This window comes from Mesorhizobium sp. WSM4807, from assembly GCF_055811615.1.
In genome coordinates, this window is record NZ_JBVVQY010000023.1 from 56,803 (window position 1) to 101,597 (window position 44,795).

Here is a 44,795-nt window from a genome sequence, read left to right on the forward strand (position 1 = left end):
TCATCATGGGGTGTACCGAGATCACCATGCTGATCGGGCAGCCGGACTTCGACATTCCTGTGTTCGATACGACGCGCATCCATGCCGAGGCGGCGGTCGAATTCGCGCTGGGTTGATGCGCTTTTCCTAAAGTGCCGACGCCATCTGGCGCATGTCTCTTCCTTCGCTAGAATGCCCGAAATTTCGAAACAGCCATTTGCGAGGGAACAGTATGGAATTTGCGTTTCCGTGGCCGATGAGCCAGGGCGAATGGCTGGCGTGGTCGAGCGCCGTCGTGACCTTGCTGTTCGGCCTGCTGCTGTTCCTGGCGCCGGGGCTTGGCTTCCGAATCCTGCGGCTGCAGGTCAAGCCGGAGAAAGCGGCGGCGATCGCCGAAGGGCGCGGCAGGATGTCGGGTTTTTATCTCGGCGTCGGCCTGTGCTGCATTCTGCTTGCGCAACCGCTGCTCTACATGGCGCTTGGCTTTTCCTGGCTGTTCACCGCCTTCGGTCGCCTGCTGTCAATGATGTCAGATGGCGCCAACACACCTTTCAACTGGGCGTCCATCGTGGTGGAACTGGTGCTGGCGGCGCTGCCGCTTGCCTTCGCCTTCGGCTTTGTGCCTTGAATCAAAAGCGAATTCGGGACCGGCGGTCGAACCGCACCGCCGGATGCGACAATAGTGCCTGAAAACCATGCGGGACGACGCATTGCGGTCTTAAAATGCCTGTGCTAGACGGCAATCGACTTTCGGCCGGGGATAGCGGAAGCCGCGCCTCCGTGCTTGGAAAAATGCAGTAAGGTCAAAGATTTAGCTAGAGTTTTCGCTCGCGCCAACAATCTGCGGCCTGTCAGACAAGAGAAAAGACGGTCCGTGGCCCAATCGTCATCGCCAATCTCAGGTGTAGCAGAGCGCTATGCGGGTTCGCTGTTCGAGCTCGCGCTCCAGGCGAATTCGGTCGCCGAGGTCGAGGCCGACCTCAACAGTTTCGCGGCGATGCTCGAAGGCAGCGCGGACCTGACCCGTCTGATCAATAGCCCGGTGTTCTCCAGCGAAGATCAGGCCAAGGCCATTGCGGTGATCGCCGACAAGGCGGGGATCACCGGCCTCACCGGCAATTTCCTGCGCGTCGTCGCCCAGAACCGCCGTCTGTTCGCCATCCCCGGCATGATCAAGGCATTCCGCCAGATCGCCGCCGAGCATCGTGGCGAGACCGCCGCTGAAGTTACTTCGGCGCATGCGCTGACTGACGCCCAGCAAACCGAGCTGAAGGCGGCGCTGAAAAGCGTTGCCGGCAAGGATGTCGCGATCACCGTGACCATCGATCCGTCGCTGCTCGGCGGGCTGGTGGTCAAGATAGGCTCGCGCCAGATCGATACGTCGCTCAAAACCAAACTCAATTCGCTCAAGCTTGCACTGAAAGAGGTCGGCTGATGGACATCCGCGCCGCGGAAATTTCCGCAATTCTGAAAGACCAGATCAAGAATTTCGGCAAGGAGGCCGAGGTCTCCGAAGTCGGCCAGGTTCTGTCCGTCGGTGACGGCATCGCCCGCGTCTACGGCCTCGACAATGTCCAGGCCGGTGAGATGGTCGAGTTCCCCGGCGGCATCCGCGGCATGGCGCTCAATCTCGAAGCCGACAATGTCGGCGTCGTCATCTTTGGCGCCGACCGCGACATCAAGGAAGGCGATATCGTCAAGCGCACCGGCGCCATCGTCGATACGCCTGTCGGCATGGGCCTGCTCGGCCGCGTCGTCGACGCGCTCGGCAATCCGATCGACGGCAAGGGCCCGATCCAGGCGACCGAGCGCAAGCGTGTCGACGTCAAGGCGCCCGGCATCATTCCGCGCAAATCGGTGAACGAGCCGATGTCGACCGGCCTCAAGGCCATCGACGCGCTGATCCCGGTCGGCCGCGGACAGCGCGAGCTGGTCATCGGTGACCGCCAGACCGGCAAGACCGCGATCATCCTCGACACGATGCTCAACCAGAAATCGGTGCACGAGCACGGGCCGGAGAAGGAAAAGCTCTACTGCGTCTACGTCGCCGTCGGCCAGAAGCGCTCGACCGTCGCGCAGTTCGCGAAAGTTCTCGAAGAGCGTGGCGCGCTCGACTATTCGATCATCATCGCCGCCACCGCTTCCGATCCGGCGCCGATGCAGTTCCTGGCGCCGTTCACCGCCTGCACCATGGGCGAATATTTCCGCGACAACGGCATGCATGCGCTGATCAGCTACGACGATCTGTCGAAGCAGGCGGTCGCCTATCGCCAGATGTCGCTGCTGCTGCGCCGCCCGCCCGGCCGCGAAGCCTATCCGGGCGACGTCTTCTACCTGCATTCGCGCCTTCTGGAGCGTGCCGCCAAGCTCAATGACGACAATGGCGGCGGTTCGCTGACGGCGCTGCCGATCATCGAGACCCAGGCCAACGACGTGTCGGCCTACATCCCGACCAACGTCATCTCGATCACCGACGGCCAGATCTTCCTGGAAACCAATCTGTTCTTCCAGGGCGTCCGCCCGGCGGTCAATGTCGGCCTGTCGGTGTCGCGCGTCGGCTCCTCGGCGCAGATCAAGGCAATGAAACAGGTCGCCGGCTCGATCAAGGGCGAACTCGCGCAGTATCGCGAAATGGCGGCCTTCGCCCAGTTCGGCTCTGACCTCGACGCCGCCACGCAGCGCCTGCTCAACCGCGGTGCGCGCCTGACCGAACTCCTGAAGCAGCCGCAATTTTCGCCGCTCAGGGTCGAAGAACAGGTCGCGGTGATCTTCGCCGGCGTCAACGGCTATCTCGACAAGCTGGCAATCGACCAGGTCAGTAAATTCGAGCATGGCTTGCTCAGCCACATGCGCTCGGCCGGCAAGGAGGTGCTCGACGGCATCCGCAAGGAGAAGGCGCTGTCGGACGATCTGCGCGCCAAGCTGAAGGCGGAGATCGACACCTTCGCCAAGACCTTTGCTTGAACGAGGCCGGACGAACGGGATCAGGTTTGAAGCATGCCTTCACTAAAAGACCTTCGTAACCGTATCGCCTCGGTCAAGGCGACGCAGAAGATCACCAAGGCGATGCAGATGGTCGCCGCGGCGAAGCTGCGCCGCGCGCAGGAGGCGGCGGAAGCCGCGCGCCCCTATTCGGAGCGCATGGGCGCGGTGCTGGCCAACATCACCCAGGCGATCGGCGGCGGCGGCGAGGCCCCGGCGCTGATGACCGGCACCGGCAAGGACGACGTGCATCTGCTCGTCGTCTGCACCGCCGAGCGTGGTCTGTGCGGCGGCTTCAATTCGCAGATCGCGCGCCTTGCCCGCGACCACATCCGCAAGCTTCTGGCCGGCGGCAAGCAGGTCAAGATCATCTGCGTCGGCAAGAAGGGATTCGACATCCTGCGTCGCGACTACGCGGCGCTGATCCTCGAGCGTGTCGATTTGCGTGAAGTGAAGACGCTCGGCTTCGTCAATGCCGATGCCATTGCCAAGAAAGTTATCCAACTTTTCAACGAGGGTGGCTTCGACATCTGCACGCTGTTCTATTCGCAGTTCAAGTCGGTGATCAGCCAGGTCCCGACGACCCAGCAGATCATCCCGGCAGGCGTGCCTTCCGCTGCCGCCGAGGCGACGGACGGCGGCAATGCCGTCTATGAATACGAGCCGGAGCCGGGCGAAATCCTCTCCGACCTCATCCCGCGCAACATCTCCGTGCAGGTCTTTCGTGCGCTGCTCGAAAACGCGGCCGGCGAGATGGGCGCCAAGATGAGCGCCATGGACAATGCGACGCGCAACGCCGGCGACATGATCAACAAATTGTCGATCACCTACAACCGCCAGCGGCAGGCGCAGATCACCAAGGAATTGATCGAAATCATTTCGGGCGCCGAGGCGCTATAGGCGCGCTCCCGCGAAGGTCTCCGACCTTCGAGCGGATCGCGTGAGAAACAAGAGACGAAAAGGGTAAAGACGATGGCGAAAGCAGCGACCCCCCAGAAGGCGGCCCCGAAGACCGCCGCGAAGGCGGCAGCACCAGCAAAGGCTCCGGCAGCGAAAGCCGCTCCAGCCAAGAAGGCGGCCGTGCCCGCCACGGCAGCCGCGGCGAAGGCGCCGACCGTTGCCATCAAGAAGACTGGCTTGGCCGGCAAGGTTCGCCAGGTCATCGGCGCCGTTGTCGACGTGCAGTTCGGCGAACATCTGCCGGCGATCCTGAACGCGCTGGAAACGTCCAATGTCGGCAATCGCCTCGTGCTCGAGGTGGCTCAGCACCTTGGCGAGAACACCGTGCGCTGCATCGCCATGGACTCGACCGAAGGTCTGGTTCGCGGCCAGGACGTCTATGACACCGGCGCACCGATCACCGTGCCGGTCGGCCCGGGCATGCTCGGCCGTATCATCAACGTCATCGGCGAGCCGGTCGACGAGGCAGGCCCGGTCGACGGCATCGAGATGCGCTCTATCCACCAGCCGGCTCCGACCTATGTCGAGCAGGCGACGGAAGCGCAGATCCTGGTCACCGGCATCAAGGTTCTCGACCTGCTGGCACCTTATGCCCGCGGCGGCAAGATCGGCCTGTTCGGCGGCGCCGGCGTCGGCAAGACCGTGCTGATCCAGGAACTGATCAACAACGTCGCCAAGGCGCATGGCGGCTTCTCTGTGTTCGCCGGCGTCGGCGAGCGCACCCGCGAGGGCAACGACCTCTATCATGAGTTCATCGAGTCCGGCGTTAACAAGAAGGGCGGCGGCGAAGGATCCAAGGCAGCGCTCGTCTATGGCCAGATGAACGAGCCGCCGGGTGCGCGCGCCCGCGTCGGCCTGACCGGGCTGACGGTCGCCGAATATTTCCGCGACCAGGGCCAGGACGTGCTGTTCTTCGTCGACAACATCTTCCGCTTCACGCAGGCGGGTTCCGAAGTGTCGGCGCTGCTCGGCCGTATTCCTTCGGCCGTGGGTTACCAACCGACGCTGGCCACCGACATGGGTGCGCTGCAGGAGCGCATCACGACGACGACCAAGGGCTCGATCACCTCGGTGCAGGCGATCTACGTGCCGGCCGACGATCTGACCGACCCGGCGCCGGCGACCTCGTTCGCCCACCTCGATGCGACGACCGTGCTCAACCGCGCGATCTCGGAAAAGGGCATCTATCCGGCCGTCGATCCGCTCGACTCGACCTCGCGCATGCTCGACCCGATGGTCGTCGGCGAAGAGCACTACCAGGTGGCGCGCCAGGTGCAGTCGATCCTTCAGCGCTACAAGTCGCTGCAGGACATCATCGCCATTCTGGGCATGGACGAGCTGTCGGAAGAGGACAAGCAGACGGTGGCCCGCGCCCGCAAGATCGAGCGCTTCCTGTCGCAGCCCTTCTTCGTCGCCGAAGTGTTCACCGGCGCGCCGGGCAAGCTGGTCGATCTCGCCGACACCATCAAGGGCTTCAAGGGCCTCTGCAACGGCGACTATGACCACCTGCCGGAAGCCGCCTTCTACATGGTCGGCGGCATCGAAGAAGCGGTCGAGAAGGCTCAGCGCCTGGCGGCCGAAGCGGCATAATCAAGCGAATAGGGAGTAGTGAGTAGTGAGTAGAGAATAGTAAGTACGGGTTTGGGCGTTTTGCCCTTCACTACTTACTATTCACTATTGACCACTCACTAAATAGATCATGCCTGAATCTTTCAAATTCGAACTGGTCTCGCCGGAGCGCCTGCTGGTTTCCGAGCAGGTCGAATCCGTCGTCATTCCGGGCGCCGAAGGTGAGATGACCGTGATGGCACATCACGCGCCAGTCATGACCACGATCCAGCCGGGCGTCGTCACGGTGAAGACCGCGGCAGGCGAGGAAGAACGCTACGTCGTGTTCGGCGGCTTCGCCGACATCGTTCCGGCCGGCTGCACGTTGCTGGCAGAATCGGCGGTAGCCGTCGGCGACATCGACCGCGCCGACCTGGCCCGCCGTATCCAGGAAGCCAGGGAAGACGTCGCCGACGCCAAGGACGACCAGACGCGCAGCAAGGCCGAGCAGTTCCTTAGCCAACTCACCACACTCGAAGGCGCCATCCTGCCGGCATAGAGGCTATCCCTCGTCTTCTAGGGCGAAGCGGAGCGTACCCCTGGAATTTATGCCATGAGATCAGCCAAAGAGTACGACGGCGCAGAATAAAAGCCGTTCCGTCGCGATCCTTCGCGCCCCCCCTCTGTCCTGCCAACGTCAAAGTTTCTGCATCGCAAGCCCTGATCCGGATCAGTGTCAGGTCCGCCCAACAGTCATTCACTCTGTATGCCCAGGGCTGTGAAAGCAGCAGCCACACCGCCCTGCCGCAGGCGTTCGAGATGCGCGGCCGCGAGGTCGATCAGCGTCAGGCGCTCAGCGCCGCCCTTGGCGAAGCCGGCCAGGTCGAACACCGCCGCCACCGCTTCGTCAGCCGACAGATGCCGAGTGTCGAGTGCGGCCAGGGCCAAGTCGAGCGGGTCGGTGAAGTGGCTTTCCGGCAAGGATTTGCCGCGCGTCTCGCAAGCGGCGATCCAGGCGGCTACCACCAGCATCAGATACGCGGGCGGGGCACCGGCACTCATCCGCTCCATGGCCGAGGCAACGATGCGCTGCGGCAGTTTTTGGCTGCCATCATTGGCGATCTGCGCCGTCCGATGGGCAAGCGCGGTGTTCGAATAGCGCTTGGCGAGTTGGGCCGTGTAGTCGGACGTGTCGAGCCCGGCGTCCTTCGGCAGCGTCGTGATCGCCTCGGCCCACAATCCGTCGACGAATTGCCGGATCGCCGGATCGGCGAAGGCGCGGTCGACCGTCTCATGGCCACTGAGCAGGCCAAGATAGGCGATAGCCGAATGCGAGCCGTTGAGCAGGCGCAGCTTCATGTCCTCGAACGGCCCGACATCACCGACCATGGTGACGCCGAACCTTTCCCAGGCCGGCCTGCCCGCCGGGAAATCGTCTTCGATCACCCATTGGCAGAACGGCTCGGTCATGACAGGCCAGGCGTCGTCGACGCCGAGCTGGCCTGATATCCGTGCCCGGTCGGCATCGGTGGTCGCCGGCACGATGCGATCCACCATGCTCGACGGAAACGCCACCTCGTCGGCGATATGGCGGGCAAGATCGGTGCCGCGCAAAGCGGCGAATTCGACCAGCAGCCGGTGCAGCGTGGCGCCATTGGCCGGGAGATTGTCGCAGCACAGCACGGTGAATGGCTGGATACCGGCGGCGCGGCGCCGCGCAACCGATTCGGCCAGAAAACCATGCGCCGTTCGCGGTATTTGCGGGTTGGCCAAATCGTGGACGATGTCGGGATGGGCCGTGTCCAGTCCGCCACCCGCCGCCCTGAGATAGGCTTTTTCGGTGATCGTCAGTGTGACGATGGAGGTGCGCGGATCAGTCAGCGCGGCCAGCACCGCACCCGGATCTTCCGGGGCCACTAGCATCGACAGGATCGAGCCGACGACGCGCAGGCTTTCGCTGTCGCTGCTCCTGACCGCCAGCGTGTAGAGCCCGTCCTGCGGCGCCAGCGCGTCGCGTGTGTCGGCGCTGCGCAGCGAGACGCCGACAATGCCCCAATCCATCTCTCCCGCCGCCAGGCAGTCGTCGACATAGGCTGCCTGATGGGCGCGGTGGAATGCGCCGACGCCGAGATGGACGATGCCGGGTACGACGCGGTTGCGGTCGTATCCGGGGACCGCGACCGAGGCCGGCAATGCCTGCCGCGTGCTGTTGGAAAGGCGTCTGTCTGTCATCGTGCGATGGGTCTGATCGAGCTCGTGCCGGGCGTGGCCGGCATGCGGCGTAACATCCGTTTCGTTCCCGCACAATGGGCTGACGTTGCGTAAAAGTCATCATACAACAATCTATTTTTTGTATGTTGACATTATTTCTTTCCGATCCTACCGATGCCGGATTGGGAGGATTGATGTGGCCGTACTGACCGATCCGGATTTGCTGTTTCCCTCGGAGGCGCATCCGCGTTCGCTTGCCCGCGATCTCTACGCAGCTGTCAAGGAACTGCCGATCGTCAGCCCGCACGGCCACACCGATCCGCGCTGGTATGCGCTCAACGAGGCATTTCCCGATCCGGCGCAATTGCTTGTTGTGCCGGACCATTACATCTTCCGTATGCTGTTCAGCCAGGGCGTCCGGCTCGAGGACCTTGGTGTGCCAACGCTCGACGGCTCACCGGTGGAGACCGACGGCAGGACGATCTGGCGGCGCTTCGCCGAGCACTATTATCTGTTCCGCGGTACACCGACGCGGCTGTGGTTCGATCATGTGCTTGCCCATCTGTTCGGCATCGAAGAGCCGCTGACGACCGCAACCGCCGACCGCCATTACGACACGATCTCGACCTTGCTGCAGTGGGAGAATTTTCGCCCGCGAGCGCTGTTCGAGCGCTTCAACATTGAGGTCATCGCGACGACCGAAGGCGCGCTCGACGATCTCAGATGGCACCAGATGATCCGCGACAGCGGCTGGGAGGGCCGCGTCGTCACCGCCTATCGGCCGGACGCCATCGTCGATCCCGATTTCGAAGGCTTTTCGGCCAATCTCGATCGGCTCGGCGACATCACCGGCTGCGACACCGGCACCTGGGCCGGCTATCTCGATGCGCATCGCCAGAGAAGGGCCTTCTTCAAAAGTTTCGGCGCGACCGCGTCGGATCACGGCCATCCGACAGCGGAGACCGCCAATCTGTCGGATGCCGCCGCGCAGGAACTGTTCAACCGCATCCGCCGAGGCTCGGACGACGAGCGTGAGCGAAAACTGTTTCGCGCCCAAATGCTGACCGAAATGGCTAAGATGAGCCGCGACGACGGGCTGGTCCTGCAGATACATCCCGGCTCCTGGCGCAATCATTCGCCTTCCGTCTTCCAGAAATTCGGCAGAGACAAGGGTTTCGATATCCCGACCAGAACCGACTATGTGACGGCGCTGAAGCCGCTGCTCGATTGCGTCGGCCTGGAGCGCGACCTTACCATCATCCTCTTCACGCTCGATGAGACCAGCTATGCGCGCGAACTGGCGCCGCTCGCCGGCGTCTACCCGGCACTGAAGATCGGGCCGGCCTGGTGGTTCCACGACAGCCCGGAGGGCATGCGCCGGTTCCGCGAGATGACCACCGAGACAGCAGGCTTCTACAACACCGTCGGCTTCAATGACGACACCCGCGCCTTTCCATCCATCCCGGCTCGCCACGATGTGGCGCGTCGGGTCGATTGCGCCTTTCTTGCGCGTCTCGTCGCCGAGCACCGGCTCCGCGAGGACGAGGCGCACGAGCTGGCGCAGGAACTTGCCTATACGCTCGCAAAAAAGGCGTACCGGATCTAACGGCGCTTGCCGCCATCGTTCAAACGGGAGGAAACCAATGCTGCATTTTTCTAGACTGGCGGGAGCTACGCTACTTGCCGCCGCACTGATGGCCGGAACGGCAAGCGCCCAGACGGTTCTGCGCTCGTCCGACACGCACCCGGACGGCTATCCGACGGTCGAGGCGGTCAAATATTTCGGCGAGCTTGTGAAGGAGCGCACGGCCGGCCGCTATTCGGTCGATGTCTATCATTCCGCGCAGCTCGGCGAGGAAAAGGACACGATCGAGCAGGTGCGTTCCGGCGTGATCGACCTAAACCGCGTCTCGATGGCGCCGTTCAACGGACTCATCCCCGAAACCACCGTGCCCTCGCTGCCCTACATCTTCCGCTCGGAAGACCATATGCACAAGGTCATGGACGGACCGGTCGGCGACCAGATCGCGGCGGCGTTCGAACAGGTCGGGCTGGTGCTGCTCGCCTTTTATGACGGCGGCGCGCGCTCCTTCTACAATTCGAAGAAGCCGATCAACTCTGTAGCCGATATGGCCGGCATGAAGTTCCGCGTCATCCAGTCCGACATCTTCGTCGACATGGTGGCGGCACTCGGCGCCAACGCGACGCCGATGCCGTATGGCGAGGTGTATTCGGCGATCGAGACCGGGGTCATCGACGGCGCGGAGAACAATTTTCCGAGCTACGACACCGCCAAGCATGCGGAAGTCGCCAAGTTCTATTCGCTTGACGAGCACACGATGGTGCCGGAAGCCTTCGTCATGGCGAAGTCGAGCTGGGACAAGCTGACGCCGGAAGACCAGGCGATCTTCAAGGCGGCCGCCAAGGAAAGCGTCGCTAAGCAGCGTGAGCTGTGGGCCGCCAAGGTCAAGGAATCGCGTGCCAAGGTCGAAGCGGCCGGTTCGCAGATCACGACGCCGGACAAGCAGCCCTTCATCGACGCGATGGGCCCGGTCTACGAAAAGCACGTCAAGGACGACAAGCTGAAGGCGATGGTCGAGGCCATCAAGGCCGTACAGTGATCAAGCGGCGGCGCGGGCATTCCGCGCCGCAATCCTCTTGCGGAGAGAACCGGTGACCTCCAGCTCAGAACAGAGACCGCCCCTGTCCGGCATCGCGCGGGTGATGTCGCGTGTCAGCACGGCGGCGCTGTGGATTGCCGGCGTCGGGCTGGTGCTGATGACCGCCTTCGTCGCCTGGCAGGTGTTCGGCCGCTACGTTCTGAACCGCTCGCCGAGCTGGACCGAGCAGGGCTCGGTGATGCTGATGAGCTGGTTCATTTTCCTCGGCGCTGCCGTCGGGGTTCGCGAGAACTATCACCTCGGCTTCGACGTCCTGCTCTACGTGCTGCCGAAAGGCGGCAAGCGTTGGCTGAGGATGATCTCGGACCTCGTCGCGCTCGCCTTCGGCATCGGCATGATCTGGTACGGCAGCCAGCTGGTCGCATTGACCTGGGGCGCCACCTTGCCGTCGCTCGGCATATCGGGGGGCTGGGACTACGTCCCGCTTGTCGCGGGAGGCGCGCTCATTGTGCTCTTCACGCTGGAGCGCATCGTGCTTCGACTCTCCGGTGCGCCGATCGACGACGCGCTCGATGAACTGCCGCCGGCGGAAGTCGCAGCCGAACTCGACACAGCCAACGTGAAGGTCTGATCGCCATGGAACTCTGGATACTCTTTGGCGTCTTCACCGTTCTGATGCTTATCGGCACGCCGATCGCTTTCTGCCTCGGCGTCGCAAGCTTTGCCACCGTCCTCTACATGGGCCTGCCGCCGCTCATCGTATTCCAGCGCCTGAATTCCGGCATGAGCGTCTTTTCGCTGCTGGCCATTCCGTTTTTCATCTACGCCGGCGACTTGATGGTGCGCGGCGGCATCGCCAGCAAGATCGTTGCCTTCGCCGGTTCGCTCGTCGGCCACATGCGCGGCGGCCTCGGGCAGGTCAACATCGCGACCGCTACACTGTTCGGCGGCATTTCGGGCTCCGCGGTGGCAGAGGCAGCGGCGGTCGGCGGCTTGATGATCCCGCAGATGAAGGCGCGTGGATATGGAGCGGATTACGCGGTCAACGTCACCTCGATGGCGGCGCTGATCGCGCTGCTCCTGCCGCCGTCGCACAACATGATCATCTACTCTATCTCGGCAGGCGGAAAGATCTCCATCGCCGACCTGTTCACCGCCGGCATCATCCCGGGCCTGCTATTGGCTCTCGCACTGATGATCACCGCCTATTTCGTGGCGCGCTCCCGCGGCTATCCGACCGAGCCGTTTCTGGGCTTCGCCGCCGTCGCGCATCTCTTCGCTGTCGCGGTGCCCGGCCTGCTGCTGATCGCGATCATCTTCGGCGGCGTGCGATCGGGCGTTTTCACGGCCACCGAGAGTTCCTGCATCGCCGTCATCTATGCGTTGCTCGTTACTGTCCTGGTTTACCGGCAGATGACTTGGGAAGGTTTCGTTCATGCCACCCATGGTGCCGTGCGCACTACGGCCATGGTGCTGCTCATCATCGGCATGGCGGCGGCGTTCTCGTGGTTGATGGCCTTCCTGAGGGTGCCGGCAGCGCTGATAGCCTCGATGAACGCGATCTCGGAAGATCCGCTGGTCGTGCTTCTCCTGCTCAACCTCTTGATGCTGTTCCTCGGCACGTTCATGGACATGGGGCCGACGATCATCATTTGCACGCCGATCTTCCTGCCCGTGGCGCAGGCCTACGGCGTCGATCCGGTGCATTTCGGCGTCATCATGATCCTCAACTTCGGCATCGGGCTGAACACGCCGCCGGTTGGCGCGGTGCAGTTCGTGGCGTGCGCAGTGGGCAAGATATCCGTCTGGGCAGCGATGCGCTCGATCTGGCCGTTCTATGGGGCCGGCCTCCTGGTGCTGGGGCTCGTCACTTATATCCCGGCCATCTCGCTGTGGCTGCCGAGCGTCTTCAAATAGGGGTTGGCAATGGCATCGGATACGGCGATCAGCCTGAAGATCGAACGCAAGCCCAAGCTGTCGGAGACCGTGGTCGCGGCGATCCGCAAGCAGTTGCAGGCGGGCGAGATCCAGCCGGGCCAAAAGCTGCCGACCGAGGGCCAGCTGACCGAAACCTTCGGGGTCAGCCGCACCGTCGTCCGCGAAGCGCTGGCCAAGCTTGCCGCCGATGGTCTGGTCGAGCCGCGCCAGGGCGCCGGGGTCTTCGTCACCGAGCACATCTCGACGATGTTCGGCACGCTGGCCGCGGACATGGGCAGCAAGGATTCGATCGCCCTCAACGTGCTCGAAGTCAGGTTGGCGATCGAGATCGAATCCGCCGGTCTCGCCGCTATCCGTCGCAACGCCGCGCAGGAAGCAGCGATCCAGGAGGCGTTCTTCGAGTTCGAGCGGCTGCTCTTGAACAGCGAGCCGACAGGTCCGGCCGACCTTGCCTTCCACCGCGCGATCGCCAGCGCCACCAACAATCCGTTCTATGTCGAGATGCTCGACGTACTCGGCCGGCGCGCCATTCCTTGCGACGTGACGTCGCCGTGGTCCACCGAACTCGCCCAGTCCGACGCCTATCAGCGTGGGCTGCAAGGCGAGCATCTAGTGATCCTGAACGCCATTACGACAGGCGATGCCGAGGCCGCTCGCGAGGCCATGCGCGCCCATCTCACCGCCAGCCAGCAACGCTACCGTGAGCGCCTGCATGCACGTCAGATTTTTTATGCCGATTCGGTCAAGGCCGCGGCAAACCGAATGATCAATGAGGCAGCCCAATGGGACAGCAATGAATCACACTGAAAACCACACGGACTTCACCTCGCGCTTCGCCATCGACCCTGTCACTGCTGCGGCGATGGGGACGGACGAGCTCCGTCACAATTTCCTGATCGAAGGCCTGTTCCAGCCCGGCCGCATCGGCCTGACCTACACGCATTACGACCGCATGATCGTCGGCGGCGCCATGCCTGCCGGGACACCGCTTCCGCTGCAGGCGATCAAGCCGACCGGGACAAAGAATTTTCTCGATCGCCGCGAAATGATCGCCGTCAATATCGGTGACGCCGGCATCGTGCAGGCGAGCGGCCAGTCATACGAGCTGCAGCCGCGCGACATGCTGTATCTCGGCATGGGCGCCAACGAGGTGTCGTTCGCCTCAGCCAATCCAGCCGAGCCGGCCAAGTTCTATCTGCTCAGCGCGCCGGCGCATCAGAGCCATCCAAGCCAGCTGATCCCCATCGGCGATGCCAAGCGGCTCGATCTCGGCAGCCAGGCGACCTGCAACGAACGCTCGATCTTCCAGTTCATCCATTCCGGAGGCGTGAAAACCTGCCAGCTCGTCGTCGGCATGACCCAGCTTGCGTCAGGCTCGGTCTGGAACACCATGCCGTGCCATGTGCATGACCGGCGCATGGAGGCCTACCTCTATTTCGACCTGCCGGAGACGGCGCGCGTGTTCCACTTCATGGGCGAGCCGGACGAGACACGCCATCTCGTCATGCGCAATGAAGAAGCAGTGCTGTCGCCGGGGTGGTCGATCCATTCGGGCGCCGGCACCTCCAACTACGCCTTCATCTGGGCGATGGCCGGTGACAATGTCGACTATACCGATGTCGATCCGGTAGCGATGGAAGAGCTGCGGTGAGCGACCTCTCGGCTTTCAGCCTGACCGGCAAACGCATCCTCGTCACCGGCGCCAACACCGGCATCGGCCAAGGCATCGCCCTGTCGATCGCGCGCGCCGGTGGTGCGGTGGTCGGCGTCGGCCGTTCGGCGATGGACGAGACGGCGCAAAAGATCGATGCGGCGGGCGGACGCTTCGAGGCGGTGCGCTGCGACCTTGCCGATCATGCTGCCGCCCAGGCGATGCTCGATCGCATCTGGGACGAAACCGGGCCGCTCGACGGGTTGGTCAACAATGCCGGCATCATCCGGCGCGCCGACGCCGTCGATCTGGCGGAAGCCGATTGGGACGATGTCATAGACGTCAATCTGAAGACGGTCTTTTTTCTCAGCCAGTGCTTCGCCCGACGCGTGCTTGCCGATCCCGGACGGCGCGGCAAGATCGTCAACATTGCATCCGTGCTGAGCTTCCAGGGCGGCATCCGCGTCGCCTCCTACACGGCCTCGAAACACGGCGTGCTCGGCATCACCCGGTTGCTCGCCTGCGAATGGGCGTCGAAAGGCATCAACGTCAACAGCATTGCGCCCGGCTATATCGAAACCAACAACACCGAGGCGCTGCGTGCCGATCCAGACCGCAGCACGGCCATTCTGGCGCGCATTCCGGCCGGGCGCTGGGGCGAGCCGGAAGACATCGGCGACGCGGCCGTCTTCCTGCTGGCGCCGGCGTCAAACTACATGCATGGCGCAGTGGTGCCGGTGGACGGCGGCTGGCTGGCGCGATGAGGAGCATGCCATGACGAGGATTTGGCGATGACCGGAACGAAGATCTTTGCGCACGCCGGCGAGGGCGCATGGACGCCGACCCCGGATGGCAATCGCAGGCGTGTGCTGCTGCACACGGACGAATTGATGATGGTCGAGTTCGGTTTCGACAAGGGCGGTGTCGGTGCGCTGCATTCGCACCCGCATGTTCAGGCGAGCTACGTCGCCGAAGGCCGCTTCGAGGTCACCATCGACGGCAGGACCGAGGTCCTGGAAACGGGAAGCAGCTTCATTGTCCCTTCCAACCTGATCCACGGCGTCAAGGCGCTCGAGGCCGGCCGCCTCGTCGACAGTTTCACACCGCACCGCGCCGATTTTATCGACTGAGGGCGAGCGAACGCAGGTCATTGCCGCGTGTGTCCGGCCCGAAGAGCAGGATCGCCTGCCGCTTCCTTCAAGCACATCCCGGAAACGAAAAGCCCGCGCCTCCGGAGAGACGCGGGCGTGTTGCCTGGGCGCTTGTGGCGCCGCGGTACTCAAAACATCACCGCAGAACCTCAGCCTGCCGAATCATGGTGAAGATCGGATTAATCGGCCCGAGCCGGCGTGCGATATCCACAGTCAAAGCGAATAGAGGCTGGAATCACGCTCGCATATCCGCCAATGAGAGGGATATCCTTTCAGACGGTGCGGACGGAGACAGGACTTGAGGGGCGTTTAATGTTCGAATCGGCTGTCCAGGCAGTCACCCGGCGATTCGCCAGGGAGATGTCGTCGCAGTCCCCGAGCCCGCTCACTTTTCGGGCGGCGCCGATCATAGAAATTCCTTGATGCAGGGATCGGCGGCGAGCGTCCGGGCGGAGGATCCCAAGCGGCGCGTCCTGAAGGACGTGTTCGGCTTCGATGATTTTCGTCCCGGCCAGGACGCTGTGACGGAGGCCCTGCTGGCCGGGCGTCATGTGCTGGCTGTCATGCCGACCGGCGCTGGCAAATCGCTCTGCTATCAGGTCCCGGCGCTGGTCCTGGGCGGGCTCACCATTGTCGTTTCGCCCCTGGTGGCGCTGATGCAGGACCAGGTCGCCGCATTGCGTCTTGCCGGCGTGGCGGCCGATACGATCAATTCCTCACTCGACCGCGATGCCAATGTCGCCGCCTGGCGCCGCGTTGCGGCGGGCCAGACGCGCCTGCTCTATCTTGCGCCGGAACGGCTGATGACGACGCGGATGCTCGAGGCGCTGGCCAGGCTCGATATCCGGCTGATCGCTGTCGACGAGGCGCATTGCATCTCCCAATGGGGCCCGGCGTTCCGGCGCGAATATGAAGAGTTGTCGCGGCTGCGCGATATTTTCCCTGATGTGCCGATCATTGCGCTGACGGCGACAGCGGACGAGGCGACGCGCACCGATATCGCCGCACAGCTGTTCGCCGGGCGCGTCGAAACCCTGGTGCTGGGTTTCGACCGACCGAACATAAAGCTCGGCATCGAGGCCAAGCAGGACAGCAAGCGCCAATTGCTGAGCTTCGTGCAGCGCCATGCCGGCCGCAGCGGGATCGTCTATTGCCTGTCGCGCAAGAAGACGGAAGAGACGGCGGCGTTCCTCGACCGGAACGGCGTGCGCGCCCTGGCCTATCATGCCGGCATGAGCAAGGACGCGCGTGAAGCGAATCAAAACGCATTCATGACCTTGTCCGGTGTCGTGATGGTGGCGACCATCGCCTTCGGCATGGGGATCGACAAGCCTGACGTCGCCTATGTCTTCCATACCGACCTGCCGGGCAGCCTCGAAGCCTATTATCAGGAAATCGGCCGCGCGGGCCGCGACGGGCGGGCTGCCGAGGCACATATGCTCTTCGGTCTCGGCGATATCCGCATGCGGCGGCTTTTCATCGACGACGAGGACGCGCCGGCGGAGCATAAACGGCGCGCGCATGGCCGGCTCGATACGCTGATCGGCTATTGCGAAACGGCCCAGTGCCGTCGCCAGATCTTGCTTGGCTACTTCGGCGAATCAGCAATGCCTTGCGGCAATTGCGACAACTGCCTTGACCAGACGCCGCATGCGGACGGTGAGGCGGAGGCACGAATCATCCTCGCGGCGATCGCGCAGACCGGCGAGCGCTTTGGTGCTGGCCATATCGTCGATGTTCTGCTCGGCCATGAAAGCGAGAAGGTCCTGGCCAGGAACCACCACAGGCTTGCCAGCTTCGGGACCGGTGTGGCGCACAAGAAAAATGTCTGGCAGTCGCTGGTGCGCCAACTCGTCGCGGGAGGGTTCCTGACGTTGGACCCAGGCGGCCATGGCGGGCTCGCGATCGCCGAAAAGGGCCTTGAGCTGGCCCGTGGCGAGGTCCCGTTCCGGTATCGCGTAGAGGCGCCGCGCCGCGCACCTCGTGGCAAGACACGTCCCACCCCGGACACCGCCGCGGGCACGGAAGCCCTGGATACGGCGCTTTTGGCCACGCTCAAGGCGGTTCGGCTGCGTCTCGCCCGCGAGCGCCAGGTGCCGGCCTTCGTGATCTTCTCCGATCGTACACTGATCGACATGGCCGAACGCTGTCCGCGCGACCTCGACGCCTTCGCCGCAGTCAATGGCGTCGGCGCCGCGAAGCTCAGGGAATTCGGCCAGATATTCCTAGGCGCAATCGCCGCGCATCAATCCGGTGCGGCTACACCATGATCGTCAGTCTACGAGGCAACATTTTCTTGAATTTCCTGCCGCTTCCACAAGGGCACGGATCGTTACGCCCGACATGGCGCCAAGGATTTTCGGTCGGCGTCGCGTCTGACCAAGGTGCATCCGACAAAGTTCCGTCTGGCCAAAGCGATTGCGGATCTTCCTCGCCAATGTCTTCCACGTAGCTGGTCCAGGAGGACAGCTCAGCTCCGGTGCGGGCTTTCCGATGAGGACTGGTCAAAGCTCGCCCTCTGCAATAGGTTACATGTAACCACTAGCGGGAGAATCGTCATGGCCTCGGCATCGAAGCCTAAGTCCTCGGGCATGAAGGTGCGGGAACATCGTGAACGTCTGCGCCGGCAAGGTCTGCGCCCGATACAGATCTGGGTGCCGGACGTGCGTGCGCCGGGCTTCCGTTCGGAAGCGCATCGCCAGTCACTAGCGGTCGCGGCAAGCGCCCATGCACGCGAGGATCAGGCGTTCATCGACGCGATATCGGATTGGGGTGATGAATGAAGCGTGGCGATATCTGGACGGTCGCCGGCGGCAAGGATTACGCCGGCAAACCGCGTCCTGTCGTCATCATCCAGGATGACAGTTTCGATGCGACGGATTCGATTACCATCTGCGGCTGCACGACCGACGAGACGGACGCGCCATTGTTCCGTCTGGCCATCGAACCGAACGAGCGGAACGGGCTGCTCGCCGTCTGCCGACTGATGGTGGACAAGATCACCACGGTCCCGAAATCCAAGATCGGCGCAAATATCGGGCGGTTAGACGACGGGGACATCCTGCGCCTCAATCAGGCCGTTCTCGTTTTCCTCGGCTTGGCCGTGTCGCCGAGACTGAAGCCGTGACGGTGAGGATGACCGAATTCACGGTGCTGTCGAGCCTCTGCGAAATTGATCATTCTTCGGTCTTCGGCTGCACGTTCTGACGCCGCGCCGCAAATCAGCACTTGCTTCGTCTCGCCGCTGCGATCGCAGCCTGCTGCTGCCGCAAGCGCTCGATTCTCGCGCTCTGGCGGGCAGTGACGGTAGAGGCGACACGCCGGGCTCCCCACAGCCAGTTCGGAATGTTGGATTTCGCGACTTTGCCCCGGGTGATCGCTGTCGCCGACAGCTCCTTGGCGACTTCGCCCACGGCCACGTTGAGTTCGACGCAACTCATCCTGTCGTATTTCGCGGGGTCAAAGGACGCGTGGAAAGCCGATGCGCAACCTCCGATAAACACGAGGCTGCATATCAGGGCCGTGGCTGTAGAGATGGCTTTCATTTTATCAAGCAGATTTGACGCCGGACGGGCGAATGAGGCATGTGAACCTCTACAACACTCTGCCTTGGGCGTCATTCCCTATTCATCCTCGAAGAATTTCGAGAGAGCCGCTGCGGTCTGGTGAGGGTGCTCTTCTGGAAAGAAGTGCCCGCCCGGAACGGGACCTCCTTCAACTCTGTCGGCCCATTGCCTCCAGATAGCCAGCGGTCCGCCTTCCTCCGCATACCAGGTTTCCAGGCCGCCTCGGCTACTCCACAGTGCGAGGAGCGGACACTTGATGCGACGACCGTTTGTCTGGTCCAGCGCGTCATGTTCGCGATCGATCGTGGCAGCGGCCCGATACTCTTCGCAGATCGCATGAATATGAACGGGATCGCGAAGCGCCTTGACATAGGCCTCCCTGATCCTTTCGGAGAACATTTCTGCCGGCGATCCCCACTGCACAATCGCATTGTCGACGATGGCATCGGGCGCCGCGCCTATCAGTCGCTCCGGCAGCGGTTCCGGCTGCGCAAGAAGGCTCCAGGGCCAGAAGCCGAGAGCCAGTCTGGCGTCCGCCCTGTCCCACGCTGCGGCGGTGGGGATGACGTCGAGGATCGCGACCCTGGATATCTCATCGGGGTGATCGAGCGCCAGGCGATAGGCGACTCGCCCGCCGCGGTCGTGTCCGGCAACCATGAACTGCTCAAATCCCATCTGCTGCATGACTTGAACCATGTCTCCGGCCATGGCGCGTTTGGCGTATGGGCTATGATCGGCAGAGGAGACCGGGCAGCCGCTTTGCCCATAGCCTCGAAGATCGGCGGCGACGACTGTGAAGCGGGGCGCCAAGGTCTCGGCAATATCCCTCCACATCAGATGCGTTTCGGGAAAACCATGAAGAAGCAGCAGCGGCGGACCGGCTCCGCCGACCCTTGCGAAAATGGTCGTGTCGTCCAGTTGCAAGCTGGTGGCCCTGAGACCTGCAAACACGGTTCGTCTCCCTCGGCGTGCCCAAAGGCGACAACGCACAAGGTGCCAGAAGGATCACGTCAGCGGCCGTGTCTGGAGTCGAGGCGATCCGCGAATTCTCCTTAATGGCCGAATACGGAAGGTGGGCTACTGATATTTCGATCGGCGCACCCCATATGAGCGCCAGAGTGTCGCTTAGGGATTTGCCATGATAATTTCGCGTTCGAGCCGGTTTGCAGTTTTGTTTGCAGGACTGTTCCTGGCATTTTCCATGGTCACAGCCGATTACGCCGAGGCGCGCCGTGGCGGCAGCTTTGGCAGCCGCGGCACGCGTACTTTCCAGTCGGTCCCGCCGACCAGAACGGCGCCCCAGCCGGCCGCGCCGGTCGAGCGCTCGATGACGCCCAATACCGCAACGAACAATGCGGCCCGCCAGACGCAGGCATCCCAACGACCAGGGATCTTCAGCGGCCTCGGCGGTTCGATGATGCGCGGGCTGCTGCTCGGCGGTCTGATCGGACTTCTTTTGGGCCAAGGGTTCGGCGGCTTGGCCGGCATGTTGGGCCTGCTGCTTCAAGGGCTGCTGATCGGCGGCGCGATCATGTTGGCCATCCGCTTTTTCCGGTCGCAATCGGCACGCAACCAGGCGCCCGCCATGGCCGGTGTTCCGCGGAGCATGGGGAACTTTGGGCGAAACGCGGCAGCCCAGCCCGAGGCGGACAACGTCTCATCTTTCCCCATTCCAGGCATCGGGTCTGGATTTGGCGGGACGGCTCCAGCCTCCGATGAAATTACAATGACGCCGACCGATCTCGATACATTCCAGCAACGGTTGACGGAGGTTCAGGAAGCATTCGGGCGTGAAGACCATGCTGGCTTGCGCCGGCTGGCGACTCCCGAGATGGTGTCGTACTTGTCCGAAGAACTCGCCGACAATGCCAAAAAGGGCATCAGGAACGAGGTGTCGAACGTCAGCCTGCTGGAGGCCGATATTGCGGAGAGCTGGCGGGAAGATGATCGCGACTACGCGACGGCTGCCTTGCGCTACGAGTCTCTCGACGTGATGCGCGATCGCGCCAGCGGCAAGATCGTCGCCGGCGAAGCCGATCGGCCGACGGAAACAACCGAACTGTGGACCTTCACGCGCCAGAACGGCGGCGACTGGAAGCTCGCGGCAATACAGCAGCCCTAACTGAGACATGGCAACCTCGGCCGGTCACGTCCTCTTGCGAGCCATGATGTACAGACGGTTGTCGTCGCCCTCGTTGCCTGGCTTTCAGTGGCAAGAACGTCGAAGCCCGCGGCATCGATAGTTACTCGCGATGGCGCAGCGCGTCGACCAAGGCAACGAAAGCAGGTGAGGATTGCCGGCGGCTCGGATAGTAGAGATGGTAGCCATCCCAATATGGCGACCAGTCTTCCAGGACCCGGGCCAGCCGACCTTTCGCGATGTGAGGAAGGGCAATTTCTTCTGGAACATAGCCAAGGCCGCGGCCGGCGAGCGTAGCGTCCAGGACATGAAAGATGTTATTGAAGACGAGCTGTCCATCGACGCGAATCTTGATCTCGCGGCCGTTCTCCTCGAACTCCCACACATAAAGAGCCCCGGACGTTGGAAAACGGTAATTGATGCAATTGTGCTGCACGAGGTCCTGCGGCTTCTCCGGCTCGGGATGCTCGGCAAAGTAGGATTCTTCGCCGACGACTGCGAACCGGAAATCCGGTCCGATGCGAGCGGAGATCATGTCTTTCGCAAGCTGCTCGCCCATGCGGATCCCTGCGTCAAAGCGCTCCGTCACGATGTCTGTGAGGCCGTTGTCGAGCAGGAGTTCGACCTTGATGTCGGGATATTTCGGGAGAAAGCGTTTCAACTTGGGCCAAAGGACGCTGCTGATAGCATAGTCAGGCGCTGAGAGCCGGATGGTTCCGGCGGGCTTTTCTCTCAATTCGTTCAGGGCATCGACCTCGACTTCGATCTGGTCAAAGTGAGGCCCAATTCGCTGCAAAAGCCGCTCTCCCGCTTCCGTCGGGGCTACTGCGCGCGTCGTGCGTGTGAGCAGGCGAACGCCAAGGCGAGCTTCGAGTTGACGGATAGTGTGGCTTAGCGCCGATTGCGATATGCCGAACCGGGCTGCGGCTCGCGTAAAGCTACGCTCCCGAGCAACTGCCAGGAACGCGAGCAGATCGTTGACATTCTGCCGCGACACTCATGAATCCTTCTTATAGCCGGAACTCGATTATACCGGATAAATCGAAGGCGAACACAGAGACTTCATTTTGCGGCAGCTTATGCAATTCGCACCGCTCGCCCTCCGGTGACGAGCTACGAGCGGATTGCGCAGGTTCAGTCGGTGCGTTCAACTCGGACAGTGACGGGACCGGGACGATCAAAGATCGAGACGTCGCCAGTGACCTGCCCGAGCACAATGATGCCAGGTGCCGGGACGCGACCGCTCCGATAGTAGATCACGAAATGATCGGAACTCCACAGTCCAAGCGTGCCGACAGAGAAGTCGCGTTGCCGCGCCAGCTCGGGCAAGGCGGAAGGCAGATTGCCGGTCTTTTCCTGGCGGAGATGGTCGGACATCTCGATCGTGAGCGGCAGCATCTGCGCCAGAGATTTTGCGGCTTCGTTGTCGGCAAGATCGGCTGTGACCTCGCCCCAATCCGAAGAAATGCGAATTCGTTCTTGAGCCATGACAGGTCCAACCATTCCTAATGCGACAACAGCAGAGCTCAGCAATAGTTTCAGCATGCCGTCGTATCTCCCGATCAATGTTGATGGAGCCTGCTCCGTCCGGCACAGGCCCCGTCGCGCCGCTCACGCGGAGAGGTGCTGATTGAAGAAGCTGGTCAGCTTGTCGAACGGGATCAGGTCGACGCGATCGTAGAGATCGACGTGCCCGGCGCCGGAAATCCACACAAGCTCCTTCGGCTCGGCCGCTCGTTTGTAGGCATCCTCGCTGAACTCGCGCGAGTGAGCCTGATCGCCCGCGATGAACAGCATCGGGCGCGGCGAGATCGTCTCGATGTCGTTGAACGGGTAGAAGTTCATGAACTTGATATTGCTGGTCAGCGTCGGATGCGTGGTGATCTGCGGGTTTGCACTTGCGGGCGTGAATTCACCCCGCGGCGTGCGCTAGAAGTCATAGAACTCCCGCTGGATCGGATGGGTGTCGGCGGCCAGCTCATGCACCGTGCCGCTGGTATATTCGACCGCGCCGCCTTCAAACTCGGCCCAGCGCCGCTCGGCAGCTGCAGCAATGATCTCCTTGCGCTGCTCGACGCTCAGCGAATGATTGAGCGCGTTGCGGTTGGCGGCCCCCATATCGTACATGCTGACGGTCGCGACGGCGCGCATCCGCGGGTCGATCTTGGCCGCACTGATGACGAAACTGCCGCTGCCGCAGACGCCGATCGCGCCGATGCGGTTTCTGTCGACGAATGGCCGCGTGCCCAGGAAATCGACCGCGGCGCTGAACGCTTCGGCGTAGACGTCAGGCGAAACGATCTGGCGGGCCTCGCCCTCGCTTTCGCCCCAGAACGGCAGGTCAATGGACATGGCGACGAAGCCCTGTTCGGCCATCTTGGTGGCGTAAAGATTTGCGCTCTGCTCCTTCACCGCACCCATCGGATGCCCCACGACGAGCGCCGGATGGCGCGCATTGCGGTCGAGGTTGTTGGGAATGAAAAGATTCCCCGCGACGTCCATCTCGTATTGGCTTTTGAAGGCTATCTTTTCGAGCGTCACCCGATCGCTGGTGTAGAAGTTGTTGGCGCCGTTTGACATGTCTTGAGCCTTTGCGAAAGGGATGCTGAAGAGCGACGCCGCACCGAGCGCGGCAACGCCGGCGCCGGTCAGCTTCAGGATATCACGCCGGCCAAAGTCGACACTGGACTTCGGTTCCGCCGTGCTCTCGATTCCGATCTGCTTGTTCATGCCTGTCTCCTTTGATCGTCCTGACCTGTCGCAGGCCTGCCGGGCCATGCTCATTCCTCGGCATGCGCGGCAGAGTTGCGAATGTCCAAATAGAATAGCGACGACGCCGGTGATCGATTAGGCGGCAAAATCCGCATGTCGTCATGATTCAGATTCATCAATCGCAGTTAGCGCAGGCGTCCCGAAGGTGAACAGATTCGTCCGCCTCCGGCCGCATCTGCATGCACAGGAAGAAGGTCGCCACCGTGCTCGCCGATCAAAGGTTCCGCGTCAACGAGTTCGACGATACCATTTGGCCCTTGAGCTTCATGCACTATGATCTTGGATACTTCGACCTGGAACAGAGGTCATTGCAGACCATCACAACCCGTTCGGCACGGGTTGTCACCATGTCTTAGGTACAATCTGTTACCCATTAACTCCGGGTCGGACACGGCGGCAAATGGCGGAGAGGGAGGGAGAAGAACCCGGAAATCCTCCCATTAACGCTTTCAGACACTTAGGTAGGCCTGCCGACCTGAAAGTAGACGAAACTGTACCAGATGACTGTACCAGTTCCAGCGAAATATGCGAGGCAAAGTTAAATTTGGCCAGTCCCACTTTCGCGTTTAGCTCGAAGTCCTCAATGCTTGGCGATGGCTGTTTTTCGGGGAGGAAATCTAGCGTTTCAACAGCTCCTTTGGCCCTCTTTGAGGTCCCGCTCGACACCGTCATCGGCTCCGAAATTCTGCAACTCCTGGCTTGCTTGATAGCGGCGACGCAAGCGCCGGACGTACGCTCGAAATGCAAATGACGCCCGACAAAACAATGTCTTTTAGTAACCTGAGAAATTCACTCTTTGCCGTGGTCGAAAATTGGAGTACAAATGTACTTCTGAATAGCGGGGAACAGCAAAATGAACTATGTTTTGCGAGGCCTTCTTGCCGCAGTTTATTTTGCTTTTTCAATAAGTTACTATCCTGCCTTTGCTGGCACCGCTTCGACAGATTTGATTAATTTTGAAAGCCTTTCAAAGTTTTCGCCGCGAGCCAGAAGTGATCTAATTTTGGCAATTGTCCAAAACTGGGAACAAGCCGAAAGCGCGGGGATCAAGACGGAATTGCGCATAAGGCACCTTCTGTCTCAGTTTGCCACCGAAACTGGAGGCTTAAGAAGGCTGGATGAAAATCTCAACTATTCCGAGTCTCAGATCCTCAGGGTTTTTGGAACGCGAGTGACAGAAATCGACGCGGCGCAACTCGCCCATAAACCAATGGAATTGGCTAACAAGGTTTATGGATATCGTGAGGACCTTGGAAATGGGGGGCCCAATGACGGCTGGAACTACCGGGGTTCGGGATACATCCAACTGACTGGCCGCAGCAATTTTCGAAATCGTGGCGAAGAACTGAAGCTTCCACTGGAGCAGGACCCTGACCTTGCCAGACGGAGGGTCGAGGGTTTTCAGGCCGCAATCGCCTTTTGGAATGCAAGGAAGATAAACAAAGCCGCCGACCTTGACTCGGTTTATCAGGTACGACTGCTAGTGAATGGTGGAACTAATGGGCTCGCAGACGCCAAGATTTGGTATGCACGTGCAAAGCGTTATCTAATATCAGTTGATCAAAATGGCCAAGCGGCTTCTCCTGAAACGTTAGCTGCTGAAGAGCTAAGTGCCGTGCAGGAAAAACTCGAAGACCTGGGGTTTCTGCCGCCAGATGAAGCTGCTGCAGACATTGGAGTTGTATCACAAGGTTTAAAAGCATTTCAACGCAGCAGGGGAATTCCAGAAACTGGGCAGATGGATGAAGATACGCTCTATGCCATCACAGACCCAGACGAACGTGCTCGTGATTAGTGTTTGAATCAGGCTTTACGGCAACGGGGCGTGCTAGACGCCGTGGCCCACAAAAGCTGTCCGCTATGAGGCTCATGACAATGTTCAACCTTACTCGGCGAAATGTTTTCTTTGTCTCGCTTTGGCTCGGGTACAATATATTTGGCCCTGCATTGGCGCAGGATGTTTGTTTCACTCCTGTCGGCTATACGTGTTATATGCAGCAGCTCGGCCCTTATGGGGGCCCATGCTATTGTCCGATGCAAGGAGGCGGCGTTCTGAATGGTGTGATAGGCTCCTCCCAGACCGCCGCGTTTCCACAGCAGCAATTCCCACAGCAGCAATTCCCGCAGCAGTTCCCACAGCAGCAATTCCCGCAGCAATTCCCACAGCAGCAATTCCCGCAGCAATTCCCACAGCAGCAAATCCCGCAGCAATTCCCGCAGCAGCAAATCCCGCAGCAATTCCCGCAGCAGCAAATCCCTAGTGCAAAGAATCCTATACCGAACTCCGGGAATCCGGATTGTGCGTCATATTGGAAGGGCTCGCCTTTCCAGGCCCCAAAGGGACCAAACGCGCCTGACCCGAGCTGTTAGGCGGCTGAGTAAGAGGCGGAGGAATGCCTTGATGCGTGCGAGGATAGCCTGGCTACTTGTCCTAGTTGGACTGAGTTGTGTTCTGCCAGTTCGTGCCGAAGAGGCAAAACGCGATAGCGCGCAAGCTGGACGATTTCATCCTTACTGTGCGGCGGCTTTCAAAAAACTACCCATCGACGAAGCTGGAAGAGCCACGAATGAGAACCCTGACGGCACGAAAGTGTTGGTGGGGGCCGAACCTGAGAAGTTAAAGCAGCACTATCTTAGATATGCAAAGGAATATATAGCCTATGATGCAGCTTGTTTTTTTGGTTGGAAGTGTAAGAGCGGGTGCCTAAGCGATGCGACTCGCGATTTTCTCTCGAATAACGCAGGTGCTTTGTTCATCGACGAAGGAACAGGGGGTCTGATCCCGTTCTGCACAGCATTCAGAATCTTCGAAGATATAATCGTAACTGCAGCACATTGTAGCACGCGTCCGAACAAACAATTTCGGTTATTTGGCGATCCGCACACTCCTATCAAAGTAGAATTCAACGCTATTCGGTTTGGGAAAGCCGGTAGTGATTTGGGCGATTATGCATTGTTGAGAATTGTAAACCCGAAGCTTCCGTTTACCTGGAAGTCTGCGGATTTCACGCGCGATATATTGCCTCGCCAAAGTATTATAATTGTAGCCATAAGTAATGCCCTGTTCACCGCTAAAAGCATGGGCGTTGAAGATTGGCTGGACGCCGTTAGATTCTCGCGGACGAACGCCTCTCAGGTGCTGCCTATAGAGGAAGTGAAGCCCCCTCCTGCAACCGAGGAATACAAAGCAGAATGCATCTACCATACTGCCCCAACATTCGAAGGGATGAGTGGTGCAGCGATTTTGGGTGTTCGGCGTCCGACTAGTAGCTCTCAATCACCAAGAAGATACCTATTGGGAATCCATATTAGAAATGGAGCATGGAATGGGCCATGTGGAAATCGCAGCTCTGTAAATGTCGGGATTAGAGTGCCCAAATCCGTATTGGAATCAGTTGCTAAGTGACACATGAATGATGGAGTAATTCGATGGTCATGCAGAATCGTTCTGTAATGCTGCTTGCCAGCAGCATCGCCACGTCCCTCTTTATCACGCCGGCCCTAGCGCATGATATTCTCGGCCTTCTGGTAGAATCTAGCTCTATAAGCCCCGAGACAGCCCAAAAATTTGACGAGATTGATCGCAGTCGCGACATGCTCGCCGGTGCCGCTAGTGGCCATCAAGAGGAAGCTGGCCTCGAAGGTGTGGTACGAGAAGCACTCCGGTGGCCTGGCAACACCATATCTGTATGTTTCTTTGGTGGAACCTCGCAAGCACGAGAGCAGGTTTCACAGATTGCGAGTGAATGGACAGCGGGATCAGGTATCTCCTTTGACTTTGGACCGCAAGGAGGGCGAAGGTCGTGCAACCCGGAAAAGCCCAGCAACGTAAGGGTGAGCTTTGATGGGATGGGCTTTTGGTCTTATGTCGGAACAAAGGCGAGATTCATCGACCCATCCAAACAGACCCTAAATCTCTCCGGAATGGGGGCTGCGAGACCGCTCAGCTCATCGGAAAGAGGAACAATTCTTCATGAATTTGGACATGCGCTAGGCTTCGAACATGAGCACCAAAGTCCCGTTGGGGGATGCGACAATGAGTTTAACTGGCAGTATTTATATACGGCGTTCGGTTGGGATAAAAATAAAGTTGACTTTAATATGCGGATGCTTTCCGAGTCATCTCGAAAAGATGGATTATTATACGTAACGCCCTTCGACCGCGAGTCGATAATGCTTTATTCGTTGGCTCCAGAGGCGTTTATTGATCCAACAAACTCGAACTGTTACATTTCGCGGAAAAGCGATACTCTCTCCGAGGTGGATTTGGCTACGGAAAGAGCAATGTACCCGGCATCTCTCGGCAATGAAGATGCGCCGGCGATGGCACCGGCCGAAAGGCCTGCCATAAGCAATTTGGAAATACGTGGCACGGTGTCCGTTCTTCAGGAGATGACTGGAGGTCAGTAGGAAAGTGCCAGACGGCCGATCAAGGCAATGGTTGGTGGGCCCAAACGGGAATAACAAGGCTTACAAAAGGCAAGGCTAGATCTGGTTCTCCAGCCGCACCATTTCTTGTGGCGTAGAGACTGTTCGCGCTCTTCAGGTGAAGTGCGGCGACTCCAGGGAAGAGCGCCGCCAATTTTCTCCCAATTTTCAGGTGGCTGGGCGGCTTTGTTTTCAGCTCGAAACCGTCATTGGCCCGAACTTCTGCTCGCACCGCGCGGTCCGGGATTGCGCCAAGGACGTGCGTGCGGCGGCATTCCTATTGCAAGGTGTAATGGGGAGCTATGTCGGGTGGATGGCGCTGGCGGAGCTAGAAGGCGGGTAAAGGACCGTTTTGGGGTGGATGGTGGATCTCGCCTGACGCCCAGCCCACATAAAGCCGTGGTGCGGCTCTGCCGAGGCGAGGCGATTGGCCAATTTCTGGGCGTGATCGGGGCTGGAGCCTGAGCAAGAGCATAGAAGAGACAAAATGTCGGGCATTGCCCAGGCTACCCGCCCTGGCGTGGCGAGGGCATCGCTGTGGGTTTCCAAATCCGCCAAGCTCAGCCAGTGGAATGCTGTTCTGAAACGCTTCGCAGCTGCTTCAGATGGGTCACGATTTTCGAATGGCTGACGCTGTTTGCGGATGAATGTCCAACTATGCCACGCGTTTCCCAACCCGGACCACGGGATGGGCGCGTGGGTAGGGTGTTCCGGGTTCCTGCGAGAAACAAACGCGTTCGCCAGTTTTCGGACGCGTCCCGTATACGCTTTGCGAATGGAAGAATATGCGCTCGCCGCTATCCGACCTGAGTAACCCGTGAGCGTAGCTGAACTTCCATTCTTCAACGGTGCCATAGGAACGCCTCGCCTCCGAAAAACAGAGGTTTTCACACAGCTTCACGATGTCAGCCGCCGAGGGTCTCTTCGCTGGTTCAACAGACAGACATATTTCAACGACTGCTTGCAATTCTTTGGATAGTGGTGAGAACTGCGGCTTCGCAGTCATGAATGCTGGCCAACCGGCACGTTGGTTCATTTTGATGTAAGCGGGAACCTCGAACCCTGTTCCAAACGGATAAACTCCCGCCATGATACGGAACATCATGGCACCCAATGACCACACATCGGCTTCCCTTCCCGGATGCTCCCCCGGCTTTCGGAACATCATTTCCGGTGCCATATAAGGCAGGGCACCCTTAACCGTTCCGGATTGTGAACGAGTTAAATCGCCTCCGCCGCTTCTTATGGCTTCATCGAAGACTTCGCCTGCGAGTGTGGCAATGCCGAAATCGGTAATTTTTATGTGGGTGAGATTGTGTCCACCTGCTATGAGCACATTGCTCGGCTTCAAATCCCTGTGGACTACGCCAGCGTCGTGCGAGCCAGAAATGCCCTTTGCGAGCAGAAGGAACACCCGTGCGGCCAGATGAGGATCAAGCGCATCTACTCCGGCAATGAGGTCGTCCAAAGTCGAGCCATGCACGAACTCCTCAATTAGGAAATGGTCGTCTCCAATGGAGACATAATCATATGTTTTGGCCACGTGGTGATTGTTAATTCGGGCTGATATGCGCGCGCTGTCTGCAAACGTTTTTGTCTTCTGGCCGGGAAGCGGTGTCTTCAACGCTACAGACCGTCCAGTCAAACCGTCAGACGCTTCGTAGACCGATTGCATTCCCCCGTCTTGCACGTGACGAAGCACGCGATAGCGGCCAGCCAACTCAAATCCGGGTTGTATCACGGCTCGACCTCAGGCCGAGAGACATCAAACGTCATGAAGGCTCGTGGGCCGCTGTTTCCAAATGTCACAACACAATTCGCCGGCATCGTTGCATTGGCCCTCACAATTCCATTGTTAATGTAGACTGCGCCCGTAGCACTCTTAGCGACAAAGGACAGACCGTCGTAATGCACTTCCAGAGAGCCGACAGGCGTTTTGAATGTCACTGATCGCTTGGATGAACTTAGTTCATCACTGCGACCGTCCATCGTGACCCGCGCTCGGTGCTTATCTTGGAGAAGATATCGGGCCAACAGATCGCGTACCCCCTCTGCAGTGGGTCTATTGGAGGGGGTACTCGCCAAACAACTAGCGATTAAGCTTTGAACCTCCGCAGGAAAGACGCCCAAGAGTTTCGGAACGTTTGCGACCACAATCGCTGGCTCGGTAGATAGCGCAGACCCATCCAGCAAACAAAGAGCGGTGGCGCCAAAGGAATACAGGTCAACTGCGGAACTAAACGGAATTGGAGCAACCGACTTTCGTAGCTCCGGTGCCATGTAACCAAGCGTCCCAGTGACACTGTTGGTCTTGTCATCTACGCCAATCTGTCGAGCCAGTCCGAAATCCAACAGCTTTATAACGCCACTGCGATCCCTTCGGATGTTTGCTGGCTTAACATCTCTGTGAATGACTTTTGCGCTATGGATATCGACGATCCCGCATGCAATCTGCCATAGTGCAGTCAAATAGGCCCAGTCTGCTTTAAACACTCCCTCACGCAAATCGTCCCCGTCGATTTTTTCTAGTATGAGACCGATCTCTTTTTCACCTCGAAATTCGTAGTCGACTATGTCCAAAAGCTCTACTACGTGGCGTGACCGAAGGTGAAGCAGCGCTTTTTTTTCATCCAACAACCGATGCGCGTGTGTCGAATTCTTGATACGTTTGAGCATTACCAGCCGGTCTAGGTGCCGGTCGCGAAACTCGTGAACCTCACCCATGCCACCCCAACTGGCATTTCCGGTCGGCTCATACCGATCAGCGATCAGCATCGGTGTCACCATCACTCGGGACAATATCGATAGAAAGGTGTTCGCTTTGCGGCTTTCGCTTCGACGCTTTGCTCTTCTTAGGAGCCTTTGCGCCCTGCTCGACGGCTTTGCTATCCCTGGCTTTCGAGGAAGGCGGACTTGCTTGCTGGATTTGATGATCGCCGTCTGAGCGAGAGATATTCCAAAGAATGCTTAGGTTGTCTCGAACCCCCCAGAGCTGGACAGGCGCAATGCCCGGAGCCTCATCGAAGCGGAACTCAGCTAGGTTCAAACTCGCTATCGACGCATTGTCTCTACCACCCAGCCAACGTGAAAGGGCAAGCAATCGATCCGCTCCGATCTTCAGGTCAGGTGCAAGCGACAACACTTCGCCCATTAGATGATCGCCGATAACGTGGGCACCATCTGTAGTGAGGTAGAGGATAGAGCGAGTTGATGAAACCGGAATGATATGTGGTTTCAGACCCTCACCGATACCGATGAACTGGAGAAGGTCCTGACCGTGCCCGCCGAAAGCCTCCTCAAGTGTGTCATCAACCGTTAAGCGACGAACCGAATGCTGCAAACCGCCAGCTTCTGTTTCATAAACACGACTATCGCCGACATTGACAATAAGCGGCTCGCGACCCTGCTCCAACAATATCGCTGTCAAAGTGGCCCCGCCTCGTGCCTGTGCAAACTCGAAAACTCTTGCATTGGCATGTCTGGTCGCCATCTCGATACGCGTCTCCATGGGCACGTATCGTTGCTGGACTAATGCATCAAAAAACGAAGAAACTGCGAGTGTTGCGCATTGAGCACCGTCCTTCATGCCGCCCATTCCGTCGCTGATGGCAACGCAGAAAAACGGGTTTGGTTGTCCTTGCCCGTTCTGAACTCGAAGCACGGCGACGCGATCTTGGTTTTCCGGACGAAGGGTTCCGCTGTCGCTACCGATGGCCAGCGAACCGCTCCTAACGGTGCGCGTGGAACGTTCCTGATGTTGTGTTTGAAGCCAACTCGCGATTTGCTGCTCAATTTCTGTTCGCACGAGCTGGATCATTTGTCTGACCTCTTCGAGCAGGGTCGGCATTTGCACACGATCAAGCTGTAGTCAGAGAAGCTGTGCGGCGGCGCTGTCGTGAAACAGATGAACATTCGTAAATACCCTGCAACGACCAGCTTTCGAGTTATGACGGTCCCGGCAATGTCTAACCAATTTTTCGGAGCGACGATAGGACAGTACTGACTTCGTCCCTGTGCGCTCAGTGCGTCAATAACCTCCATCCCAGATTTGAGACTGGGGTAACCTCATCCAAGGAAGCGGCATTCATTGTGCCATCGAAGTGCGTCGGGGTCCGGTCGGACGGCAGTGGCTCTAGGCAACGCAATTTCCGATCCATGAAGTTCATAGTAGTGCCGCCCGTTTTCGAACTCCTCCCGGATCCGGCGGCTGACCTCAAAACGATGCTCCGGCGTGACGGTAACGTAGCCAGCGTCGAACAGGCTATGAACGTCGCGCCGCATGAGGATGCCATTGATGGGAGAGTGCTCCCCGCCATCGGCATAGGGTCGAATGTGAGCTGCTTCTAAGGCTGGAAGCGTGCGCTCCTTCGTTATAGCGCAGCGTCTGTCGTAGAGGTCGGTAACAACAAGCCTGAACGCTCCCTGACCGAGGCGCGGGCGGATCAATGTCGGCTCGCCATATCGCGCTTGCGCTTCGGGCAAGACGAGCTGTTGGACCGTAGGGGTCATCGCCTCATGGATGGCTTTCCAAAGCCCGATCCCCTCTGGCTCACCGGTGCTGTAGCCCCGAAGGGAGACGATGTTCGGAGACCACGACGCAGGTGGAGAAAACCACCGGCCTTCTGGCAGGAAGAAGGGCTGAGTGAGTATCCGGCACCCGATCTCTACAGGTCCCGCTGTCGCCGGGTCCATTTTGCGATAACGCAGGATGCGAGACCGCATTTCTGCAACGCTGGCCACGCCATTAGCAACTCCAAACGCCTCCCATGCGAGTGACAGCGGCATGATGCTCGACGACGCGAACACGCCGCCTCCGACGATCATGTTAATCGGGGCATGGAGCTTGAACAGAAACAACTCGCCCGGTTGCAGGGCGCGGAAGGTCTTCGGCGAGGGAGACCAGAAGTTGACCTCGGTCAAATCAGGTTGGCGACGTACCTGGTTGAACCAGTCTCCGTCGGTAACCGCCACCACCATCTTAACACTCACGGTCTTGCATCCCCACTTTCAGCTCTGTCTCAGCGAGACGAGGTTGCCCGTTCAGTTCGCCAGTAGCGCCTTCACTTCTTCCACCGATAGCCATTTGTGCGAAGAATGAACCACTCGATGACAATTTGCGCAAAGCAGTGCCAAGTCTTCTAATTGGGTCTTCGCCGCTTCGGTGAGTGTGTGAAGAGGGCGCAAATGGTGCACCTCAATTGCCGTCTGACCACGGCCACCATAAGTTCCGAGAAAATCGTTGTCACAGGCTTCGCAGCGTAGTCCACCCTTTTCCTTCAAAACGCTTTTCTTCTTCGCCGTCACCAACTCACGGCTGCGCTCTCGCACGCGATGAAGTCGGGTCAGCACCCGCCCCTCTAGGGCCTCCGAAATCTCGGGTTCGTCTGCAACAGCAATCGTGCGTCGGTCGTCGTCGTTTTGAATGGTTGCCCGGATCGCCTCTGCGACCCCAGCCAGCCGACCTGGATCACCTGAGAATTCGTTCCAGGCCTCAACATCCCCTTTGCCGCCCGCCTTCAGTCCGACCCGACCCTCCGTAGTGTACTCCGGGTCGAGGCTGCGAAAGTTCATCAGCTTCATGTAAACGCCGTTCGCGTTGCGATACGTCGAACTGTCAGGGGCATCCAGGGTGAGGCCGATACGCCCGAGAAGTTCGGACAACTTGGCGATCTCATCGCTATTCTTTCCGGGAGACGAAGGCCGGCTCTTCAAATAGAGATCGAGCGCTAAGACAAGCTCGTCCCGTGTCCAAGGAGGATTTCTTCCAGCGCCATTGCCATTGAAAGGCAGGAGGTCTTCAAACGGTCGTGCCTCGTCCTCATCGAGCCAAAGCGTCTGGCTTAACGTGTATCGGAACAGTGATTGGAGCGCTGGAACGTCCTCAATATGATCGCTCAGAGCGCTCCAACCGGTGGGCGGTATTGCGAGTTCAAGCGAGGCGAGCCGAACGTCGAACCCACCTTCCAAACCTGTAAATTCCGCGATGCGACCACGCGCGGTCACGCCCGCCCCTCCATTGTTCTCGTGCACCCAAACGTACATGAGATCGCCTTTCTTGAATTCCTTAGCCTTGGCTATGTGGCCGACAAGCGAACGCGGTTTAGGGACCAGGAGCCGGCTTGGTCTCCATCGGTTCAAGGACAGCGGTTGCGCAACCTTGTTCGGGCAATTCTCTGGATTGATCTTCGCAACATAGATGCCCATTGCCTCTCCCTGCGCGCATGCGCTCCGAACGGTGCGGCACTAACTAGCGATAGTTCTCGCGAAATACGCCAATTTGCCGCGCTTTTTGATTTCGTCGTTATCGCAGCTATCGCAGCATGCAGAGCGCCGAATTTTCTTTTCGCTCGTTCCAAAAGCCCATTCGAGTATCCGTTCGGAGAGACTGAGTGATCTATCGGTCAGGCCACCTTCAAAATAAGTGGTGATCGACCGGCGGAAGCAAACCCTGAACGGAGCATGGCTGCGACTTGGTCAATTTGGCAGAAACGCTGTTCGAGCATTTTGTCGCGTGCGCGTGGGTCAAGAGTTGCCGTGTCCACGGTCTTTTCGGCCATAAACTTGAGCCGATGGGCGTCGCGGGGGCTGGCTATGCCCGATTTAGAAGGCGGACCGTTATTCTCTCGTCATGCTGATTTTCTGCCAGCGCCAAATATCGCTTGCGCGCCTCGTATGTCATCGGCACGGAACGCTTATTGCCAAGGTGATTTAGTAAGCCGAAATACGCCGAAAACGTTGCCGATGCGGTTTCAACCGACACAGTGACCCAAGCAGGTGTTGCCCTTTCGGCTTGCGCCAGCCTGTGGACTTCCTCCAAAGCCATGCGCGTAATATCATCAACTGTTTTGCCCTGCGATTTTAGCAACCGGTTCTTAGCGTCGTTGACCAAAACAAGATTGTACGAACCGTTTATCCCCACTCGCTCCTGCCGCATCTCGTTGCGTGTTTTCACACCAATAAGGAAGCGAACATCCTCGCGCACGGCTAACAGATCGGCGAATGGATAGTTGTGTCGGATGCTGTTCACGTTCATGACTTCAGTAAAGCCGTAACGAGTAAGGCATTCGGCGGCGAGCTGTTCGCCAAGCGTTCCGAGCTCGTTAATTCGTTCAATTGTCTGCAGCAGCATGGACATTCCTCAAGACGCTCGCCGACACGGATGATCTTCGCTGCTCAAGATGATCGAAGCAGCAGTTTCCTTGCCAATTCGACCACCCGATTTCGCTCGGACGTGGTCCAACCCTGAGGATGACGCGTCTCGATGGCGAGCGCTCCCTCGGACGTGGCAGTTAGCTTGGTGTGGCCGTCGCGAAATCCAAGCGTCCGACTTTTGTAACCAAGGTCCTCTAGCAATGAAGCGATCGTGGCACCGCAATACCCGGAAGTTGCGAAGAGGATGACGCGGGGGGCGAGGGATGCAACCTCCTCTTTCAATGCCTGTAGGTGAGGCTCCGCAATAGCTGACCATCGATGCGCTGGCGGCGGCCTTGAACCGCCGACCTCGTCCATTTTGCAAATGTTCGTCCAAGCGATGCGGCGGCGAGACGGATCGATGAGATCGACCATTTGCCAGAAGGCTGACTTATTTCTCTTTTCGACCATCCACTTGGTAGACGCGGCCCCGCTCGTAGTCTGATTGGTGTTTGAACCCACGAGCGTGCCTAGCGGACCCGCGCTCTTTCCGACGTAAAGCAATGCCAAATTGCTTGTCGGATCGTATTCAGGGCCGACGCCGGTCGCAAACACTCCGGGCGATGCCCAGCCTTGCTTAACGGCCACACGATTGCATTCGGTAAGCTGTTTCCAAGTTGCGTCACTGATAGGCAACTTCCTTGACATGAGAAATCCCCCAGCATTTCGCTATTAAGAGCGCTCCGCATGAGAGACAGTCAAGTGGACTAGTTTGAACCCCTCAAAGCAGGAGGGCCGTAGCATTGCCACTGAACATACCTCCGTCTCGAATGTATCGTGACAACATGGCGTCACTGGCATGCCCGGTTTGGGCTCTAATCTTCCATGTCGATGCTCCCGCCATAGCCGCGCTTGTGGCAAAGCCAGCACGAAGGCTGTGGCCCGAATAGCCCGACGGTTCGAGGCCTGCCTTCGCCGCGCGCCCTTTAATCACAAGCGATACGGCCTCACTAGAAAGCCGCTGCTTGCTGATATGACCATGACGGCTGACCCCGAGGAACACTGGTCCGGCATCAACGGCACTTCGCAACAGCCACTGATCGAGAGCTGTGACCGGGCACCACCGAGTTCGGCCAAACGGAATGCCGATCTTTCGCCCTGTGCCCTCCTGGTCTGTCTTAGAGCGGCGTAGATGAACTATGATGCCCTGCCTTGTATGGTCGATGTCCTCCACATTAAGGCCAACGAGTTCGGAGCGCCGGAAACCTCCCGCAAAGCCGACTAGGAGCAAAGCGCGATCTCGGATGCTCTTAATATCGTCTGCCATTTTCTCAAGGACCAGAAAAAGATCTTCACGCAGGAGAGGTTTGGCTTCGGCTTGGGCGGTTCCCCGACTGCGTTTGATCCCCTTGATCGTCGCTTTGACGAGTTCAGACGTTGTTGGACTGATTAGTCCTTTCGCAGTGTGCGCCTTGGAGATCGTTGCCAGACGCCGACAAAGTGTTGCGACGGAGAGGATTTCCGCATGTTCCGCGAGATAGCTGGCAATGATTGCATCGGCTGCCGGGATGCTCCCGCCCCAGGCTTCAAAATGCGCCAGATCGGCGGCGTAGGCCCGTTTCGTATTGGCCGCCAACCCCTGCTCGACGTATGCGGCGACCTTTTCCGACAGTGTTGCAGTGAAGTTAATTTCACGCGTTTTTGCGAGCCTCTCCGTTTCTTGCTGTTGGCTTCCCGTGAGATCAGGTGTGTTATTGTTGGTTCGCGATAAGTGAGAGTTATCCGGTGTTAGACGGCTATAGAACATGTTGGCGCTCCTTGTTCAGGAGCGGGATATCGGCGCGAAGCAGTGAGATGATTTCGGCGGCGTCGGGGCAATTCGGGCCTTGGCATTCGATTTCCCAGGACCGCCGGAGTTCGTCCGCCACGGGCCATCGATAGTGGTTCCGCAACAGCCCGCCTTCCGCTGCAAATAGGATGTTGCCGAGGAACTTAATCCGCTGCGCTGGAGGGACATGCTGGCGAACCCAATGCGTTGTGTTGCAGTCACGACCAAGGAACCGCTTCAACGCCAATTGGCCTTCACGGCTGTAAACGTCCAAAGCCCAACTTGGCACGACGCCGCACATAGTTTCTGGCGGGAACTCGTCGTCCTTGACCGCTGTTGGATGAGCAGGCTTCAACGACGCAAGCAAGACAACCAGCGGACACAGGACCTGGCTAGTCCTGCGGAACCCCTCCCGGGCGACTTCGACTAGCGTGTGAGGATGGCCTGCTTCACACATCGCATCGAAGACCGTCTGTGGATCGCCCTTTCTTGTCCGCATATGTGGGGAAGGATAGCGATCTGTCCCCACCGCGTACCAGAGCGCCAAGGCTCGCTTTGGCAGCGGGGCGTTGCTGTTCGCTGTCCGCATTAGTTCAGGGATCGTGCTGTAGGTGAGACCTAGCCTGCAATGCTCATATGCAGGATGCCGCTCGGCGAACATCAACAGATCATCTGCGGCGCGACATTTTGGTGCGTTGACCAACCGCTCGACAATGAAACTGGCGACCCGCCACTCTCCTCCGATCCGTGACCGGAACGTCTTGCCGGCGAGGGATGCTATTATTAGGCTCACCGTGTCCAGATCGGCCACACCGACATCTTCGAATGCAATGGCGGCGCAACGCCTCCAGAACCCTTCGTGCGATTGCTGAAGCAGAGAGGCGGTAGCCTGCAAGGCGAATTGCCGATGCCCGCGTCGTATCGCTTTCTGCAGCAGCGCCAAGGCGAGCCAGGGCGAAACGGCGAGGGGTTTAGAAATTGGAGGAATGGTGTGCTGTATCTCGTGTTCGAGTTCAGCACGTACGCTTGCGAGAACATCAAGTCCGTTCATTGGCTTTCTCCTTGAAGGGTTCAAGGGGAGAGCTGAAACGTCAGTCCCACTATTAACGTATTGAAATTATTACTAAATGCAAGTTTTAAGCGATTCTACGCAAAGTTTTTATTGCTTAAAGTTTCAGTATTTTCCAGATTGCGGCGTCTCTAACTCAGTTGGGCGAATATAGGAGCAAAAAGGCTTCGACAATAACTCTTGGGGATCATGAAGGGGGAGGGATGCGTCGGCTATTCACGAACGGTTTATCCAAAGACTACGTAGTCAATCCATTTGTAAGTGCCTTGACGGGGTCGTCCTCCGCCTTTCTGGCAGCGCCGTACTTCACACTTTCCAAACAAATTGTCGAAGCTGCCGTTGGCGGGACAATCATCCAGCTGCTGATCGGCTTGAACAGTGCAACGGATCCTGCGGCCGTTAAGGCCGTTCTTGACGCCCCAAACATTGCGGTCCGATACCTTACGCGCCGGTTTCATGCGAAGATTTATGTATTTGACCAAATCGCCATCGTGGGTTCCTCGAACTTGACCGATGGTGGTTTGTTTTCAAACCGCGAGGCGGCCATCCTTTTGCATCAGGTTGATGACCCCGACGTGGTAGACGAGGTTCGGTCCCTATTCGCAGAGCTTTGGGAAGCTGCGGACGTGCTTACCCCGAAAATCTATGCAACCTTCGACCTTACCTGGCGCGGAAACAAGCAGGTTGGCCCCGACCCAGATACCGAGATTGAGAATGCTATCGGGAAGGTTGAGCCACCGAATATCAACGTCGGAAGCCAATCCCACAGTAGCCAGCGTCTATTTATTCAAGGATTGCGTCGGCAAGTATTTGAACAATACGGGCCCGCATTCGACGAAGTGCAAACAATCCTTCAGCAAAACGGTCTCCAGCGCGGCGAACTTGCGAGTTTGGGCGAAGCCAGCGCGACCAATCGGTTTCTGAATTGGGTACGTCTTACCCACGTGCAAGGCGATGCGGCGTGGCAAGCGGCCCAACCAAAGGCGCAAGAAATTCGGCGTGCGGATGTTCTACGTCTTGGAGGTGAATGGATTGCCAGCAAGGACCCCCGCATTCCCCCCAACTATATAGAATGGGTTGGGATTGTTCGAAAATCGTTCGCGACGTCCGAGGCAATTCTATCCCTTTCGAAAGAAGAGTTGGTGGCCGGGCTAATGTGCACACACGCCTTTCTGGAGCAGCTACGATTTGTCAAAGGCGGTGAGAAGAAACTGCCGGAGGCATTTTGGCAGGCCAATCAGAACGATCTTGGAAAGGTGAAAGAAACGCTAGATTACCTGTTGCATGGGACGGGAGATTTCATCGAACGGCTGCACGACACCCTCTACGATCAGTCTCGCAAGATTGCATACTTCGGTATGTTCTGCGCGCTGGAGCTAATGGGAACTGTCCACCCTGAGCACTGTCCTCCTATAAATGGCCGGATGGCAAAAGCCCTGCGCTATTTGGGCTACGAGGTGCCGGCATGATGAACATTGACAAAGCGTCCATGGATACGAGTAGGTGGGGACATTCATGGAATAATGAGGGACAAAAAATGTCTCCGGCAAGAAATTCAGCGACTAGTCTTCCTAGACATGTCGAACAATCCACCATTAGTGCTTCTTGCATAAAAAAAGCGATGCACGGCATGGTTTCTGGCTACTCGATTAAGCCATTGAAATCCTGTTTATATTCAGCTCACCGTAGGCTATTGAACCCCCTTCGATGTTGGCGTCGTTGATGTCCCCGTTCGTGTCTCTGTGACCGCAGCGTGTCCCCCAATTCAGGGTCGTTGCGAGCGGGCTGAATTCAAACCGGCAATCATGGCTACGACCGCCTCCTCTTTACCTATTAGTCCCCGGCCACTCGACTTTCCTCCGTGGTCGAGAATGGCTTTTCGGAAGGCAGCGTACTGGCCTGGATTGAAGTACAGGATTACGCACTTCGATTTCGAAGCGGGTGGGTTTTCCGGCAGCATCCGCTTCAACTCGTGCGCGGTGTGCGTTTCCGCGAATTCGAGCAGCTCGGAAGAGGGCATGCCCCCCACGTGGCGCAAAACGATTTGAAGTTTCGTCCAGCCGATCTTGGTTAGTCGGTCAACCGTGGCGTCTACGTCCGTCAGCTTGCGACCGATCTCGGCCAGAAAGTACGCCTTTCGCCGGCTGATCCCCGACCGACGAATGAAGTCTGTCAAAGGCTGCTCGGCCTGGATCTCCGCCAGACACCGCGCAAGCTCGATTGACCGATCCTTCTCCTCAGCCGCTAAACCGAGCGCGCGTCGTACCAAGGTTTTCGCGTGGCCCGCTTGAAGTCTGGTCGTAGGTGCCTTTGGTCGTGTAGCCATGATCCGTATTCTCAATCCGTTTTCGTGCACTACCGATCTGAATGTTCTTCACCGATAACCGTGCCTGTTCAAGAGTTTAAACGGGCGGATTTACTTCCTGTGTTTTTCGCCCGGATCGACGTTTGTACCATCGCGACTGTCCCCCATTGCGCATCAAGTAAACCTGGTAATAGCGTTCTGGGCGTTCCTTAACGATCCAGATGGTGTGAAAAATGCAGTCTGAGCCAGTACGTTTAAGATCGGGAGAGGCGGCCCGGTACGTGGGGCTGTCCGCGTCTACTTTGTCCAAGTTGAGGATGTCCGGCAGTGGCCCCGTATTCCTCAAGATCGGACTTCGCAGGGTCATCTATGACAGGCACGATCTTGACGAGTGGCTAAGAAGTTGCCGCCGACGCTCGACGGCATCGAAGGCGTAGTTGGTATCACGAAAGTGAAGTTAATTACACTGTAAAGGAAAGAATGATGATGACCAACGTTAGCTGGAAAGTTGCGATCCAACTGATCGAAAACCGCGCCAATCGCGCATTGAGACGTCGTATCGCGAGCAACGAAAACGCGAGCGGTTCAACTACCGTCAAATCAGATTTAAATAATTATCAAACGGCGATCACTGCGTACCTAAGGCAGCTATGCAGTTTGGGTAAAGCCGCTCAGACCGGGAGCAGGACAAAGATCAGGGCAGCGAAAGAACGCGCCTTTGATGGTTTTGCAGGCCGGCTAGTCGCGATCCTCCAGGCCACCGACGATATTACCCAGAACCTGTCGTTCGATGATCTGGAAGGCCGGGCGAAACAGCTCTCGATGCACGAGACGTACAATGAGGTTCTGACGATCAAGCCAGAGCCCAAGGCGGGGAAACCATTCGAGTGGCGACCGCTGGGTCTCTCAGGCCGTCGGCGCAAAGCCCAACAGCGCATCCTGATGGACATGGCGCTCGTGATGATCGGCGACAGCCCGTGCGATAGCACCGTGGCCGGCTCAGGCGGCGAAGCCTCACAGTTCACGGAACTTACACGCGCGATTGGCGAGGGATACCATTACTGGGTCAGCCTCGACCTTTGCGATTATTTCCCGTCACTGAGACCGGGGCATCTGGCGGAGTATCCACTCCCAAAGTGGATGATCGAGAACCTATTGTTCTTGCCGCCAGATACCAAGATCAGGTTCGTAGACCCGAAAGGGGGTATATGCATCCCAGCATGTGCCATTCAGAAGGCGAGCGAGAGTGATCTCCCTTATGGATATCCATACTCCATGGGCTCTATTAGGGCGACGTTTCATAAGGTCCGGCAGGGCCTCATACAGGGCGATACCTGTGCTCCGCAAATCGCGCGCACGTTTCTTTGCCGGGAAATTCAGCGCACGCTGAACAACAAAAGGGAAGTGGCATTCTGCAGTCATATCGATGACGTGCTGCTAGGTGCGCGCACCCAGTTGGAGCTGGAGTTGTCTATTAAGGCCCTAGCCCATCGGCTTCAAAGCCACCCTGCCGGACCCCTGAAACTCCACGAATATGCAATCCGCCATGCGAGTGAAAACTTCCACTATCTCGGCAATCGTGTCGGGTTGCTAAAAGACGGTTCGGTCCATGTTCGTCCCGGAGAGAAACGATTTAACCGCTTCCGCGACCGGCTGCTTGAAAAGTTGAAGACGAGTACCGCGTTCACCAAGGACGAACTAACCGAGGTGGCCTTTACATATGCGCGCAGTTGGTTTCGCGCCCAGCCGGCATGGACAAAAGAAGGCGTCGGTTCAGGCAATTCTAAATGCGAAGGCGCAAGCTGGGATTGTGTCGTCTCCGAGGTGAACGTCATCGTCAACCGTTTCATGTACACCGAACTGATGGCGGGCAGCGGTATCTGGCATGAAGATGACATCGATTTTGAACTCCTGAAACAGGCAGGAGGCGGCGATGAATTTCAGTGAGTGCAAGGACCTGGGAGTTGATGTCCTTGCACGACAATTGCGGAACATCGCTCGGGGGAACGAAGTGATTTTTCACGGGACAAGATACGCTCGCAGGATCCTCATGGACGACACACTTCTCTATAGTCGTTCTGGATATCACGCCGTATCATTCACAAGAGACCCTCGCGTGGCTGCGTACTGGGCGCTGCTCGAACGCGATGATGACGAGCAAGATGGTGCCGTGTTTGTCTTCGACCGCCAGAGATTGCGTGCTCGCTATCGGCTTGAGCCGTTTCACGATCCTATCTGGGATACATTGCATCAGCAGAACGGCGAAGCTGAAGAGCATGTTTGGGGGCGAAACATCGCACGCGTGCATGCTTATCTTGTCGGTGCAGTGTGGTCGCGACAACTCTCCAGCCGTCGGAATCGCACCTAATAAATGACGGCACCAAGCCCTACGTTTTCGGATCTTGCATCACAGCTGACAGTTCGAACGGATAGCCGATCCGATCAATCGTCTTCTTCATCACCGACAACGATGGCCCGCTACCGTAACTTGCGTGGACGTTTTTGTCGGAATGGCCCATCAATGCCTTTGCAATGTACTCGGGCGCTTCAACTGCTTGTAGTGCATCCTTGAAGCAATGCCGAAAACTGTGGAATGCCGTGTCCCTGGTGCTAACCCCGATCTGTCGAGCGTAGCGGCCCCACCATTTTGAAAAGTTGTGGCTGTAGTAGCCGTCCTTTCCTTTTTTGATATCGGGAAACATCCGCCCCGATCCCTTTGAGTGATGGAGGAGGCCGAGATCGAGGAGGACCTTGTGTACCGGCACTTTCCTTACGCTGGATTTCGTCTTGAGGGTTTTGTCCTCGCCTTCGCTCTTCGAAACGTCAAAATAAGCGATGCCGTCCTGCGTCTTTACATCGGACACCAGGAGCTGAACGATCTCACCCATTCGCATGCCGCTGTAGAGGGCAATCAGGGGCACCCAGAATTTTCCGTCGCGGACCAACACCGAGCCGGGTTTGTGACATGTGGTCTCCGACTGATGCCCCTTATAGAGCGGCGAGCCGAATATCGCCTGCAACTGCTCCTTTGAATATGGCTTTCTCTTTTCCCCTGCATCGACCTTGGCCGACCCTGCGATCTTCACTCCCTCTCCGGGGATCTTGTCGATGTAGCCCTCGTCGTGCGCCCAGTTCAGCAATTGCCGGAACATGACGAAATATTTGTCCTGGGTCCGGAGCGACAGCGTCGGTCCGTCTGTGTTGGCCGCGATAGCCTCTTTGGGGCCGATCCCCTTATTCGCGGTTTGCTTCATGTAATTTGGCGGGAGAGAGGCGAGGGCGTCACGCATCGCCTTGACGTCTTCTTTATCTAGTTTCTTGATTGGCTTTTTCTCACCGATAACCGACTTGGCAAGCGACAGCACCCGGCTGACGTCCGCTGCCGTCTTCTTCACCCAGTCATGCTTCGCCTTAAAGGCGTGGAACAGCGCTGCAACGGACGCGAGCGTTTGTTCGGGAGGGGCCGCGGGTTCTTCTCCAGCAACGGGCGGCGGATCATTTACGAAAATCCCGGCAAACATCGGGTCTTTTGGGGCAGTCTCATGATATTTGCCCGCTAACCTAGCAGCGAGACTGCGAGCGGTTTCGTGGTCCGCTCTCAGAATACCCTCACAGAGCTGCTGGAACCTCTCTGACGCGGGTGCAAGCTTTTCCGTGAGAATGGTGCTCAAAAGCGCGTGCGCCTCTGACTGCACCGTTGCTGGCCATGATCGATGGGCTAAGTGGGCTTCCAATTCCTGCATGCGGTTTGTCAGGTAACCAATTTCCCCGGCCTGATCGTAAAGATGATCTCTCGGAAGTATATGGGCGAGTTCGATGGATTGGCTAAGAGCATCCTTAAAATAGCCCCTGATGAGGCCGGAAATGTCTTCCAAGGTCAGCTCTGGCATACGGGGTAGCCTATGCAGAAACGCGTCCAGGACACTGCTGAGGCTGGTCCCTCGCAATTTTGCCAGAAGAGGGTCCGCTGTCCGCAGCGAGACCTTGATCTCATGCCCTCTCAGCCGATGCGTCAAGTGCCGTGGAATGGCCATCCGGAAGTAGTAGGTATTTGCGCGCCTCACGACACGTGGCGTAGATCGTGGCACGCCATCCTCCATTCTGGTCCAGGTTTCTGTACCAGGTCGGAGAACTGCCTAAAGTTAGTTCCTAAAAGCGTAGATAACCCAGAGAGTTACGATGTTTCTGGCGGAGAGGGAGGGATTCGAACCCCCGATGGGCTTGCACCCATGCCGCATTTCGAGTGCGGTGCATTCGACCACTCTGCCACCTCTCCGCGGTCATGGTCCGCCGTTGCCGGCGCGGCGCACTAGATAACGGCTGGGCGAACAGGTTACAAGGGCCAATCTGCCCGGCGATCCGGCTTCTTGTCAGGCTGCCGCCCGGCTCTCTGTGCTGCCGCGCGCTTGGCCTGAACGTTCGGCTGCTCGCTACTGGCCCAGGGCAACGAGTCCAGGTTAACGGGGTTGGAGAGCTGCCATCAGGTAGTCGGTATCCCAGGTTGCGAGTTTTCGC

At 58.7% G+C, this 44,795-nt stretch carries 46 protein-coding genes, 1 tRNA gene and 2 pseudogenes (1 of these 49 running past the window's edge); 27 read left to right on the forward strand and 22 right to left on the reverse strand.

Features of this window, described 5'->3' with window-relative positions; all coding sequences use genetic code 11:
• The 7 genes from AC0L3N_RS25035 to AC0L3N_RS25065 form a co-directional block, all read left to right on the forward strand.
• Positions 1 to 116 carry the 3' end of an aspartate/glutamate racemase family protein gene (locus AC0L3N_RS25035; protein ID WP_473550083.1) on the forward strand. 580 nt of this gene lie to the left of the window's left edge, so the window shows 116 of its 696 coding nt (coding positions 581–696); its start codon lies beyond the left edge, outside the window; it ends in the stop codon at positions 114 to 116.
• A gap of 95 nt (positions 117 to 211) precedes the next feature.
• Positions 212 to 607, forward strand: coding sequence for an AGROH133_08824 family phage infection protein (locus AC0L3N_RS25040; RefSeq protein WP_473550084.1), 396 nt, complete (start codon positions 212 to 214; stop codon positions 605 to 607).
• A 246-nt stretch (positions 608 to 853) separates the two neighbouring features.
• On the forward strand, positions 854 to 1,414 hold the full coding sequence (locus AC0L3N_RS25045; protein ID WP_473550086.1) for a F0F1 ATP synthase subunit delta: 561 nt from the start codon (positions 854 to 856) through the stop codon (positions 1,412 to 1,414).
• Positions 1,414 to 2,943, forward strand: a complete 1,530-nt coding sequence (gene atpA, locus AC0L3N_RS25050; RefSeq protein WP_292548611.1) for a F0F1 ATP synthase subunit alpha — start codon at positions 1,414 to 1,416, stop codon at positions 2,941 to 2,943. Before AC0L3N_RS25045 ends, atpA begins: the two co-directional genes overlap by 1 nt.
• Positions 2,944 to 2,976: 33 nt before the next feature.
• Positions 2,977 to 3,861, forward strand: a complete 885-nt coding sequence (locus tag AC0L3N_RS25055; RefSeq protein ID WP_123150471.1) for a F0F1 ATP synthase subunit gamma — start codon at positions 2,977 to 2,979, stop codon at positions 3,859 to 3,861.
• Positions 3,862 to 3,933: 72 nt separating this feature from the next.
• Positions 3,934 to 5,511, forward strand: coding sequence for a F0F1 ATP synthase subunit beta (gene atpD, locus AC0L3N_RS25060; RefSeq protein WP_473550088.1), 1,578 nt, complete (start codon positions 3,934 to 3,936; stop codon positions 5,509 to 5,511).
• 109 nt (positions 5,512 to 5,620) lie between these two features.
• Positions 5,621 to 6,028 (forward strand): F0F1 ATP synthase subunit epsilon, encoded by a 408-nt coding sequence (locus AC0L3N_RS25065; protein WP_123150470.1) that lies wholly within the window; start codon positions 5,621 to 5,623, stop codon positions 6,026 to 6,028.
• A gap of 194 nt (positions 6,029 to 6,222) precedes the next feature.
• Here the strand turns inward: AC0L3N_RS25065 and AC0L3N_RS25070 are convergent, their stop codons facing one another.
• Positions 6,223 to 7,701, reverse strand: a complete 1,479-nt coding sequence (locus AC0L3N_RS25070; RefSeq protein ID WP_473550089.1) for a mannitol dehydrogenase family protein — start codon at positions 7,699 to 7,701, stop codon at positions 6,223 to 6,225.
• 175 nt (positions 7,702 to 7,876) lie between these two features.
• Here AC0L3N_RS25070 and uxaC point away from each other — a divergent pair, with 175 nt between their 5' ends.
• The 9 genes from uxaC to recQ all read left to right on the forward strand — a co-directional run bounded on the left by uxaC (position 7,877) and on the right by recQ (position 17,311).
• The gene (gene uxaC / locus AC0L3N_RS25075; RefSeq protein WP_123150469.1) at positions 7,877 to 9,286 is read left to right on the forward strand and encodes a glucuronate isomerase; all 1,410 of its coding nucleotides are present in this window, start codon (positions 7,877 to 7,879) and stop codon (positions 9,284 to 9,286) included.
• Positions 9,287 to 9,323: 37 nt separating this feature from the next.
• A complete protein-coding gene (locus tag AC0L3N_RS25080) occupies positions 9,324 to 10,301 on the forward strand; it encodes a TRAP transporter substrate-binding protein (protein WP_123150468.1) in 978 nt (325 codons plus the stop codon).
• A gap of 103 nt (positions 10,302 to 10,404) precedes the next feature.
• Complete coding sequence (locus AC0L3N_RS25085; RefSeq protein ID WP_029349033.1) at positions 10,405 to 10,932, forward strand: TRAP transporter small permease; 528 nt, start codon at positions 10,405 to 10,407, stop codon at positions 10,930 to 10,932.
• Between the two features lie 5 nt (positions 10,933 to 10,937).
• The gene (locus AC0L3N_RS25090) at positions 10,938 to 12,218 is read left to right on the forward strand and encodes a TRAP transporter large permease (RefSeq protein ID WP_473550092.1); all 1,281 of its coding nucleotides are present in this window, start codon (positions 10,938 to 10,940) and stop codon (positions 12,216 to 12,218) included.
• Positions 12,219 to 12,227: 9 nt separating this feature from the next.
• Complete coding sequence (locus AC0L3N_RS25095) at positions 12,228 to 13,046, forward strand: FadR/GntR family transcriptional regulator (RefSeq protein WP_473550093.1); 819 nt, start codon at positions 12,228 to 12,230, stop codon at positions 13,044 to 13,046.
• Complete coding sequence (gene kduI, locus AC0L3N_RS25100) at positions 13,033 to 13,890, forward strand: 5-dehydro-4-deoxy-D-glucuronate isomerase (protein ID WP_473550095.1); 858 nt, start codon at positions 13,033 to 13,035, stop codon at positions 13,888 to 13,890. The genes AC0L3N_RS25095 and kduI overlap by 14 nt, the downstream gene beginning before the upstream one ends.
• Positions 13,887 to 14,654, forward strand: a complete 768-nt coding sequence (kduD, locus tag AC0L3N_RS25105) for a 2-dehydro-3-deoxy-D-gluconate 5-dehydrogenase KduD (protein WP_123150465.1) — start codon at positions 13,887 to 13,889, stop codon at positions 14,652 to 14,654. The genes kduI and kduD overlap by 4 nt, the downstream gene beginning before the upstream one ends.
• 27 nt (positions 14,655 to 14,681) lie before the next feature.
• Positions 14,682 to 15,020 carry a cupin domain-containing protein gene (locus AC0L3N_RS25110; RefSeq protein WP_123150464.1) on the forward strand — a complete coding sequence of 113 codons (339 nt, stop codon included), beginning with the start codon at positions 14,682 to 14,684 and terminating at the stop codon, positions 15,018 to 15,020.
• Positions 15,021 to 15,463: 443 nt separating this feature from the next.
• Positions 15,464 to 17,311 (forward strand): DNA helicase RecQ, encoded by a 1,848-nt coding sequence (gene recQ / locus AC0L3N_RS25115; protein ID WP_473550097.1) that lies wholly within the window; start codon positions 15,464 to 15,466, stop codon positions 17,309 to 17,311.
• On the opposite strand, the gene AC0L3N_RS25120 is transcribed toward recQ, so the two are convergent.
• Entirely contained in the window at positions 17,301 to 17,489 is a 189-nt protein-coding gene (locus AC0L3N_RS25120) for an SEC-C metal-binding domain-containing protein (RefSeq protein WP_473550098.1), read from the reverse strand. The two genes, recQ and AC0L3N_RS25120, sit on opposite strands and share 11 nt — an antisense overlap.
• A 110-nt stretch (positions 17,490 to 17,599) precedes the next feature.
• On the opposite strand from AC0L3N_RS25120, the gene AC0L3N_RS25125 reads away from it, so the two are divergent.
• Complete coding sequence (locus tag AC0L3N_RS25125) at positions 17,600 to 17,824, forward strand: antitoxin MazE family protein (protein ID WP_165848737.1); 225 nt, start codon at positions 17,600 to 17,602, stop codon at positions 17,822 to 17,824.
• Positions 17,821 to 18,168, forward strand: coding sequence for a type II toxin-antitoxin system PemK/MazF family toxin (locus tag AC0L3N_RS25130; RefSeq protein WP_473550100.1), 348 nt, complete (start codon positions 17,821 to 17,823; stop codon positions 18,166 to 18,168). The genes AC0L3N_RS25125 and AC0L3N_RS25130 overlap by 4 nt, the downstream gene beginning before the upstream one ends.
• 94 nt (positions 18,169 to 18,262) lie before the next feature.
• Here AC0L3N_RS25130 and AC0L3N_RS25135 read toward each other — a convergent pair whose 3' ends face one another.
• Together AC0L3N_RS25135 and AC0L3N_RS25140 are read right to left on the reverse strand one after the other, a co-directional pair.
• Complete coding sequence (locus tag AC0L3N_RS25135) at positions 18,263 to 18,661, reverse strand: hypothetical protein (RefSeq protein WP_473550101.1); 399 nt, start codon at positions 18,659 to 18,661, stop codon at positions 18,263 to 18,265.
• 3 nt (positions 18,662 to 18,664) lie between these two features.
• Positions 18,665 to 19,558 carry an alpha/beta fold hydrolase gene (locus AC0L3N_RS25140; RefSeq protein ID WP_473550102.1) on the reverse strand — a complete coding sequence of 298 codons (894 nt, stop codon included), beginning with the start codon at positions 19,556 to 19,558 and terminating at the stop codon, positions 18,665 to 18,667.
• Between the two features lie 190 nt (positions 19,559 to 19,748).
• On the opposite strand from AC0L3N_RS25140, the gene AC0L3N_RS25145 reads away from it, so the two are divergent.
• Positions 19,749 to 20,729, forward strand: coding sequence for a Tim44 domain-containing protein (locus AC0L3N_RS25145; protein ID WP_473550139.1), 981 nt, complete (start codon positions 19,749 to 19,751; stop codon positions 20,727 to 20,729).
• 121 nt (positions 20,730 to 20,850) lie between these two features.
• On the opposite strand, the gene AC0L3N_RS25150 is transcribed toward AC0L3N_RS25145, so the two are convergent.
• The 4 genes from AC0L3N_RS25150 to AC0L3N_RS25165 all read right to left on the reverse strand — a co-directional run bounded on the left by AC0L3N_RS25150 (position 20,851) and on the right by AC0L3N_RS25165 (position 23,477).
• Positions 20,851 to 21,744 carry a LysR family transcriptional regulator gene (locus tag AC0L3N_RS25150; protein ID WP_473550104.1) on the reverse strand — a complete coding sequence of 298 codons (894 nt, stop codon included), beginning with the start codon at positions 21,742 to 21,744 and terminating at the stop codon, positions 20,851 to 20,853.
• Positions 21,745 to 21,881: 137 nt separating this feature from the next.
• A complete protein-coding gene (locus tag AC0L3N_RS25155) occupies positions 21,882 to 22,235 on the reverse strand; it encodes a cyclophilin-like fold protein (protein ID WP_473550105.1) in 354 nt (117 codons plus the stop codon).
• A 123-nt stretch (positions 22,236 to 22,358) separates the two neighbouring features.
• Positions 22,359 to 22,592 (reverse strand): alpha/beta hydrolase, encoded by a 234-nt coding sequence (locus tag AC0L3N_RS25160; protein WP_473550106.1) that lies wholly within the window; start codon positions 22,590 to 22,592, stop codon positions 22,359 to 22,361.
• Between the two features lie 84 nt (positions 22,593 to 22,676).
• Positions 22,677 to 23,477 carry an alpha/beta hydrolase gene (locus AC0L3N_RS25165; RefSeq protein ID WP_473550108.1) on the reverse strand — a complete coding sequence of 267 codons (801 nt, stop codon included), beginning with the start codon at positions 23,475 to 23,477 and terminating at the stop codon, positions 22,677 to 22,679.
• 209 nt (positions 23,478 to 23,686) lie between these two features.
• Between AC0L3N_RS25165 and AC0L3N_RS25170 the strand changes: the two are divergent.
• Both AC0L3N_RS25170 and AC0L3N_RS25175 read left to right on the forward strand, forming a co-directional pair.
• A pseudogene (locus AC0L3N_RS25170) lies at positions 23,687 to 23,856 on the forward strand (transposase); the annotation flags it as partial.
• Between the two features lie 516 nt (positions 23,857 to 24,372).
• Positions 24,373 to 25,314 (forward strand): peptidoglycan-binding protein, encoded by a 942-nt coding sequence (locus AC0L3N_RS25175; protein WP_473550109.1) that lies wholly within the window; start codon positions 24,373 to 24,375, stop codon positions 25,312 to 25,314.
• 8 nt (positions 25,315 to 25,322) lie between these two features.
• On the opposite strand, the gene AC0L3N_RS25180 is transcribed toward AC0L3N_RS25175, so the two are convergent.
• Complete coding sequence (locus AC0L3N_RS25180; protein WP_473550110.1) at positions 25,323 to 25,772, reverse strand: hypothetical protein; 450 nt, start codon at positions 25,770 to 25,772, stop codon at positions 25,323 to 25,325.
• Between the two features lie 148 nt (positions 25,773 to 25,920).
• Between AC0L3N_RS25180 and AC0L3N_RS25185 the strand changes: the two genes are divergently transcribed.
• Together AC0L3N_RS25185 and AC0L3N_RS25190 are read left to right on the forward strand one after the other, a co-directional pair.
• Positions 25,921 to 26,925 (forward strand): trypsin-like serine peptidase, encoded by a 1,005-nt coding sequence (locus tag AC0L3N_RS25185; RefSeq protein WP_473550112.1) that lies wholly within the window; start codon positions 25,921 to 25,923, stop codon positions 26,923 to 26,925.
• A 23-nt stretch (positions 26,926 to 26,948) separates the two neighbouring features.
• Positions 26,949 to 27,929 carry a M12 family metallopeptidase gene (locus tag AC0L3N_RS25190; protein ID WP_473550113.1) on the forward strand — a complete coding sequence of 327 codons (981 nt, stop codon included), beginning with the start codon at positions 26,949 to 26,951 and terminating at the stop codon, positions 27,927 to 27,929.
• 673 nt (positions 27,930 to 28,602) lie between these two features.
• Here AC0L3N_RS25190 and AC0L3N_RS25195 read toward each other — a convergent pair.
• The 9 genes from AC0L3N_RS25195 to AC0L3N_RS25235 form a co-directional block, all read right to left on the reverse strand.
• Positions 28,603 to 29,688 carry a serine/threonine-protein kinase gene (locus tag AC0L3N_RS25195; RefSeq protein WP_473550115.1) on the reverse strand — a complete coding sequence of 362 codons (1,086 nt, stop codon included), beginning with the start codon at positions 29,686 to 29,688 and terminating at the stop codon, positions 28,603 to 28,605.
• Positions 29,685 to 30,722 (reverse strand): serine/threonine protein kinase, encoded by a 1,038-nt coding sequence (locus AC0L3N_RS25200; RefSeq protein WP_473550117.1) that lies wholly within the window; start codon positions 30,720 to 30,722, stop codon positions 29,685 to 29,687. The genes AC0L3N_RS25195 and AC0L3N_RS25200 overlap by 4 nt, the downstream gene beginning before the upstream one ends.
• Positions 30,709 to 31,794, reverse strand: a complete 1,086-nt coding sequence (locus AC0L3N_RS25205) for a PP2C family protein-serine/threonine phosphatase (RefSeq protein WP_473550118.1) — start codon at positions 31,792 to 31,794, stop codon at positions 30,709 to 30,711. The genes AC0L3N_RS25200 and AC0L3N_RS25205 overlap by 14 nt, the downstream gene beginning before the upstream one ends.
• 218 nt (positions 31,795 to 32,012) lie before the next feature.
• Positions 32,013 to 32,936 carry an HNH endonuclease gene (locus AC0L3N_RS25210; protein WP_473550119.1) on the reverse strand — a complete coding sequence of 308 codons (924 nt, stop codon included), beginning with the start codon at positions 32,934 to 32,936 and terminating at the stop codon, positions 32,013 to 32,015.
• Between the two features lie 51 nt (positions 32,937 to 32,987).
• Complete coding sequence (locus AC0L3N_RS25215) at positions 32,988 to 34,151, reverse strand: HNH endonuclease (RefSeq protein WP_473550121.1); 1,164 nt, start codon at positions 34,149 to 34,151, stop codon at positions 32,988 to 32,990.
• 385 nt (positions 34,152 to 34,536) lie between these two features.
• Complete coding sequence (locus AC0L3N_RS25220; protein WP_473550122.1) at positions 34,537 to 35,076, reverse strand: PDDEXK family nuclease; 540 nt, start codon at positions 35,074 to 35,076, stop codon at positions 34,537 to 34,539.
• A 44-nt stretch (positions 35,077 to 35,120) separates the two neighbouring features.
• Positions 35,121 to 35,786, reverse strand: a complete 666-nt coding sequence (locus AC0L3N_RS25225) for a hypothetical protein (RefSeq protein ID WP_473550124.1) — start codon at positions 35,784 to 35,786, stop codon at positions 35,121 to 35,123.
• Positions 35,787 to 35,859: 73 nt separating this feature from the next.
• Entirely contained in the window at positions 35,860 to 36,885 is a 1,026-nt protein-coding gene (locus AC0L3N_RS25230; RefSeq protein ID WP_473550125.1) for a site-specific integrase, read from the reverse strand.
• A complete protein-coding gene (locus tag AC0L3N_RS25235) occupies positions 36,875 to 37,957 on the reverse strand; it encodes a hypothetical protein (RefSeq protein ID WP_473550126.1) in 1,083 nt (360 codons plus the stop codon). The genes AC0L3N_RS25230 and AC0L3N_RS25235 overlap by 11 nt, the downstream gene beginning before the upstream one ends.
• 221 nt (positions 37,958 to 38,178) lie before the next feature.
• Between AC0L3N_RS25235 and AC0L3N_RS25240 the strand changes: the two genes are divergently transcribed.
• Entirely contained in the window at positions 38,179 to 39,444 is a 1,266-nt protein-coding gene (locus AC0L3N_RS25240) for a phospholipase D-like domain-containing protein (protein WP_473550128.1), read from the forward strand.
• A gap of 296 nt (positions 39,445 to 39,740) precedes the next feature.
• Here the strand turns inward: AC0L3N_RS25240 and AC0L3N_RS25245 are convergent, their stop codons facing one another.
• Positions 39,741 to 40,301 (reverse strand): hypothetical protein, encoded by a 561-nt coding sequence (locus AC0L3N_RS25245; protein WP_473550129.1) that lies wholly within the window; start codon positions 40,299 to 40,301, stop codon positions 39,741 to 39,743.
• Between the two features lie 212 nt (positions 40,302 to 40,513).
• Here AC0L3N_RS25245 and AC0L3N_RS25250 point away from each other — a divergent pair, with 212 nt between their 5' ends.
• Genes AC0L3N_RS25250 through AC0L3N_RS25260 form a run of 3 tightly spaced genes read left to right on the forward strand, consistent with a single transcriptional unit; the run spans position 40,514 to position 42,648 of the window.
• Positions 40,514 to 40,717 (forward strand): helix-turn-helix transcriptional regulator, encoded by a 204-nt coding sequence (locus AC0L3N_RS25250; protein ID WP_473550131.1) that lies wholly within the window; start codon positions 40,514 to 40,516, stop codon positions 40,715 to 40,717.
• A gap of 46 nt (positions 40,718 to 40,763) precedes the next feature.
• Complete coding sequence (locus AC0L3N_RS25255) at positions 40,764 to 42,227, forward strand: hypothetical protein (protein ID WP_473550133.1); 1,464 nt, start codon at positions 40,764 to 40,766, stop codon at positions 42,225 to 42,227.
• Positions 42,214 to 42,648, forward strand: coding sequence for a hypothetical protein (locus AC0L3N_RS25260; RefSeq protein WP_473550134.1), 435 nt, complete (start codon positions 42,214 to 42,216; stop codon positions 42,646 to 42,648). Before AC0L3N_RS25255 ends, AC0L3N_RS25260 begins: the two co-directional genes overlap by 14 nt.
• Before the next feature lie 19 nt (positions 42,649 to 42,667).
• On the opposite strand, the gene AC0L3N_RS25265 is transcribed toward AC0L3N_RS25260, so the two are convergent.
• The 3 genes and pseudogenes from AC0L3N_RS25265 to AC0L3N_RS25275 all read right to left on the reverse strand — a co-directional run bounded on the left by AC0L3N_RS25265 (position 42,668) and on the right by AC0L3N_RS25275 (position 44,556).
• On the reverse strand, positions 42,668 to 44,170 hold the full coding sequence (locus AC0L3N_RS25265; protein WP_473550140.1) for a tyrosine-type recombinase/integrase: 1,503 nt from the start codon (positions 44,168 to 44,170) through the stop codon (positions 42,668 to 42,670).
• A gap of 18 nt (positions 44,171 to 44,188) precedes the next feature.
• A pseudogene (locus AC0L3N_RS25270) lies at positions 44,189 to 44,380 on the reverse strand (DUF6538 domain-containing protein); the annotation flags it as partial.
• 86 nt (positions 44,381 to 44,466) lie between these two features.
• Positions 44,467 to 44,556: transfer RNA gene (locus tag AC0L3N_RS25275), tRNA-Ser, on the reverse strand.
• Positions 44,557 to 44,795 lie beyond the last annotated feature (239 nt).

Coding starts and splice junctions, on each gene's coding strand:
- AC0L3N_RS25090 (WP_473550092.1), top strand. CDS start 10,938: ATGGAACTCTGGATACTCTTTGGCGTCTTCACCGTTCTGATGCTTATC.
- AC0L3N_RS25135 (WP_473550101.1), bottom strand. CDS start 18,661: ATGACGCCCAAGGCAGAGTGTTGTAGAGGTTCACATGCCTCATTCGCC.
- AC0L3N_RS25065 (WP_123150470.1), top strand. CDS start 5,621: ATGCCTGAATCTTTCAAATTCGAACTGGTCTCGCCGGAGCGCCTGCTG.
- AC0L3N_RS25265 (WP_473550140.1), bottom strand. CDS start 44,170: ATGCCAGAGCTGACCTTGGAAGACATTTCCGGCCTCATCAGGGGCTAT.
- recQ (WP_473550097.1), top strand. CDS start 15,464: ATGCAGGGATCGGCGGCGAGCGTCCGGGCGGAGGATCCCAAGCGGCGC.
- AC0L3N_RS25165 (WP_473550108.1), bottom strand. CDS start 23,477: ATGAACAAGCAGATCGGAATCGAGAGCACGGCGGAACCGAAGTCCAGT.
- AC0L3N_RS25220 (WP_473550122.1), bottom strand. CDS start 35,076: ATGCTGCTGCAGACAATTGAACGAATTAACGAGCTCGGAACGCTTGGC.
- AC0L3N_RS25070 (WP_473550089.1), bottom strand. CDS start 7,701: ATGACAGACAGACGCCTTTCCAACAGCACGCGGCAGGCATTGCCGGCC.
- atpA (WP_292548611.1), top strand. CDS start 1,414: ATGGACATCCGCGCCGCGGAAATTTCCGCAATTCTGAAAGACCAGATC.
- AC0L3N_RS25255 (WP_473550133.1), top strand. CDS start 40,764: ATGATGACCAACGTTAGCTGGAAAGTTGCGATCCAACTGATCGAAAAC.
- kduI (WP_473550095.1), top strand. CDS start 13,033: ATGAATCACACTGAAAACCACACGGACTTCACCTCGCGCTTCGCCATC.
- AC0L3N_RS25230 (WP_473550125.1), bottom strand. CDS start 36,885: ATGTTCTATAGCCGTCTAACACCGGATAACTCTCACTTATCGCGAACC.
- AC0L3N_RS25185 (WP_473550112.1), top strand. CDS start 25,921: ATGCGTGCGAGGATAGCCTGGCTACTTGTCCTAGTTGGACTGAGTTGT.
- AC0L3N_RS25130 (WP_473550100.1), top strand. CDS start 17,821: ATGAAGCGTGGCGATATCTGGACGGTCGCCGGCGGCAAGGATTACGCC.
- AC0L3N_RS25215 (WP_473550121.1), bottom strand. CDS start 34,151: ATGGGCATCTATGTTGCGAAGATCAATCCAGAGAATTGCCCGAACAAG.
- AC0L3N_RS25190 (WP_473550113.1), top strand. CDS start 26,949: ATGGTCATGCAGAATCGTTCTGTAATGCTGCTTGCCAGCAGCATCGCC.
- AC0L3N_RS25080 (WP_123150468.1), top strand. CDS start 9,324: ATGCTGCATTTTTCTAGACTGGCGGGAGCTACGCTACTTGCCGCCGCA.
- AC0L3N_RS25175 (WP_473550109.1), top strand. CDS start 24,373: ATGAACTATGTTTTGCGAGGCCTTCTTGCCGCAGTTTATTTTGCTTTT.
- AC0L3N_RS25055 (WP_123150471.1), top strand. CDS start 2,977: ATGCCTTCACTAAAAGACCTTCGTAACCGTATCGCCTCGGTCAAGGCG.
- AC0L3N_RS25225 (WP_473550124.1), bottom strand. CDS start 35,786: ATGTCAAGGAAGTTGCCTATCAGTGACGCAACTTGGAAACAGCTTACC.
- AC0L3N_RS25200 (WP_473550117.1), bottom strand. CDS start 30,722: ATGCTGATCGCTGATCGGTATGAGCCGACCGGAAATGCCAGTTGGGGT.
- AC0L3N_RS25040 (WP_473550084.1), top strand. CDS start 212: ATGGAATTTGCGTTTCCGTGGCCGATGAGCCAGGGCGAATGGCTGGCG.
- AC0L3N_RS25235 (WP_473550126.1), bottom strand. CDS start 37,957: ATGAACGGACTTGATGTTCTCGCAAGCGTACGTGCTGAACTCGAACAC.
- AC0L3N_RS25205 (WP_473550118.1), bottom strand. CDS start 31,794: ATGCCGACCCTGCTCGAAGAGGTCAGACAAATGATCCAGCTCGTGCGA.
- atpD (WP_473550088.1), top strand. CDS start 3,934: ATGGCGAAAGCAGCGACCCCCCAGAAGGCGGCCCCGAAGACCGCCGCG.
- AC0L3N_RS25085 (WP_029349033.1), top strand. CDS start 10,405: ATGTCGCGTGTCAGCACGGCGGCGCTGTGGATTGCCGGCGTCGGGCTG.
- AC0L3N_RS25240 (WP_473550128.1), top strand. CDS start 38,179: ATGCGTCGGCTATTCACGAACGGTTTATCCAAAGACTACGTAGTCAAT.
- AC0L3N_RS25245 (WP_473550129.1), bottom strand. CDS start 40,301: ATGGCTACACGACCAAAGGCACCTACGACCAGACTTCAAGCGGGCCAC.
- AC0L3N_RS25160 (WP_473550106.1), bottom strand. CDS start 22,592: ATGAACTTCTACCCGTTCAACGACATCGAGACGATCTCGCCGCGCCCG.
- AC0L3N_RS25125 (WP_165848737.1), top strand. CDS start 17,600: ATGGCCTCGGCATCGAAGCCTAAGTCCTCGGGCATGAAGGTGCGGGAA.
- AC0L3N_RS25260 (WP_473550134.1), top strand. CDS start 42,214: ATGAATTTCAGTGAGTGCAAGGACCTGGGAGTTGATGTCCTTGCACGA.
- AC0L3N_RS25095 (WP_473550093.1), top strand. CDS start 12,228: ATGGCATCGGATACGGCGATCAGCCTGAAGATCGAACGCAAGCCCAAG.
- AC0L3N_RS25250 (WP_473550131.1), top strand. CDS start 40,514: ATGCAGTCTGAGCCAGTACGTTTAAGATCGGGAGAGGCGGCCCGGTAC.
- AC0L3N_RS25110 (WP_123150464.1), top strand. CDS start 14,682: ATGACCGGAACGAAGATCTTTGCGCACGCCGGCGAGGGCGCATGGACG.
- AC0L3N_RS25155 (WP_473550105.1), bottom strand. CDS start 22,235: ATGGCTCAAGAACGAATTCGCATTTCTTCGGATTGGGGCGAGGTCACA.